44 protein-coding genes and 2 pseudogenes (1 of these 46 only partly in view) are annotated in these 57671 nt (G+C 56.3%); 31 read left to right on the plus strand and 15 right to left on the minus strand.

Translation table 11 applies throughout. The features are described from left to right. Positions 1-684 precede the first annotated feature (684 nt). The 9 genes and pseudogenes from M8T91_RS08655 (at position 685) to M8T91_RS08690 (ending at position 12043) form a co-directional block, all read left to right on the plus strand. The gene (locus M8T91_RS08655; RefSeq protein WP_301418774.1) at positions 685-1890 is read left to right on the plus strand and encodes a Gfo/Idh/MocA family protein; all 1206 of its coding nucleotides are present in this window, start codon (positions 685-687) and stop codon (positions 1888-1890) included. A gap of 21 nt (positions 1891-1911) precedes the next feature. Continuing rightward, positions 1912-2973 (plus strand): sugar phosphate isomerase/epimerase family protein, encoded by a 1062-nt coding sequence (locus M8T91_RS08660; protein ID WP_301418776.1) that lies wholly within the window; start codon positions 1912-1914, stop codon positions 2971-2973. A 68-nt stretch (positions 2974-3041) separates the two neighbouring features. Beyond that, positions 3042-4385, plus strand: a complete 1344-nt coding sequence (locus M8T91_RS08665) for an MFS transporter (RefSeq protein WP_301418778.1) — start codon at positions 3042-3044, stop codon at positions 4383-4385. A gap of 47 nt (positions 4386-4432) precedes the next feature. Continuing rightward, positions 4433-5443 (plus strand): LacI family DNA-binding transcriptional regulator, encoded by a 1011-nt coding sequence (locus M8T91_RS08670; RefSeq protein WP_301418780.1) that lies wholly within the window; start codon positions 4433-4435, stop codon positions 5441-5443. A 68-nt stretch (positions 5444-5511) separates the two neighbouring features. Then, complete coding sequence (locus M8T91_RS08675; protein ID WP_301418782.1) at positions 5512-6222, plus strand: 3-keto-disaccharide hydrolase; 711 nt, start codon at positions 5512-5514, stop codon at positions 6220-6222. Positions 6223-7310: 1088 nt separating this feature from the next. Next, positions 7311-7535 (plus strand): annotated as a pseudogene (locus M8T91_RS19010) (GMC family oxidoreductase); the annotation flags it as partial. Between the two features lie 504 nt (positions 7536-8039). Further along, a pseudogene (locus M8T91_RS19015) lies at positions 8040-8396 on the plus strand (GMC oxidoreductase); the annotation flags it as partial. 1 nt (position 8397) lies between these two features. Beyond that, positions 8398-9093 (plus strand): gluconate 2-dehydrogenase subunit 3 family protein, encoded by a 696-nt coding sequence (locus M8T91_RS08685; protein WP_301418784.1) that lies wholly within the window; start codon positions 8398-8400, stop codon positions 9091-9093. Positions 9094-9262: 169 nt separating this feature from the next. Then, positions 9263-12043 carry a TonB-dependent receptor gene (locus tag M8T91_RS08690; protein WP_301418785.1) on the plus strand — a complete coding sequence of 927 codons (2781 nt, stop codon included), beginning with the start codon at positions 9263-9265 and terminating at the stop codon, positions 12041-12043. Between the two features lie 161 nt (positions 12044-12204). On the opposite strand, the gene M8T91_RS08695 is transcribed toward M8T91_RS08690, so the two are convergent. Beyond that, positions 12205-13677, minus strand: coding sequence for an aminoacyl-histidine dipeptidase (locus tag M8T91_RS08695; protein WP_301418787.1), 1473 nt, complete (start codon positions 13675-13677; stop codon positions 12205-12207). A gap of 241 nt (positions 13678-13918) precedes the next feature. Continuing rightward, positions 13919-15886 carry a VacB/RNase II family 3'-5' exoribonuclease gene (locus tag M8T91_RS08700; protein WP_301418788.1) on the minus strand — a complete coding sequence of 656 codons (1968 nt, stop codon included), beginning with the start codon at positions 15884-15886 and terminating at the stop codon, positions 13919-13921. 336 nt (positions 15887-16222) lie between these two features. Here M8T91_RS08700 and M8T91_RS08705 point away from each other — a divergent pair, with 336 nt between their 5' ends. Together M8T91_RS08705 and M8T91_RS08710 are read left to right on the plus strand one after the other, a co-directional pair. Continuing rightward, positions 16223-17308 (plus strand): Glu/Leu/Phe/Val dehydrogenase dimerization domain-containing protein, encoded by a 1086-nt coding sequence (locus M8T91_RS08705; protein ID WP_301418789.1) that lies wholly within the window; start codon positions 16223-16225, stop codon positions 17306-17308. Positions 17309-17593: 285 nt separating this feature from the next. After that, positions 17594-20410 (plus strand): M16 family metallopeptidase, encoded by a 2817-nt coding sequence (locus tag M8T91_RS08710; RefSeq protein ID WP_301418790.1) that lies wholly within the window; start codon positions 17594-17596, stop codon positions 20408-20410. A 113-nt stretch (positions 20411-20523) separates the two neighbouring features. On the opposite strand, the gene M8T91_RS08715 is transcribed toward M8T91_RS08710, so the two are convergent. Next, positions 20524-21135, minus strand: coding sequence for a glutathione S-transferase family protein (locus tag M8T91_RS08715; RefSeq protein WP_301418791.1), 612 nt, complete (start codon positions 21133-21135; stop codon positions 20524-20526). A gap of 91 nt (positions 21136-21226) precedes the next feature. Here M8T91_RS08715 and M8T91_RS08720 point away from each other — a divergent pair, with 91 nt between their 5' ends. Next, positions 21227-22591, plus strand: a complete 1365-nt coding sequence (locus M8T91_RS08720) for a metal-dependent hydrolase family protein (RefSeq protein ID WP_301418792.1) — start codon at positions 21227-21229, stop codon at positions 22589-22591. 116 nt (positions 22592-22707) lie between these two features. Here M8T91_RS08720 and M8T91_RS08725 read toward each other — a convergent pair whose 3' ends face one another. Together M8T91_RS08725 and M8T91_RS08730 are read right to left on the minus strand one after the other, a co-directional pair. Continuing rightward, positions 22708-23424 (minus strand): SIMPL domain-containing protein, encoded by a 717-nt coding sequence (locus M8T91_RS08725; RefSeq protein WP_301418794.1) that lies wholly within the window; start codon positions 23422-23424, stop codon positions 22708-22710. A 192-nt stretch (positions 23425-23616) separates the two neighbouring features. Continuing rightward, positions 23617-24717 (minus strand): hypothetical protein, encoded by a 1101-nt coding sequence (locus M8T91_RS08730; RefSeq protein ID WP_301418796.1) that lies wholly within the window; start codon positions 24715-24717, stop codon positions 23617-23619. 141 nt (positions 24718-24858) lie between these two features. Here M8T91_RS08730 and gloA point away from each other — a divergent pair, with 141 nt between their 5' ends. From gloA to M8T91_RS08770, 8 genes are all read left to right on the plus strand, one after another. After that, the gene (gloA, locus tag M8T91_RS08735; protein WP_301418798.1) at positions 24859-25299 is read left to right on the plus strand and encodes a lactoylglutathione lyase; all 441 of its coding nucleotides are present in this window, start codon (positions 24859-24861) and stop codon (positions 25297-25299) included. A 67-nt stretch (positions 25300-25366) separates the two neighbouring features. After that, on the plus strand, positions 25367-26473 hold the full coding sequence (locus M8T91_RS08740) for a hypothetical protein (RefSeq protein ID WP_301418800.1): 1107 nt from the start codon (positions 25367-25369) through the stop codon (positions 26471-26473). A gap of 2 nt (positions 26474-26475) precedes the next feature. After that, entirely contained in the window at positions 26476-27141 is a 666-nt protein-coding gene (locus M8T91_RS08745) for a GntR family transcriptional regulator (RefSeq protein WP_301418802.1), read from the plus strand. A 363-nt stretch (positions 27142-27504) separates the two neighbouring features. Next, the gene (locus tag M8T91_RS08750) at positions 27505-28854 is read left to right on the plus strand and encodes an aspartate aminotransferase family protein (RefSeq protein WP_301418803.1); all 1350 of its coding nucleotides are present in this window, start codon (positions 27505-27507) and stop codon (positions 28852-28854) included. A 103-nt stretch (positions 28855-28957) separates the two neighbouring features. After that, positions 28958-30343, plus strand: coding sequence for a glutamine synthetase family protein (locus M8T91_RS08755; RefSeq protein WP_301418805.1), 1386 nt, complete (start codon positions 28958-28960; stop codon positions 30341-30343). Between the two features lie 588 nt (positions 30344-30931). Then, on the plus strand, positions 30932-32275 hold the full coding sequence (locus tag M8T91_RS08760) for a glycosyltransferase family 4 protein (RefSeq protein WP_301418807.1): 1344 nt from the start codon (positions 30932-30934) through the stop codon (positions 32273-32275). Next, positions 32275-33021 (plus strand): class I SAM-dependent methyltransferase, encoded by a 747-nt coding sequence (locus tag M8T91_RS08765; RefSeq protein ID WP_301418809.1) that lies wholly within the window; start codon positions 32275-32277, stop codon positions 33019-33021. Before M8T91_RS08760 ends, M8T91_RS08765 begins: the two co-directional genes overlap by 1 nt. Beyond that, positions 33018-34133: a prenyltransferase/squalene oxidase repeat-containing protein gene (locus M8T91_RS08770; RefSeq protein ID WP_301418811.1), complete on the plus strand. Its 1116-nt coding sequence runs from the start codon at positions 33018-33020 to the stop codon at positions 34131-34133. The genes M8T91_RS08765 and M8T91_RS08770 overlap by 4 nt, the downstream gene beginning before the upstream one ends. Here the strand turns inward: M8T91_RS08770 and M8T91_RS08775 are convergent. Further along, entirely contained in the window at positions 34062-34679 is a 618-nt protein-coding gene (locus tag M8T91_RS08775) for a class I SAM-dependent methyltransferase (protein WP_301418813.1), read from the minus strand. The genes M8T91_RS08770 and M8T91_RS08775 overlap by 72 nt on opposite strands. A gap of 95 nt (positions 34680-34774) precedes the next feature. Here M8T91_RS08775 and M8T91_RS08780 point away from each other — a divergent pair, with 95 nt between their 5' ends. Then, on the plus strand, positions 34775-35518 hold the full coding sequence (locus M8T91_RS08780) for an acyltransferase (protein WP_301418814.1): 744 nt from the start codon (positions 34775-34777) through the stop codon (positions 35516-35518). Positions 35519-35544: 26 nt separating this feature from the next. Further along, entirely contained in the window at positions 35545-36060 is a 516-nt protein-coding gene (locus M8T91_RS08785) for a shikimate kinase (protein ID WP_301418816.1), read from the plus strand. A gap of 95 nt (positions 36061-36155) precedes the next feature. Here the strand turns inward: M8T91_RS08785 and M8T91_RS08790 are convergent, their stop codons facing one another. Beyond that, positions 36156-36626: an Lrp/AsnC family transcriptional regulator gene (locus tag M8T91_RS08790; protein WP_301418818.1), complete on the minus strand. Its 471-nt coding sequence runs from the start codon at positions 36624-36626 to the stop codon at positions 36156-36158. A 276-nt stretch (positions 36627-36902) separates the two neighbouring features. On the opposite strand from M8T91_RS08790, the gene M8T91_RS08795 reads away from it, so the two are divergent. Beyond that, positions 36903-37367, plus strand: a complete 465-nt coding sequence (locus M8T91_RS08795) for a hypothetical protein (RefSeq protein WP_301418819.1) — start codon at positions 36903-36905, stop codon at positions 37365-37367. A gap of 2 nt (positions 37368-37369) precedes the next feature. Next, positions 37370-40459 carry an indolepyruvate ferredoxin oxidoreductase family protein gene (locus M8T91_RS08800; protein WP_301418821.1) on the plus strand — a complete coding sequence of 1030 codons (3090 nt, stop codon included), beginning with the start codon at positions 37370-37372 and terminating at the stop codon, positions 40457-40459. A 213-nt stretch (positions 40460-40672) separates the two neighbouring features. Here the strand turns inward: M8T91_RS08800 and M8T91_RS08805 are convergent, their stop codons facing one another. The 4 genes from M8T91_RS08805 to M8T91_RS08820 form a co-directional block, all read right to left on the minus strand. After that, on the minus strand, positions 40673-41563 hold the full coding sequence (locus M8T91_RS08805; RefSeq protein WP_301418823.1) for a TraB/GumN family protein: 891 nt from the start codon (positions 41561-41563) through the stop codon (positions 40673-40675). Between the two features lie 223 nt (positions 41564-41786). Continuing rightward, a complete protein-coding gene (locus tag M8T91_RS08810; protein WP_301418825.1) occupies positions 41787-42392 on the minus strand; it encodes an acyloxyacyl hydrolase in 606 nt (201 codons plus the stop codon). Between the two features lie 145 nt (positions 42393-42537). Next, positions 42538-43680, minus strand: coding sequence for a sigma-70 family RNA polymerase sigma factor (locus M8T91_RS08815; protein WP_301418827.1), 1143 nt, complete (start codon positions 43678-43680; stop codon positions 42538-42540). A gap of 217 nt (positions 43681-43897) precedes the next feature. Next, positions 43898-44317, minus strand: a complete 420-nt coding sequence (locus M8T91_RS08820) for a hypothetical protein (protein ID WP_301418829.1) — start codon at positions 44315-44317, stop codon at positions 43898-43900. Positions 44318-44564: 247 nt separating this feature from the next. Between M8T91_RS08820 and M8T91_RS08825 the strand changes: the two genes are divergently transcribed. Continuing rightward, positions 44565-44897: a hypothetical protein gene (locus tag M8T91_RS08825; protein ID WP_301418831.1), complete on the plus strand. Its 333-nt coding sequence runs from the start codon at positions 44565-44567 to the stop codon at positions 44895-44897. A 58-nt stretch (positions 44898-44955) separates the two neighbouring features. Here the strand turns inward: M8T91_RS08825 and M8T91_RS08830 are convergent, their stop codons facing one another. The 4 genes from M8T91_RS08830 to M8T91_RS08845 form a co-directional block, all read right to left on the minus strand. Continuing rightward, positions 44956-45714: a YciK family oxidoreductase gene (locus M8T91_RS08830; protein ID WP_301418833.1), complete on the minus strand. Its 759-nt coding sequence runs from the start codon at positions 45712-45714 to the stop codon at positions 44956-44958. 47 nt (positions 45715-45761) lie between these two features. Beyond that, positions 45762-46460 (minus strand): HAD family hydrolase, encoded by a 699-nt coding sequence (locus tag M8T91_RS08835; protein WP_301418835.1) that lies wholly within the window; start codon positions 46458-46460, stop codon positions 45762-45764. Next, the gene (gene ubiG, locus M8T91_RS08840; RefSeq protein WP_301418837.1) at positions 46441-47142 is read right to left on the minus strand and encodes a bifunctional 2-polyprenyl-6-hydroxyphenol methylase/3-demethylubiquinol 3-O-methyltransferase UbiG; all 702 of its coding nucleotides are present in this window, start codon (positions 47140-47142) and stop codon (positions 46441-46443) included. The genes M8T91_RS08835 and ubiG overlap by 20 nt, the downstream gene beginning before the upstream one ends. 72 nt (positions 47143-47214) lie before the next feature. Continuing rightward, positions 47215-48540 (minus strand): TRZ/ATZ family hydrolase, encoded by a 1326-nt coding sequence (locus M8T91_RS08845; protein ID WP_301418839.1) that lies wholly within the window; start codon positions 48538-48540, stop codon positions 47215-47217. Between the two features lie 184 nt (positions 48541-48724). On the opposite strand from M8T91_RS08845, the gene gyrA reads away from it, so the two are divergent. From gyrA to rpsA, 6 genes are all read left to right on the plus strand, one after another. After that, positions 48725-51289: a DNA gyrase subunit A gene (gene gyrA / locus M8T91_RS08850; RefSeq protein WP_301418841.1), complete on the plus strand. Its 2565-nt coding sequence runs from the start codon at positions 48725-48727 to the stop codon at positions 51287-51289. 168 nt (positions 51290-51457) lie between these two features. Next, positions 51458-52537 (plus strand): 3-phosphoserine/phosphohydroxythreonine transaminase, encoded by a 1080-nt coding sequence (gene serC / locus M8T91_RS08855; RefSeq protein ID WP_301418843.1) that lies wholly within the window; start codon positions 51458-51460, stop codon positions 52535-52537. A 141-nt stretch (positions 52538-52678) separates the two neighbouring features. Further along, positions 52679-53782, plus strand: coding sequence for a prephenate dehydratase (gene pheA, locus M8T91_RS08860; RefSeq protein ID WP_301418845.1), 1104 nt, complete (start codon positions 52679-52681; stop codon positions 53780-53782). After that, entirely contained in the window at positions 53782-56013 is a 2232-nt protein-coding gene (locus M8T91_RS08865) for a bifunctional prephenate dehydrogenase/3-phosphoshikimate 1-carboxyvinyltransferase (RefSeq protein ID WP_301418846.1), read from the plus strand. The genes pheA and M8T91_RS08865 overlap by 1 nt, the downstream gene beginning before the upstream one ends. 77 nt (positions 56014-56090) lie before the next feature. Continuing rightward, positions 56091-56789 (plus strand): (d)CMP kinase, encoded by a 699-nt coding sequence (gene cmk / locus M8T91_RS08870; RefSeq protein ID WP_301418848.1) that lies wholly within the window; start codon positions 56091-56093, stop codon positions 56787-56789. Between the two features lie 175 nt (positions 56790-56964). Next, a protein-coding gene (gene rpsA, locus M8T91_RS08875; protein ID WP_301418850.1) for a 30S ribosomal protein S1 crosses the window boundary here: on the plus strand, positions 56965-57671 show its start. It continues 973 nt past the right edge of the window; the window shows 707 of its 1680 coding nt (coding positions 1-707); it begins with the start codon at positions 56965-56967; its stop codon lies off the right edge, out of view.

Genomic DNA, 57671 nt, shown 5'->3' on the forward strand with positions numbered 1-57671 from the left:
TGCTTAGAACAACAACCGGTGTCAGCGATGGCATTTTTCTCCCGGCCCGCTGGGCACTCTGTATAAAAACCTGTTTAAAACACGGAATCACCCCGAATATCCCGGCTGTTTTGTGGGCTCGTGCCACTTCGACAGACTGGCTTTTCGATGATGTGGTTTTGCAAACAGGCATACTTCAGAAGCGCTAAGAGAAATATTGGTGGTTAAATTGATGCACTGAGGCCAACAGAGACCTCTACTTTTAAAACACCATTGTTAACTATTACCGTGGGCTTACGGCCAGAATTCGACGCTGCCTGATGAAACCTGGCGATATCAGTCCTGTCAGGGAGCTTCCACCCTGGCGTATTGGCAGTGCGAACGGCTTTTTGCACCGCGGCGAGTGATATCCAAGGCTTGCCTCGTACCTGTAGTACCCGCACAGGCAGGCTACCGGGTTGCAGATCCCTGGTTCCTTAACGCTTGTTCACCAGCCGGCGAGCCGGTGGGTGCTATTTCAACCACAAAAGAAGAAAAATGCGTCAATATGCTCAGTGAGTATTGCATTTTTATCAAAGTAGCGTATTGTTCATCCTAAATGTAACCGGTTACATTTATAGTGACTGCGGTAAGCCCGCAACAGCAATAACAAAATATACAAAGGTGCAGGCCGCACAGAAGCGGTGTTTCGCCACGGGCAGATGTATGGACAGAAAAGTAAGAATGGGGATGGTTGGCGGTGGTGAAGGGGGCTTTATCGGCCCGATTCACCGTATGGCCGCTGCGCTCGATGGCGAGGTTGAACTGGTAGCCGGCTGCTTCAGCAGAGACCCCGGGCGGGCTCGTAGCAGCGGTGAAAAGTTCGGGCTGCCGGCAGACCGGGTCTACTCGGATTACCAGCAGATGATCCGCACAGAGTCTGCACGCAGTAACGGCGGGCGCATGGAATTTGTCGCTGTGGTCACGCCCAATCACTGGCACCTGCCGGTGTCTGTTGCCGCTCTTGAAGCGGGCTTTCATGTACTTTCCGATAAGCCGGCTGCCTGCACACTGGAAGAAGTGCTCGAACTCAAAAAAGTGGTTGAGGCATCCGGGTGCCTGTATGGGCTGACCCACACTTACGCCGCCTATCCCCTGGTGATGCAGGCGCGGGAGATGGTGCAGTCCAATATGCTGGGGCCTGTCCGCCGCGTCGGTGTTACCTACGCTCAGGGCTGGCTGGCACAACCGGGTGATACGCACGGCAGTAAGCAGGCGAACTGGCGCACCGATCCCCGATGTTCCGGGGAGAGCGGTTGTTTTGCCGATATCGGCACCCATGCCCACCACCTGGTTGAATACATAACCGGCCAGTGGATAACTGCGGTCTGTGCGGATCTGCAAACGGCAGTTGCCGGCCGGCACCTGGATGATGATGGTGCGGCGCTGTTCAAACTGGAGAATGGTGCCCGCGGCACCCTGACAGCAAGCCAGGTGTGTGGGGGCGAGGGCAACAATCTGAATATCAGTGTCCACTGTGAACTGGGCTCTCTTTTCTGGGAGCAGGAAACCCCGGACCGGTTGCAGGTAAAGCGCCGCGGGCAGGCTGACGCAGTGTATCGGGCTGGCGTCGATAGTGCCTACCTGGCTGAAAAGGTCCGCGCACGGCTGAGAACGCCAAGGGGGCATCCGGAGGGCTACATCGAAGCCTTCGCCAATCTTTACCGGGACTTTGCCGCAATGGTTCGGTGCAAGCGGGATGGCCGCTGCATAGAGAATGTGCATGCCGTGGGAGATATTGCAGCGGGTGTGCGCGGCATGGCGTTTGTGCGCGGTGCTATTGAAAGCAGTGGCCAATCCGCCTGGGTGCCCCTAACACCCTACTGGAACCAGGGGGGCAGCATGCTATCGGTAACCGTTGCCAAATGCTAGAGCAGTAAAAGGATCAAATCAATGAAGGCACCGAGTATCCAGGGGCCGGGCATATTTCTCGCCCAGTTCCTGCCCACAGACGGCGCACCGGTTTCACTTGCATCAATGGCGGCCTGGGCGGCAGACCTGGGTTATAAAGGTATACAGATTCCCACTTGGGATAAGCGTATTTTCGAGTTGGAGTTGGCCGCCAGCAGTCAAGCCTACTGCGACGATATTCTGGGGGTCTGCCATGGTGCGGGCGTGGAGATTACCGAACTCTCCACCCACTTGCAGGGGCAACTGGTAGCGGCACACCCGGCCTATAGCGACATGCTGGACATTTTTGCCCCCGCCGGGGTCCGCGGTAATCTGCAGGACCGTGCACAGTGGGCGCATTCGCAGCTGGTGAGCGCCGCGCAAGCCAGTGCGAACCTGAAGCTCAAATCCCATGCGACTTTTTCCGGAGCACTGCTCTGGCACACTGTCTACCCCTGGCCCCAGCGCCCCGCGATGCTGGTGGAGGAGGGCTTTCGCGAGCTGGCCCGCCTGTGGAGACCGATACTGGAGGCTTTTGATCGCGCCGGAGTCGATGTTTGTTATGAACTGCATCCCGGCGAAGACTTGCACGATGGGCTGACATTTGAGCGTTTTCTGGAGGCAGTTGACCACCACCCCAGGGCCAACATTCTCTACGACCCCAGCCACCTGCTGTTGCAGCAGATGGATTACCTCGCCTTTATCGACTTCTACCACGAGCGCATTAAGGCTTTCCATGTAAAGGATGCGGAATTCCGCCCCAGTGGCAGGGCTGGCGTCTATGGTGGTTACGCCTCCTGGATAGAACGTCCCGGCCGCTTTCGCTCCCTCGGCGATGGCCAAGTGGATTTTCGTGGAATCTTCAGCAAGTTGACCCAGTACGGGTTTGACCGGTGGGCGGTTTTGGAGTGGGAGTGCTGTATCAAGGATCAACAGCAAGGGGCCCGCGAAGGTGCACCTTTTATCCGCGATCATCTGATTACCTTAGCAGACAGCGCCTTTGACGATTTCGCCGGAGCAGAATTCGACAGTGCGCGCAATCGCAGGATACTCGGCCTTCAGTAGGGACTTCCCACTGCCGCGAATCATGCATTGTACAGTTTATAAAAATAACGGGCACGGAGACTGGATCAATGAACCCACCGTCACCACCACTGAGCAGAAACCTTTTTCTGGTAGGCAACCTTTCTATTTTTATGATTGGGCTGGGGTTCGCCGTCAGGGCGTCCATTGCGGGGGACCTGCAATCGGATATTTACGACCAGATTGATCTCGCCAACTCCACCACCATGGTAGGTGAGGCCCTCGGCTTCACTTTCACCGGCTTTGCCCTCACGCTGTTGTTTGGCAGTGCCCTGGTGGACCTTGTGGGTATCAAGCGGATGTTGCTGCTCTCCGCAACGGGCTATGTGCTCGGCAGTCTGCTGATTATTATTGCCTCCCTGACACCTCCCATCGCCGGTGTGGAAAATCTGGTGCTGGCGGGCTTGCTGTTGACCGGGCTCGGTTGGGGGGCAGTGGAAGCGGCCAGCAATCCAATGGTCGCCGCCATTGACCCGGACAACAAAACCCACCGTTTGAATGTCCTGCATGCCTGGTGGCCGGCGGGCATCGTGGTGGGCGGTCTGGTGGGGCTGGTAATCTCGGCACTGGAATTGCCCTGGCAGCTGAACCTGGCGGTACTGGCACTGCCAGCGCTGGCCATGGCCTGGCTGGTGGTGACAACGGATTTCCCGGTTACGGAGCGGGTGTCCTCCGGGGTCAGCTATGAGGAGATGTTCAAGGAGGTCTTCAAGCAGCCCATGTTTATTCTGCTGTGGCTATGTATGTGGCTGACAGCGGCAACAGAGCTGGCGCCCGGTCAGTGGGTGGATCTGACCCTCTCGCGGGTTGTGGGAATGAAAGGCATCCTGATCCTGGTGTATGTGAGCATGCTGATGTTTGTGATGCGGCATTTTGCCGGGCATCTGGCGAAGTGGCTTTCCCCCGTAGGGCTGCTCTGGGCAAGCAGCCTGCTTGCGGCGCTGGGGCTGTATAGCCTGAGTCTGGCACGCAGCCCGCTAAGTGCATTTTTGGCGGCCACCGTCTGGGGAATCGGTGTCTGTTATATGTGGCCTACGATGCTGGCCACGGTATCCGAGCGCTTTATGCGCGGCGGTGCGCTGTTTCTCGGGCTGCTGGGCTTTGCCGGCGGTTTGTCCATACAATTTGTATTGCCGCAGTTGGGAGCGATCTTTGACCGCACAAAAATAGAGGCTGCCGGTGGCATGGAGGCTTTCGAGCAGTTACGTGGCGCCGAGCTCGATGCGGTGCTGGTGACTGCCTCGGTGCAATCCTTCCAGTCACTGGCGGTGGTGCCACTGTTTTTGTTACCGATTTTTGGGTTTATCTGGTTCTGGGATCGCAAGTACAGAATCCGCGCTGAGGAGGATGCGGCCGGTGATTCGGCGACCCCTCCGGCGGGGGGGCAATCGTAACGCCCGGCCCGGATAAACTGACTTTTACTGAAAATATACAGGTATCTATGTCGAACATTCGCGAAGTTGCCCGGCGTTCCGGGGTATCGGTGGCCACTGTGTCCCGGACATTGAAGGACCCGCAAGTGGTTTCCCCGCAAACCAGGGCACGGGTGCTGAAGGCGGTGGACGAGGCCGGTTACAGGCCCAATCTTCTGGCCAGGAATTTCAGCTCCGGAAAATCGTTTGCGGTGATGGTGCTGGTGCCCAATATTGCCAACCCTTTTTTCTCCAGGGTGATCCGGGGTATTGAAAAGGCCGCCCAGGATCAGGGCTATTCGGTACTGTTGGGTGATACAAAAGGACAGTCGGTCAACGAACAGTTTTATGCGGGTATGGCGTTGACCAACCAGGCCGACGGACTTATCCAACTGGACAGCAGTTATCCATTTGCCGATAAGGACGCCACCCTGGCGGCATCTGTGCCCATGGTCAATGCCTGTGAGCGCATCGCCGAGGATGACCGTTACCCGGTGGTTGAGCTGGACAATCACGGCGCAGCACAGGCCATTGCACAACACCTGTTGGCACTGGGGCACAGGCGTATCGGGGTGATTACCGGGCCCGTGGCAAGCCCGATTGTGCGCGACCGATTGGCGGGATTTCGCGAGGCGTTGGAAAAGCGCGGGCTGCAGCTTGGCTCAGAGCGGGTGATAGAAGGGGAATTTACCATGCCATCCGGACAACGGTGCGCCAAGGCGCTGCTCTCAGACACACCAGCACCGACAGCGATTTTTTGCATGAATGATGAAATGGCGATTGGGGCTATTCACCAGGTCAAGAGGATGGGAATGACGGTTCCGGGGGATGTGTCTATTGCCGGATTCGATAACATCGAATTCTCGCAGTTCACCGATCCTCCCCTGACCACCATCGATCAACCTGCGGAGGTATTGGGGCGTTACGCCATGGAAACCCTGCGCCTGATGATTGATGGAAAGCCGTTGAAATCCAGCCGCACCATACTGCCTTTTAATCTGGTGCTGCGGGAAAGCACAGGCCCATATCAGGATGCTTGAGGTCAGTATGGTCCGACTGGTTCCGCGTCGGTGGAGCACAAAATCCCCATAGTGTGGAGAGTATAGCGATGAGAAGATTGATAAAAACCCGTGCCGGTCAGTTGATGATGCTGGTCATCCCACTGCTGATGGCTTCCGTTGGGTGTGAGCGCACAGGAAAGATCGCCGCCGGGCAAGCGGGTGCAGAGTGGCGCGATCTGTTCGACGGCGAGACACTCCGGGGTTGGACCGGGGTCAACGGCACACGGGCCGGTGAGGCATGGCAGGTGATCGATGGCAATCTGGTGCTCACTGCCGGAGGGGCGGGGGACCTGATAACGACAGAGCAGTTCGCCGACTTTGATTTGACGCTGGAGTGGAAAATCTCCCCAGGGGGTAACAGCGGTATTATTTACCGCGTTGCCAGTGGTGATGCACCTGTGTGGATGAGTGGCATGGAGTATCAGATCCTCGACAATAGCGCTTTCCCCAACCTGGAAAAACCCAGCCACAGCGCCGGCGCTGTGTTTGATCTGTATGCGCCGAGTGCTGCAAAAGCGAAACCTGCAGGACAGTACAACAAAACACGCATTCGATTACAGGATGGCCAGGTTGAGCACTGGCTCAACGGCACCAGAATCGTGAGTTACCGGCTCTGGTCAATCGACTGGAAAGCACGCTTCGCCAGAAGCAAGTTTTCCAATTATCCCGAGTTTGCGCGCAGCAAAAAAGGCCATATTGCCCTGCAGGACCACGGTGATAAAGTCTGGTATCGAAAGATCAAAATCCGCCGACTTTGATCCATGGGATTTTTGCCGTGGAGATCCGGCAATTGCCGATCTTCCCATTGTCCGCTGGTGCCACTTGCTGCCCGGTGTTTACTGTCCCGGGGAGGTCCTTGTGAGGCAATGCGCTTTAACTAAATTTTATTTATTACTGATGTAACCGGTTACAATATGAAAAAACAACCAAAATCGTGTTCAATAAATTGTACGACTGCATATCTGCCGCTTTTGTGCTGCCTTCTAGTGACCGAAGGGGAGGCATCGGGCACTGTTTGTTTGAAAAAAATAGATAAAAATTTCTCTAAAGATGTAACCGGTTACAGTTTTTGCACCGCAAACCAAAAAAAAAATTACAAATAAATAAAAAATAATTGATGAATGAGGAGGTTGCTATGCCGAGTGAGGATTTTGAAAAGAAGCAGTACGACGCATTGATTGTGGGCTCCGGGGCGGGAGGGGGCATGGCCGCCTACGTGTTGGCAACCGCCGGGCTCAAGGTGCTGATGCTGGAAGCGGGACGATCCTACGACCCGGTTAAGGAAACCCCCATGTTCAATCTGCCCAAGGATGCACCGCTGCGTGGCGGTGGTACTCCGGATAAGCCTTTCGGGTTTTATGATGCGACCGTGGACGGCGGCTGGACAGTACCCGGTGAGCCCTATACCCAGGCATCCGGAAAACGGGGCAGGCGTTTTGACTGGTGGCGCGCCCGTATGCTGGGAGGGCGTACCAACCACTGGGGGCGCATTTCACTGCGTATGGGCAAGTACGACTTCAAACCCTATTCCCGGGACGGACTCGGCTTTGACTGGCCTATCGGTTATGACGACCTGGCGCCTTACTATGACAAGACCGAGATGCTGATCGGTGTCTACGGTTCCAATGAGGGGTTGGAGAACACCCCGAATTCCCCCGAAGGGATTTTGCTGCCGCCGCCGAAACCCCGAGCCTACGAACTGCTGGCCAAGCAAGCCTGTGACAAGCTGGGCATCCCTGTGATTCCGGCACATCTCGCGATCCTTAGCGAGCAACTTGATCACGAAACTATCCCGCAGAAACTCTTCCCGGACAACAAGCTCGCTCAGGAGGTAACCCGGGCATCCATGCAGTCCCGCGCAGCCTGTTTTTGGGCCACGCCCTGCGGACGCGGCTGTTCGATCAAGGCAAATTTCCAGTCGACCACTGTGCTGCTGCCGCCGGCACTGGCCACTGGAAATCTGGATATGATTACCGATGCCATGGTGCGTGAGGTTACCGTCGATAAGCAAGGCAATGCCAATGGGGTTGTCTATGTCGATAAAAACACCCGCCAGGAAAAGTTCGCCAGTGCCCGTGCCGTTGTGGTTGCGGCCAGTGCCGCCGAGACCTCACGTATTCTCCTCAATTCAAAAAGTACACTGTTCCCCGACGGCCTCGCCAACGGTAGTGGTGTCGTGGGCAAATACCTGATGGATACCGTGGGTGCCGGTGTGGGTGGACAGATTCCCGCATTGGAAAACCTGTCCGCCCATAACGAGGACGGTGCCTCGGCGATGCATATGTATATGCCTTGGTGGCTGTACCGGGAGCAGCTGCGTGGAGACCTGGATTTTGCCCGGGGTTACCACATTGAATTTGGCGGTGGTCGCAGTATGCCGGGTGCCGGCGCTTTCGGCGGCATGGGGGACTTTACTGCCGGCGCTTTTGGCAGGGACTTCAAGCAAGCCTGCCGACGCTACTACGGCTCCTTTGTCTGGTTCGATGGTCGTGGGGAGATGATCCCCAACGATGACAGCTATTGCGAGATTGATACAGACCAGGTGGACCAGTGGGGTATCCCGGTGCTGAAATTCCACTGGCAGTGGAGTGCGCAGGAGCTGAACCAGGCAGCGCACATGCACAAAACCTTTGCTGAAATTATCAAAGGCATGGGAGGCAAGGTGACCTCCACCGTGCATACAGACGGTGCCAAGGCGATTATCAACGGTGGTGCGATCATCCATGAGGTGGGCACCGCGCGCATGGGTTCCAATGCGAGGGACTCTGTGCTCAATCCTTACTGCCAGTCCTGGGAGGTTCCCAACCTCTTTATTACCGACGGCGCCCCCTTTGTTTCCAATGCCGATAAAAATCCAACCCTGACCATTATGGCGCTGGCCTGGCGTACCTGTGACTACATCGTGGACCAGTTCAAGAAGAGGAACATCTGATATGAGCGAGGAAAAAACCAACCTGGGCCGCCGCAAAGCCCTGCGTTTGATTGCGACCACCGCCGCTGCAGTTCCGGTGATTGGCTGTTCGGAGAAGATCGCGAAGGAGAGTGTAGTAAGGGAAGACAGATCAACGGCAAAATCCGTAGAGAAAAAACTCGATGCGCCAAAGCAAACCCTGGCCAGGGGAACCCCTACGGACCCGGATCTGCTCAATCCAAAGGTGCCCTGGGAGATGCAGCTGGATGCGGGCGAGCTGGCGGTACTGGCGGCTTTGTGCGATGTGATTATCCCGGCAGATGCAGTTTCCCCAAGTGCTTCCTCTGTGGGGGCACAGAACTATATCAACGAATATGTCAGTGCGCCTTACGCCAACCACAAAGCGGATCTTGTCACCGTGCGTGGCGGCGTTGTCTGGTTGGATGGAGAGTCCAGGCGCAGGTTCAACGCGCCTTTTATCGAATTGAGTGAACCTCAAAAAACCGCGATCTGTGAAGACATCAAGTGGACCCGCACCGCAAAGCCGGAGTTTTTGGCTGGTGCGCGTTTCTTTGCCAAGGTCAGGGTTCTCACGGCAACCGCTTTCTACACCACTGAGGAAGGTATGGCGGATATCGGTTATGTGGGCAACAGGCCCATGGCCAGCTTCCCCGGAGCACCGCCCGAGGTACTAAAGCAACTCGGCCTGGATAGCTGATGATCCCCTATGGCGTCAACCTGCAGGAAAGTGGGTAGCCATTTAAAAAATCGTAAACCAGGGACAGGTAGACCGGCAACCGGGGCCTATTCCGATAGCTTGGTATCAAGCATGCCGGGTCGAGAGGGTGAGCGGAAGGCCCGCACAATAATAAAAGAGGCATTAAGCAATGAAAGAGAAATCCTTAACAGCAAACCGTCAAGTGAAATTATTGCGTACATCCGCCAGTGTGCTGGTGCTGTGCAGTATTGTCGGTATAACACAGGCGCAGAGCGCGGAGGAGGAAGTAACACAGAGCCCGGCTCTTGAGGAAGTTGTCGTGCTGGGTATTCGCCAGAGCATGGAGAAAAACCTCAATGTGAAGCGATTTTCCAGCGCGGTTGTGGATTCAATTACCGCTGTGGATATCGGCAAATTTCCTGATAAAAACGTGGCGGACGCCCTGCAACGGGTGCCCGGGGTTTCCATCGTGCGCAGTGGCGGTGAGGGCGCGCGGGTCAGTATTCGCGGCACTGCGCCGGAACTTACCTTCACCCAACTCAACGGTAATTATATCGCTACACCGGGTGATGATCCGTCACGCTCTTTTTCCTATACGCTGTTGCCGTCGGCGATGATTTCCCGCGCGGATGTCTACAAAAGTCCCGAGGCAAAACTGGATGAAGGGGGAATCGGAGGTACTGTGGTTTTGCATACCCGCAGGCCCCTGGATCTGGATGCGGGTGAGGGCAGGGTGTCTGTGGAGACCACACATGCGGATGTCACCGGTAAGTACGAACCCCAGTTCACGGGTTTTTACTCCTGGAAAAATGAGGCGGAGACGGTTGGTGTGTTGTTTGGCTATTCCAGGCAGGATCGCCAGAATCGTGTTATCAGCACCTCGGTAGAAAACTGGGGTTGGCAGGGTGATGAAGCACCGCGGGAGGGCACAGAGGCCAGAGGTCCCATGGTGGATATCGACGGTAATGAATACCGGGATTTTTATGCCCCCAGGGCCGTGGTGGGGAGTGTTTTTGAGGAGGATCGCACCCGCGAGGGAATGCAGTTCAGTGCCCAGTGGCGCCCGGTGGAGCAGTTGGAATTCGGTTTCAATTATTTCCGCTTTGAACTGGGGGGCAATTCGGAAAATTATCGCATCGTATTTCCTGAGTGGAACTATGGTAATGCCATTGCCCCTGGCAGCCTCAAATTTGATGAGGATGGCGATACCTTGCTCGGTATCGGCATGCTGGACAGAGGCCAGGCGGAATTGCAGTCACCACAGGTAGCCGGCGACTATACCCGTGCGGAATACACTTCCGATACCCTGGATTTCAACGTCAGTTACCAGGGGGATGGTTATAGCCTGCGTCTGGTTGCAGGGCATACCAGCGCCGAAGGGGGACCCTCTGAGAAGCTGTTTGCGTCGGTGAACGCACGCTATGGTACCGTGACTGATTGGAGCTGGGATCTCAGCAGTGGCACTGCGGAGATTGTTACCAGTGCCGATCTGGGCGACCCCAATACCTATCCCCTGTACGACTGGTTCTCTTCTCACTGGGCCAGTAGTGAGGATCAGGAGCGCTACTACCAGATGGATGTATCCATCGATATGGATTATGGCTGGTTCAGCGCCCTGGATCTGGGACTGAAATACCGCGATCATGAAATTAACCGGCGGATTACCAGGCAGTCCTGGGACGATGACAAGCCGCCTTGCCCGACCATCAATTGGGGTGGTGTCGACGGAGCCTGTTATCCTTGGTGGCCGGATGACTCCTTCCACACGGATCCCAGTGGCGTGCCGGATACCATCGATATTCTTTCGGGTGGTCCGCTCGACAATATTATTGGTGGCGTCAATGTGCCCGGCTTTGCCTACCTTAAGTTTGAAAAGCTGAAGGCCTTTCTCGATGAGACTTACGGCGATCCTACGGTTCTTATTGAGACGAACCAGGTGTATCGCATTGGCGAAGAGGTTACTGCGGCCTATGTACAACAGAATTTCGCCTCGGCCGTTTTGCGCGGTAACTTTGGTATTCGCGCCGTACAGACCCAGCAGTATGCGCGTACTTTTGATAATATTGAGGGGGAGCTACAGGACGAGCCCAATGTTCGCGATAGCAGCAACACCGATATACTGCCGAGTGCCAATATTGCCTGGGATATTTCCGATCAACTGGTCATGCGTGCAGCCCTTGCGCGGGTTATCGCGCGGGTGGACTACTCCGACCTGGGCGGCTCTGAAACGATCCACGCTCCATTACCCGATCCGAATAATCCGGATCTGCCATCGCCGGGTCCGAGGACCGGATATGCCGGTAACGCCGAATTGGAGCCTTACAGTGCGGATCAGCTTGATCTGGGACTGGAGTGGTATTTCGATGATGCCTCGGCAATAGGATTAACTCTGTTTCAGAAGGACATCGCCTCTTTCGTGATCAACGGCAGTTCCATAGTCAGCAGGGAAATTAAAGGTGAAACTGTGGAGGTGGCCATGAATATGCCCCTCAACGGTACCGATGCCACTGCCCGCGGGGCGGAACTGTTTGCGCAGTATGCCTTTGATAACGGCTTTGGGGTGCTTGCCAACTACACCTATACGGATACAGAGTTGGCAGTGATTGATATCGAAGGCATTAAATCCAAAACAGAGATTGCGGGTACCTCCAAAGACCAGTACAACTTGTCGGTGTACTATGAGACCAATGACTTCAGTGTACGGGCCTCCTATAACTATCGCAGCGCCTATGCAGATGGTTTCCATAACGGTATCAATACCTTTACCGATGAGTACGATCAGGTGGATGTGAACGCTTCCTATAGCCTGATGGACTCCCTTGTGCTCTCCGCTTCAATTATCAACCTGACCGAGGAAAAGGTGGACCGTTACTGGGGGGAAAAGAATCGGGTGTATGGTTCCTACTATTCCGGTCGCCGCGCCTACCTGGGTCTGACGTATAGTTTTTGATATCCCGCGCCGTGTGAGCAGATCACTTTGCTCACACGGTCTCGAATTCCTGTTGGGTGGTAAACGGTCCAATGGGAACTTTTGATTGACTGCCGGATAGTTTCTGTGCCGGTTTGGCATTCTTCCCTTGATCGCCCGAGGCTATCTCCACCGCCGGCAGGCTAGTTGCGGCCAGGGACTGCCTGTACCACCTTGATCAAGTAATCCCAGAAATTGGCAACGCTGTGGATATGCACCCGCTCTTCGGGGGAGTGTGCGCGGCGGATGGTGGGGCCGAAGGAAACCATGTCCCAGTTGGGGTAGGGTTTTGCCAAAAGACCGCACTCCAGACCAGCGTGGATCACTTTGACTTCAGGCTCTGCTCCGGTCATCTCTGTATAAACGTCTCTCATCAGTGCCAGTAGGGGTGAACTGGGGTTTGGGGCCCAGCCAGGGTAGGCATTGTCCAGCCTGGTTGTAGCGCCGGCCAGTTCGAAGCAGGCGGCAACGTCCAGACTGTGTTGGTCGCGGGCTGTGTCAGACAGGCTGCGCACCAGGCATTGGATCTGCACCTGTGGTTTGCCGTCCTTCTCAGCCGTGACAACGCGGGCCAGGTTATTGGAAGTGTCGGCAACTCCTGTCAACTTAGTGCTCATGCGCGCCACGCCATTGGGGCAGCAACGAATGGCGCGAATCAGTTTCAGCTGGCTTGCGGCATCCATGGTACTGCCGGGTGCTTCTGTGGGCTCCAGTGTGATTGTGAGGTCCGCTTCGTTGTCAAACTCCTGCGAGAGACGTGCACTTTCGCTGTCGATACTCTGTTGCAGTTTGTCCCGAGTCCCGGCTGGAATCACAAGGGTGCAAAAGGATTCGCGGGGAATGGCGTTGCGCAGGCTGCCGCCATCCAGCGCGGCAATGCGCAGCTCGGGGATTTTGCTCAGAGCCGTGTCAATAATACGGTTGGCAATCTTGTTGGCGTTGCCGCGCCCCTTATCAATGTCCAGGCCCGAGTGCCCGCCGCGCAGGCCGCGCACAGAGAGTGTAAAGACCTGGCTACCCACCGCTATAGGGTCCCGGGAGTAAGGGAGAATGGCATTTACATCCACGCCCCCGGCGCAGCCGATATAGAGTTCCCCTTCATCCTCGGTATCCAGGTTCAGGAGCAGATCCGCCTCGAAGTTGCCCGGCTGCAGGTTTTTGGCACCGGTCATGCCCGCCTCTTCATCAATAGTGAGCAGTGCCTCCAGGGCGGGGTGGGGGATGTCGGTGGACTCCAAAAGGGCGAGGATGGCGGCGACGCCTATGCCATTGTCGGCACCGAGAGTAGTGCCTTTGGCGGTGACCCAATCGCCATCCACGTAGGGTCTGATGGGGTCGGTAAGGAAATTGTGTACTGTGCTGGCATTTTTCTGCGGCACCATATCCAAATGGCTCTGCAGGGCCAGGGTCTGGCGATCTTCCATACCCGGTGTCGCGGGCTTCTTGATAATCACATTGCCGGCTGTATCCAACTGCGCCTTCAGATTGCGGGCTCTGGCAAAACTGAGGGCGTACTCCACTACCCGCTCTTCATGTTTGGAAGGGCGGGGAATCTCACACAGTGCGGCGAAGTGTTTCCACAGAGGGGTGGGGGTCAGTGCAACAATAGGATTCATGGGTGACCTCGATCGTTTTGATAGATTGCCTGTTCCAGCCAGTGCTGTGGCGATGTTATTGCAGTTTGCAAATCAGCGGGTAGTGTAAATGACGATAAGTGGCTATCCAGAAACACCGGCGCAATGGTACTGACTTGCCGAAATGTCAACGGCCTGTGCCAAGAGAGTAACCCGTATCAGGCTCATCACAGCAGGGGAGAGCCCGACAGTGACCGGGCTCTCCAGGGCGGCTTTGCCCTGGTTATTTTTTTGCGGCGCTGTTGGCTTGCACATTCTCCAGAACCAGTTCGAAAGCAATGCGGCGCTTGTCCACATTCACAGAGGACACCTTGACCACAACCGCTTGTTCCAGTTGGAAACTTTGCTCATTGTGCGTGAGGGTTAGATGCTTGCCGTCGAAAGTCGGAAGGTTCTTTTTGTCCCCATTCATGCGCACAAATCCATCGATGCCAAATTGATCAATGCGTACCCCGAGGCCGGCGCCAGTCACCAGAGTGATTTTGCCGGCGTAGGTGTTACCGATTTTATCCTGCATAAACTGGGCATACAGCCACTGCTCCAGGGCGCGCCTGGCCTGGCGGCCGCGAACTAGGCTGTTCTGCAGAGCCTCAATATGCACGTCGTTGAGGTCTGGGGTGTTACCCTGTTGAATAGCCGCATGCAGTACGCGGTGATTATACAGATCGTTGTACTTGCGAATGGGGGAGGTTACTGTGGCATAGGCGGGGAGTCCTAAACCCAGGTGTGCGCCGACCTTGTTATCGAGCAGGCCGGGGCGCAGCATGCGCTTCAGCACGGCCAGGAGGTTCAGCAATTGCGAATCATCCTGACTTTCCAGGTGCTTCACCAAAGCCAGGTAGTGCTCCAGTTGGCCCAGGTCTTTCTCGGCATATTCTGGCAAAAGGGCTTTGAGGAGACTTTTTACCTCCCCCATACGTTCTTTGCGGAAACCCAGGTGCACAGAAAAGCAGCCCTGCTGTCGTTCCGCTAGTTTGGCGCCGATACTGATATTGGTGGCGAGCATGGCCTCTTCGACTATGCGCTGGGCAATATTGCGCTCCTGCCTTTCGATACGCGCAATTTTGCGCTGGCTGTCGAGCCAGATCTCATACTCCGGGCGATCCTCCATGGCCAGAGAATGGGTGGAGCGATAAGTGGCGCGGGCCTTATAGGTTGCGGCCAGATTGCGCAAGCTCTCTCTTTGCGCTTCGGGCACTGCGGTGTCATCACCCTCCAAAAAACCGCTGACTTGTGTATAGCTTAGTTTGTACTGGGAGCGGATCGCGGCAAATTCATAGTGGCTCCCACTGATACTGCCATCACGGTTGATATCAATATGCACAACCAGTACCGGGCGCAGCTCTCCGGGAATCAAGGAGACGAGATCCTCGCACAGATTATGTGGCAACATGGGCAGGGTTTCGCCGGGCAGGTATAGGCTGTGGGCGCGCTTGAAGGCTTCCTTATCCAGCGGGCTGTCTTGGCCGATTACACTACTGGGATCGGCAATAGCGGTATGCAGAGTCCAACCATCCTCCCGAGGGGTAACGGCAAGGGCATCGTCCATATCCTGAGTGCTTTCCGCATCAATGGTGACAAAGCCCAGTTCGGAGAGGTCCGTGCGCTCGGCAATCACAGACGCCAATTGCCCGGCAAGGGTTTCCGACTGTTTCTGTGCCGCGGGGCCGAATTGCTCTGGCAGCTGGTACTGGGCAATTGTGTAGGCGTGCTCAATACCGGGCATCTCGGGTTTGCCGATAACGGACGTCACCCTGGCCTGGGCGCGCCCGTCCTTGAAGGGGTGGCGGTTGACCCTGCAAGCGATAAAGTCTCCGGGTTGGGCTTTGCCGCGGGCCTTGGGGGGGAGAAAGATCCAGCGGGTGAGGGAATGCTGGGTGGGCTGGATAAAGTGTCCCTGGCCACGCTGGATATATTGGCCGACAAGGTAGTCAAGTTCACTCTCAAGCAGGACATCCAGTTCCGCGCTGAGCTTGCCCTTGGGTCCTTCTGTCAGGCTGACACGAACCCGATCACCGGGGAAAACACGTTCCATCTCATTGGGTGGCAGGAAGGCCTCCCGCCCATCCACCAGCACAACAAAACCGAACTTACCGTTGCTGCCGCGTACCTGGCCTTCGGCAAATTCCTTGCTGGAGCGAATATCGGTTTTCAGCTGTGAAAGCTGTTTCAGAGCGTCGGCGTTGAGCATCGAGTATATCCCTGGGGTTCGATTTGGGCGCGGATTCTACCAGACCCAGTTGACGCCGTATAACGGGATCCTGCCCAAGGCGAAAGCCTTGCGTTGGTTGCCAGGGGCGCTGGCTCGCGCAGGAGGTTTTTTGACCACTTGGTCCATTGTGTTCCTTTAAGAAAACCGTCCTAAGTAATAACGATATATATGAAGTTTTCGCTATTGTTTTGCCGTTTTGTGCAAAATATGCAAACTTTATCTGGTGAAGCAGGATATAATCTTACCCCTCAAAAAAATGATAAGGCTGTGGTTGTTCCCCAGCGCTAGAATCGGCCTTCCGGAGAGGAACAGTTAATGAGTGTTTTTTCCCATTCCGCTTATGATAAACACGAACAGGTGGCGTTTTATCAGGATGCCAAGAGCGGTCTCAAGGCAATCATCGCGGTCCACAATACGAATTTAGGGCCTTCACTGGGAGGCTGCCGTATGTGGCCCTATGTGGATGACGGCGAGGCGCTCAATGATGTGCTGCGCCTCTCCCGTGGAATGACCTATAAGTCTGCCATGGCTGGTTTGAGACTCGGGGGTGGAAAATCGGTGATTATCGGCGATCCCCGTCAGGATAAGACGCCCGAGCTACTGCGCGCTATGGGTGAGTTCATCAACACACTCAGCGGGCGTTACATCACCGCGGAGGATTCCGGCACCAGCGTTGCCGATATGCGGGTTATCGGCGAGACCACAGAGTATGTATCCGGTCTGTTCGCGGGCTCGGAATACGGTGGTGACCCGTCGCCTTCCACTGCTTATGGCGTATTTGTGGGCCTCAAGGCCGCCGCACAGCACCGCTGGGGAAAAACCGACTTGAACGGTCTCAAAGTTTCTATCCAGGGAATGGGCAATGTGGGGTTCCGCCTGGGCAAGCTGTTGAAAGAGGCCGGCGCGGAACTCTTCGTTACGGATATTTTCCAAGACAATATCGATCGCTCGGTCAAAGAGCTGGGTGCCATTGCCGTAACCGCTGAGGAGATCTTCGATCTGGATGTGGATTTGTTCGCGCCCTGTGCCATGGGAGCCATTCTGGATGATGACACCATCGCCCGCTTGAAAGTGGGAGCTGTCGCCGGTGCCGCCAACAACCAGCTGGCCGAAGAGCGTCACGCCGAGGTGCTGCGTGAGAAAGGCGTTCTCTATGCCCCGGACTATGTGATCAACGCCGGTGGTATTATCGATGTTTATTACCAGCAGCAGGGAGATTACGACGCCACCGAAGTGCGTGCCCATATTGAAGAAATCGGCAATACCATGCAGGAGGTGTTTGAGCGTGCAGATAACACCGGTAAAACCACGGCACACGTGGCTGATCTTATCGCCGAGGAGCGTTTCGGCCACCATTCTTTGCCTAATGCCGAGAACAGATCCGGTACAGTAGCGGCATAATGGGTCTCTACAGTACTCACAGGGGCGTATCCCCGGTAACCGCAGGTCGTCAGACCAAGCCGTTTGGTTTGAACAGTCCGGCGCAACAGAGGAGCCTACGGTTTCTTACCGTGGGCAACTGAGGCTTATCGCTTCTCTCTGTGTTGTAAGTATTTGGGCACTTCCGTGCCCATTTTTTTGTCCAAGCGGGACCCTGGCCGCGCACTGCATCGGCGGAAGGTTTTGTAGACAATGGCGGGGTAAGCAATTGCCCTGGCTCCGCTGTTATTGATTAGGAGTGAAACTATGGGCCTGCGTCCAGTGTTTATCAGTGTCCTTATTGCCACCACCGGTTTCGCCGGTTGTGGCAATTCCACTAACGATAGGTCCCACGCGCTATCCGCGGATGAAACGGCGGCGGCCCGCAGCAAAGCGGCCGCTTTTGGTAATCCGGCCTATGTTCCGGCACCGAAGTTGGACATTCCCTACCATAGGGAAGTGCTGCCCAATGGCCTCACAGTGATCGTACACGAGGACCACAAGGCCCCGGTCGTTTCCACCAATATCTGGTACAAGGTGGGCTCCAAGGATGAGCCGGAGGGGAAAACCGGGTTTGCCCATCTGTTTGAGCACCTGATGTTTAACGGCAGCGAAAATCATCCGGGCGAATATTTTGAACCCTTCCAGCGCTCCGGTGCCACGGATATGAATGGCACCACCAACAATGATCGCACCAATTATTTCGCCACGGTTCCCAAAGGTGCTCTGGATATGGCACTGTGGATGGAGTCGGACAGGATGGGCCACTTCAAGGGTGCAATCACCCAGGATGTGTTGGATGAACAGCGCGGTGTGGTAAAAAACGAGAAACGTCAGGGCGAAAATGCCCCCTATGGTAAAGCCTTTGATATCATTGCCAAGAGCACCTTTCCCGCTAACCATCCCTACTCATGGACACCCATCGGCTCTATGGCAGATCTAGACAATGCCAGCCTGGATGACGTGAAAAAGTGGTTTGCGGATCATTATCAACCGGCAAATGCAACCCTGGTGATTGCCGGCGATATTACTGTTGATGAAGCCATGGCCAAGGTGCGCAAGTATTTTGGCGATATACCCAGCACAGGGGTGCAGCCGCGTGTCAAGCGCTGGGAATTACCGGCTCAGGTCAATAAGCGTGAAGTGGTCTACGACCAGGTACCACAAACCCGTATTTACAAGGTCTGGAATGTACCGGCGGTTGGCAGTGAGGAGGAGCACGCGCTCGAATTGATGACGTCACTGCTGGCAAACCGGAAGAACTCTCTGCTGTATCGCCGCCTGGTGCGGGATGAGAAAGTCGCCACGAGTGTGAGCGCCTTCTACTACGGGCGTCAGCTGGCTGGGCAACTTTTTATCATTGTGGATGTAAAGCCCGGGCAGCCGGTCGATAAAGTCGAAAGGCTGTTGAACAGGGAATTGCGTGCGTTTGCAAAAAATGGTGTGAGTACAGAGGACCTGCGCCGGGTCAAGCAAGGGGAGTTTGCCGGCCTTGTAAAGGGTCTGGAAAAAACCGGTGGCTTTGGTGGCAAGAGCGACATCCTGGCCCGTGCGGAATTTTACTATGACGATCCTGGTGCCCTGCTAAAAGGAATCGAGGAATACGCCCAGGTTTCTGCACCCGAAGTACAGGATGTAGCGCAGCAGTGGTTGAAGGCAGATGCCTACACCCTGATTATCGAGCCACAAAAACAGTACACCGCCGACAGTGAGGGTGCGGATCGCAGCCAGTTACCTGAGGTGGATAAAACTGTCGAACTGGAGTTGCCACAACAGCAGGCGTTCACCCTCAAAAACGGGCTGAAGGTAGTCCTGGCCGAGCGCCATGATACGCCGGTAGTGTTGATGAATCTGCAGTTTCGCAGTGGTGCGGCGGTGGACAACAGCAAGCCCGGACTGGCCTCTGTAGCTGCGCAAATGCTCAGCGAGGGCGCCGGTGATCTGGACAGCCTGGCTTTCAGTGCTCGGGCGGAAGAGTTGGGCGTGAGTATCGGCGGGGGCAGCGGGCTGGATTACAACACGATCAGCATGAGTGCTCTCAAGTCGCAGCTGGCCCCGTCTCTGGAGCTTTTTGCGCAAGTGGTGACCGAGCCGCAGTTTCCGGCATCGGATCTCGAGCGGGTCAAGTCCAATCGCCTGGACAGGATCGCGCAGGAAAAGGCCCAGCCGCGGGGGCTGGCACTGCGGGAGCTGCCACCACTATTGTTCGGCGCCAGTCACCCCTACGGTTCCCCTTTGACCGGTTCCGGTACCCCGGAGGGGATCCAATCCATTACCCGTAAAGATCTGGTGCAGTTCCAGAAAACCTGGGTCAGGCCCGATAATGCCACCCTGACGATTGTCGGTGATGTGACAGAAAAGGAGATAGAGCCCCTGCTGAATGATGCTCTGGGCGACTGGAAAGCACCCGAAGCAGAATTGCCAAATGTGGCATTGGCAAAAGTGGCACGTCCTGACAAAGCGCGTGTGTATTTGCTGGATCGCCCCGGCGCGCAGCAGAGTTACATCATGGCGGGTCTGGTCATGCCCCCCTGGCAGCCTCAGGGCGCTGAGGCTTTCGATGCGATGGCCAATACTATCGCGGGAAAATTTACTTCCCGGGTGAATATGAACCTGCGTGAGGACAAACACTGGTCATACGGTGCCCGTGCAGTGTCTCTGGATACGGAAGGCCAGCGTCCATACATTTTGTTCGCACCTGTGCAAACTGACAAGACGGCACCCGCGATCCGGGAGATTGTGAAAGAGTACCGGGACTACCTGGATAAACGCCCGATCACGGAGAGGGAATTGGAGGATTATCGCAACGATGAGGTGCTCAAGCAGAGCGCTCGTTTCCAGACCAAGGGGCAGTTGCTTTCCAGCATCAACTGGCAGGTAGAAAAGGGCCTGCCGGAAGACTACATTGCCGAGTATCCGCAGCGGGTTGTCGCGCTCACCCAAGCACAGGTGGCGGCTGCCGCAAAGGAGTTCCTCGCTCCCGGGCAGTTTACCTGGGTGATTGTGGGGGATCTCGACAAGATAAAGGGGGAAGTGGAAGCCCTTGACATCGGACCGGTAGAGGTGTTGCCCGCCAGGGATTGACATTCCAGATGAATAATCGCCCCCCCCGGGATGGGTGGGGGCGATGGTCTATTTGAAGGCTGGTGCGTCTTCCGGCTTTCTTCCGTCGGTCGGATTTTAGCGCAAATCCACCGTCAGGCACTGAAGCTGGGGCGCTGTTTGAGCTGCTCACGCCAGCGGATCAGGTGGGGGTGTTTTTCGGCATCAGGGCGCAGGTTTTGCACCTTGCCAAAATCCAGACTGCAGACCATACCAATGTCTGCTACAGAAAAATAATCCCCCGCCAGATATTCGTGATCGGAAAGGTGATCATTCAAGATAGCCATAAATTGCATTGCGCGCTTACCGGCATCCTCTCCAAATGCCGGGTAGACATTCATGCGGTCCTTGAAGAAACCTGAGACATGCTGGAAGCACATTCCGACAGGAAGCATCAGGTTGAAGTCGGCGCGGCGGCTCCACATTTCAACCAGAGCCTTTTCCCTTGCATCCCGCCCAAACAACGGTGGTTCCGGATGCAGCTCTTCAAAATAGCGTTGAATCGCCACTGACTCGGCGATGTGCGTGCCATCCTCCAGCGCCAGTACCGGCACCTTCGCAGTGGCATTCATGCTGCGAAAATCCGGGGTGAGGTTTTCCCCCTTGGCAATATCTACCTGGGCGAAGGTGATATCGATACCTTTTTCCGCCAGGTACATGCGCACACGACGGCAATTGGGTGCGGCAGCAAATTCGTAGATTTTCATTGGCACTTCCTCTTGACTCACAGACTGCGGTAAATTGTACGCGTTCCAATAAGAACGATACGAATCTAAGTGAGACTTGCTGGGAGCGACAATGACAAAGAATACCAAGTGGGGCTACCTCACCAACCGCGCTGCCGTTGCGATAATGTCTATCTGTGTCGGATTGACGGGCCTGCAGGTGCAGGCGCAGGGCACGGCCATTTACGCTGGTAAGCTGTTTGACAGCAGTAGCGGAAAACTCTTGGAAAACCGCACTGTGCACATCGTGGATGGCCGGGTCGAGTCAGTGCAAAAAGGGTTTGCCAAACGGGACCGGGAAATCCTGGTGGACCTGCGTGATTTTACGGTATTGCCCGGCCTGATGGATATGCACAGCCATCTCACCTATGAGTTTGGCCCGCAAGCCTATATGGAGTCCTATACATGGAATCCCGCGGATTTCACTTTGCGCGGGGTGGATGCCGCCAGGCGTACGCTGCTTGCGGGCTTTACCACCGTGCGCAATCTCGGGGACCAGGATAATGTCACTGTGAGTCTGCGCAAGGCCATAGACGCAGGTATCGTCGAGGGACCGCGAATTTATACTGCGGGCAAATCCATCGCGACCACCGGTGGCCATGCCGATCCCACCAATGGCCGCCGCTGGGATCTGATGGGTAATCCCGGCCCGGTAGAGGGTGTGATCAACGGGCCGGCCAGTGCGCGAGAGGCTGTTCGCCAGCGCTACAAGGAGGGTGCCGACCTGATTAAGATTACTGCCACCGGTGGCGTGTTGAGTGTGGCAAAAAGTGGGCAGAATCCTCAGTTCATGATGGATGAGCTGGAGGCGATTGTCGCCACCGCCCGGGATTACGGCTTGACTGTGGCGGTCCATGCCCATGGCAAAGAGGGTATGATCCGCGCAATTCGCGCCGGCGTAGATTCCATCGAACATGGCACCTATATGGACGATGAGGTGATTAATCTGATGCGCCGTAACAATACCTGGTTTGTGCCGACACTGATGGCCGGGGAGTGGGTAACGGAAAAATCTGCCATTGAGGGATTTTTACCGGATATTGTGCGCCCAAAAGCGGCCACTATCGGCCCGTTGATGCTGGGAACGTTTTCCAGAGCGTACAAGCGTGGCGTCAAAATTGCTTTTGGGACCGACACCGGGGTGACCCGTCACGGGGACAATGCGCGGGAATTTGTCCTGATGGTGCAAGGGGGTATGGCCCCTGCCGATGCCATTCGCTCGGCCACCTGGCATGCCGCGCAGCTACTGCAGGTGCAGGATGAGCTGGGCAGTATCAGCGAGGGCAAAATGGCAGATATTATTGCGGTGGCGGGAAACCCGCTTGAGGATATTTCCGAATTGCAGCGGGTGCAGTTTGTGATGAAAGGCGGAAAGATCTACAAAGAGCCCAGCCAGCCAGCCGCGGATATTTTTGTAGAGCCGGGAGAGCCCGGGTGATGGGGCTGCAATGAAACCGCACCTGTGCCGGCGGTAGCCCAATGGCGCGTGCCGGTATAACCGGGGAAAAGGTCAACTCCCGAATTCTGCGTTGGAGGATGCAGGGCCCAAAGAGATCAGTCCTGCAACTCAAATACCAGGTCCAGGTTCACCGTCACCGTTATTTCCCCGGGGGCAACAGGCGTTGTTGCACGGTCTTTCTCGGCGGTCATCTGGTTGCGGCTGAGCATCACCGGATGGGGCAGATCGCCGGTGCCTTTTTCAGAAATACTCACGATCCGGCGCACCTTCATGCCGAGGGCTTTTGCATAGATGGTTGCCCGTTCCTGTGCATCCAGAAGAGCTTTTTCACGGGCCTTGGCCTGTACCGGTGCCGGCTCGCCGATCTCGAAGCTGGGGCCGTTCACCTGGTTGGCACCGGCGTCCGCCAGGTCGTCCAGTAGGTCTCCCAATTCGTCCAGCTTGCGCACCTTGATGCTGACCGTATTGCGCGCAGTATAGCCAACGAGTTGCGGTTTTCGATTCTGTTGATACTGGTAACGGGGCCATAGGCTGATGCCGCTGGTCTGGATGTCTTTTTTGGCAATACCGGCTTTTTTGATGGCCGCCATCAAGGCTTCCATTTGTTCGGCGTTATCACCCATGGCTTTTTTACTGTCCCCGGCCTCGGTGACGACACCCACAGAGATGCTCGCTATGTCGGGCGCCTGGCTGACCTCACCGTGTGCGGCGATTGTGACCAGAGTACCCCGCTCGGCAGGTGCGCCACCGCTGCCGCAAGCGCTGACAAGCAGGGCAAGTAGTGTGATTGTGGAGAGTGGTATTAACTTCATGATTTTTCCTTGTCCATCGCAATGGGTTATGGGAAACCCCGGAGTATTGGCGGGATCTTAGCAGCGTTATGCTTAACGGCAGCTGAGCGTGCTCTGCAGCATAACCTATTCACTGCCAGCCCTGTAGGTATCATTGGCGGTGATTGGTCTGGGAAAATCCGTCCGACGGCAAGCGCTACTGGATGGATAACCTCAACCACTGAAAACCTGTTGATATGTCTCATTCTCGTCGTGGTAGATGGCAAACCCCAGCCGCAGCAGTTGCTGGCGCCGGTCGCACAGCACGGCGCGGGCTCTGAGTGCTTTATGCAGTCGCTCCGCATTCTCCACACTGCGGCAGTCAAAGGTAAAGAAGTGTCCATGGCCTTGCTCAAGGTCGTGATAAATCAGATTCTCCCGGTTGAGCAGGGGGTGTCCTGCGCTGTCCATGCTGTGCAGAAAGCGACCCTGGGCAGCCAGGACATAGCGGTGAATTTTCCCGACTGTAATACCTTCACGCCGGAACAGGTCGAAAATGGCCAGCCCTTTGTACAGGCAAGAGTAATCCATGGTCGCCCCGGCAAAACGCAGCCAGTTGTTCCCAAAGTTGACGCCCTCTGAGCGGTTTTGTAATTCAGCCATGTCTGCAAACCAGCCGGTGTTGAGCGGGCGCAGGGTACAGTGTGCGGGGATACTCATAAAGCAGAGGCCTTCACCGGCGCCGAGGTATTTATAGGAGCCGGCGAGGAAGAACACCTTGTCGGCGACATCGCGCAAATTGACCGGGCGCGCGAAGAAGGCGTGATAGCCGTCGATAACAAACTGGGTACCGGCTGGCTTGTCCCCGGCGATGCGCAATAACTCGGGGAACATCACACCCGAATCGAAAAAGACCAGACTGGCATAGGCAAGCTGGTAGTCTGCGGTCTGCAACGCCCGTTCGAAACGTTCGGCCAGTGTGTCGTAGGGTACTCTTGGAACCCTGGTGACTTCGATGTTGGGCAGCTCTTCCAATCGCGCCAATTGGCGTGCAAAACTGTAGAATTCGCCGTCGGTGGTCAGTATGCGCAGGGGTTGGCGTTGATCGAAGGCGCTGATCAGGCGGTAGACCAGCTCATGGGCATTGGGGGCAATGGCAATTTGGTCGGCGTCGGGTAGTTGCAGGGTGCGTGCAACGGCGTTTTGCCAGGCAGGTATTTTTTCTCCGAAGATGGCGTCCCACTTGTAATCGGCCAGGCGCGCCGCGTCGCGCCAGTATTCCTGTACCGCCTCGAGGGTAATATCCGGCCAGTAGTGATGGGAGTGGCAGGCCATATGTAACACCGGGGGTGCGCAAAGGTCGGATGCCTGTAAAAATTTGCGATAGAATTTTTTATACATTTGCATTTGACGTTGTGAAGTTGAATCATCTCTTATATCGCGATTGTAGATCCGGGTAAAAAAAAGGAGTAGCGGGTGAACTACCTACATACGATGGTGCGTGTGTCCGATCTGGATGTGTCTTTGAAATTTTACTGTGAAATACTGGGTTTGCAGGTGGTGAACCGCACGGATTATGATCAGGGCCGCTTTACACTGGTGTTTTTGGCCGCGCCGGGGGATCTGGAGACTGCCCGTGAGAAGAGGGCGCCGGTACTTGAGTTGACTTATAACTGGGACCCGGAGTCCTATCCCGGAGGGCGCAATTTTGGTCATCTGGCTTATGGCGTGGATGACATCTACGGGGTTTGTCAGCGTCTGATGGAAGCGGGTGTGACCATTAACCGGCCTCCCCGCGATGGGTATATGGCATTTGTTCGGTCACCGGACGGTATCTCTATTGAACTTCTGCAAAACGGTGCACCACTCACACCCCGGGAGCCCTGGCAGTCGATGGAAAATACCGGCGAGTGGTAGCCTAGTCTGGCGTTTTATTGAAAACCCGGTGAAGTACGGATCTTAGGAAAAATACAAGAGAAGTGTTGTGAAGCGTACCCGTTGCATTTTGCTTGCCGGCGCTACTGCGGCCCGCCGCATTCGCCAGGAAGGCTTGCACCAGAATCAGTTCTCGACTCTGGTCGGAGCCTCCGGTGGTCCCAAATGGTTGGCGATCAGCCAGTTGGATCGGGTGTTGATGGGAGAATTTTTCAAGGGGCGGTGTGAATCGATAGTGACTCTTGGGTCCTCGATCGGCAGTTTTCGCAACCTATGCTATGCAATGCGGGACCCACTGGCGGCATTGGAGCGGCTGGAACACGCGTATATCCACCAAAACTACACTTCCTCAAAGCCGGCCCCTAGGGAAATTACCGCCACAGGAGAACGGGTTCTGCAGAGTGTATTGGGCGAGCGGGGCGCCTGTGAGGTGGCGGGGAATCCGCTGTGGCACAGCCATTTTGTCACGGTGCGAGGCCGGGGGCCTCTCGGGAGTGAAAAACGCGCTCTCCTGGCCCCGGCTCTGATTGCTTCGGCTTTGGCCAATGCAGTGTCCAGATACAGCCTGAGCGCCTTTTGGGAGCGGGTGATATTCCATTCCGGTACTAGCGCCGCAGTGGAATTTGACAGCCTGAGCACAGTAAATACGGCCTTGTCCGCCCGCAATGTCTGTACCGCGGTGCTCGCCAGCGGTGCTATTCCCCTGGTGATGCAGGGTGTACAAAACCCCGATGGAGCACCTTTGGGCAATTACCGAGATGGCGGCATCACCGATTACCACTTCGATCTGCGCTTTCGCCATCCGCACGGGTTGGTCCTCTATCCACATTTTTTCCCCTATATGGTGCCGGGCTGGTTTGACAAGGGGCTCTCCTGGCGGCGCGTGCGCGGTGATGCCATGGCATCCACGCTGCTGATTGCGCCATCTCCCGCATTTGTGACCGCACTGCCCGGAGGGAAGATTCCAGATCGCAGCGACTTTTACAAGCTGAACCCCAGAGAGCGCATCCGATACTGGAACCGGGTGGTAGACCTGAGTCGGGGGGTTGCCGATGACTTTTACACTATCTGGCAGAGTGGCCGGGCGGCGGATTACCTGATTGAGGTCGGTTGTGATGAGGCGCCCCATAAGTTGCCGCAGCTTAGGGCTGCGTGACTATGACGCGGGCATTTCACCCCACGCAAGAAGCCTTCCGCACTACACAGGAGCGGGTTTATTTTCAGGTGCGCGACGCAATTCTGCGTGGCAAATTTCTACCCGGTCACGCAATCACGATTCGCGGATTGGCGGCGGAACTGAATTGCAGCCCCATGCCTGTGCGGGAAGCGCTGAGACGCCTCACTTCCGAGCGGGCGCTGGAGGTATCGGATACCCGCCGCGTGACCGTTCCCACTATGACCCCGGAAAAGCTCGCAGAGATCTGTGCGGCCAGGGTAACGTTGGAGTGCCAGGCTGCCGAGCAGGCCCTGCCTTTTGTGGGGGAGGAGGCGCTGGAGTCTCTGTGTGAGCTGGACACCCGGGTCAACGTTGCGCTGGAGGAAAAAGATATAGAGCAGTATGTGACTGCCAATCTCGATTTCCACTTTACCCTCTACCGCTTGGGGCGCCCTCATATCATCCTTTCTTTGATCGAGAGCCTGTGGCTGCAAACAGCCCCTCTGCAACACCTGGTGTTCCAGCGCTTTGGCGTGCAGGAATTACCGGACCGTCACAAGGATCTGCTGGTGGCGCTTGCCAAGGGGGATGCGGATCAGGTGCGCAGGGCCATCCGCCAGGATATTGAGGAGGGACTCGGCTCTATCCCTGCGGAGGAATTGCTCTAGCGGGCCCCACCCAGCTCCGGCGCTTAAGGCGCCTTCTGGCGTATCTTGCCCCTAAGGATTTACCGCCGGCTATCACCTGAATTGTGACTAATTGGTCATGCCCTATTCAACCTTTTCAAAGCCCCAGGTGAGTTCCGGCAATTTTGCGGCACCACTGATATTTCGATAGATCTTGCGCTTTTGTGATGCTCGCCACTAAAATGTGATCACAAAATTTGAGCGCAACCAGACACCCTGTTGCGGCCTGTTTACCTGGGTCATACAGGGTGGATGGCAGGCTACGGGATTACTCTTTATCCAGTGGTGCGGGTCCCTGACCCCGCGAGGTGGGGTGAATTCCGGTGCAAAAGACAGGAGAGCATTATGAATAAGACTGAGCTGCAACAACAGGATCGCAAGCATCTGTTGCACCCTTTCACCGACTTCCATGATCTGGGCCAGCAGGGCACCCGGGTGATTACCCGTGCCGAAGGCGCTTATATTATCGATATCGATGGTCACCGCATGCTGGATGGCATGTCCGGCCTCTGGTGCTGCAACCTGGGCTACAGCCGCAGGGAAATCAGTGATGCTATTTACCAGCAGCTGAACACCTTGCCGTTTTACAACAGCTTTTTCCAGTGTACCACTGTGCCCTCTATCGAACTGGCCAATGCCCTTTCGGAAGTGACTCCGGCGACTATAAACAACGTGTTCTTTACCGGTTCGGGCTCTGAGGCGAATGACACCAATCTGCGTATTATCCGCCGCTTCTGGGACCTGCAGGACCGGCCGGAGAAACGCATCGTGATCTCCCGCAAGAATGGCTATCACGGCTCCACTATTGCTGGTGCCAGTCTCGGTGGCATGAGTGGGATGCGCAAGCAATTCCAGCCGCTGGATTACATCGAGCATGTGCAGCAACCTTACTGGTTCGCCGAGGGTGGGGATATGTCACCCGAGGAGTTTGGCATTTACGCCGCTCGCTCCCTGGATGAAAAAATCCAGGAACTGGGCCCGGAGAATGTTGCGGCCTTTATTGCCGAACCGATCCAGGGAGCCGGCGGCGTGGTCATCCCGCCGGAAACCTATTGGCCGGAGGTGAGGAAGGTGCTGGGCCAGTACGATATCCTGCTGGTGATGGACGAGGTAATTTTTGGCTTTGGCCGCACCGGAGCCTGGTTCGGAGCCGATTACTACGGCATGAAACCGGACCTGATGACGTTTGCCAAGGCGGTGACCAATGGCTACTTTCCCCTGGGCGGTACCCTGGTGAGTGACCGGGTCGCTGAAGTGATCAAAAGCAAAGGGGGAGAGTTTACCCATGGCTACACCTACTCCGCGCACCCTGCAGCCTGTATGGCGGGCCTGGCGACTATCAATATCCTGCGCAATGAGAAGATTATTGACACGGTGCGCGACGTGACCGGTCCCTACCTGGCCAAACGCTGGGCAGAACTGGCGGATCATCCGATTGTGGGCGAGACCCGCAGCCTGGGTATGGTTGGCGCCCTGGAGCTGGTGAAGGACAAACCCAGCCGCGCCCGTTTCGATGAGGATTGCACCGCCGGCGGTGTGTGTCGCGACCTGAGCATTAAAAATGGCCTGGTGATGCGCGCCACCGGCGATACCATGATTATCGCGCCGCCGTTGATCATCACCACCGAGCAGGTGGATGAGTTGGTGGAGAAGGTTCGGCGCACTCTGGACGACACTGCCGCGGTACTGGCGTAAACTCGCCGCAGTGTCTCTCTATGGCTGCCCCCCTGCCCGCTGCTAGTGGCAGGGGAGGCTCTGGGCCGTTTCTGCGGTTTGAATGGATTATCTCAGGCAATATATGTCTCAAGAAAAGAATCTCGCTGGCCGATCGGATTTGCTGGCGCAATCACACAGGTTCCTGGCTGAGCATACGGATTTAAAGTGGATTGAAGGCTTTATATTCGATATCAATGGTGTGCCCCGCGGTAAGTGGCTGCCCGCCGAGTCAGCGCAGAAGCTACTCAAGGGGGGCCTGCAGATGCCTCGCAGCGCCGTCAGTCTGGATATCTGGGGACGGGATATCGAGAATAGCCCGCTGGTGTTTGCCAGTGGCGACAGCGATGGCGTCTGTCTCCCGGTATCCCCGGTCAGCCTGGCACCCTGGCACAGGGAGCCGACCGCCCAGCTGCATATGCAATTGCACGAAGCGGATGGTTCCGCACTCTACGCCGATCCGCGCACCCAGTTGCAACGGGTGGTGGACAGGTTAAAAGGACTCGGATACAGCGCGGTTTGCGCCACTGAACTGGAATTCTATCTGTTGCATGACGAACCGGACCATCTGGCGCATCCGCGCCCGGTCAGCGATAACGACGCGGAGCTGGTGCCCTCCACAGACGTATACGATCTGTCGGAACTGAACGCCCAGCGGCATTTCTTCGCCGATGTCCGCGCAGCCTGTGAAGAGCAGGGTATTCCGGCGGATTCCGTACTATCGGAATGCGCTCCCGGTCAATTTGAAATTGACCTCAGGCACAGTGCCGACCCCCTTGCGGTTGCGGACCAGACCCTGCTGTTCAAGCGTCTGTTAAAAGGCGTGGCCTCTAGCCACGGCCTTCGTGTCAGCACCATGGCGAAGCCGTTTGGCAACCGGGCCGGGAACGGTATGCATGTGCATCTGAGCCTGATTGACGGTGCTGGAAGGAATGTTTTCAACAACGGCAGCGAACAGGGTTCGGCCCTGTTGCACCAGGCAGTTGCAGGCATGCTGGCGAGCGCAAATGATGCGATGGCATTCTTCGCCCCGCACAGCAATTCCTATCGCCGTTTCCAGGAGAGTTCCCATGCACCACTGAACCTGTGCTGGGGTTATGATAACCGCACCACCACCCTGCGCATTCCAGCCAGTAAACCGGAGGCGCGCCGCATTGAGCACCGTATCGCCGGCGCCGATGTGAATCCCTATCTGGTTCTGGCGGCGATTCTCACCGGTGTATGTCACGGGCTGGAAAACCAGTTGGAACCACCGGCTCCGGTTACGGGGGATGCCTACCAGGTTGAGAGTGAGCAGCTGATCAATACCTGGGGTGGCGCCCTGCAGCGCTTTGGGCACAGCGACCTGTGGCGTGAGTATCTCGACCCGCGCTTTGCTGCACTGTTTGTGCTGCTAAAGCGGCAGGAGCAGGCTGAGATAGGCACACGGGTTACCGATGTGGAATACCAGAGTTACTTGTATCGCGTATAAGCCAAGGCGAAATTGCTGGGGGTTGCAGTAGGGATGCATAGCCTCTCGATCCAATGGCTTTTGCGACATAGGCACGGCGGGATGGAATCCTCTGCTATACCTAAATTTAAGTGCGTAATGCGCTTGTAACTCTCCTCCTGAAAGTGTGTTCGAAATATCTGGCCCGCTATTTGGCGGGCATTTTTTATTCTGCCTGCGGGTAAAATCCCACTTGTGTATGCCGGTGCCAGTTGCCGGTTTGTGCGCTGGTGAGGCGGTGAGGGAAGAGATTATGAAAGTTATACATGAGATTAAAAACTGTCTGTAACTATATGTATTTATTGGTTTTATAGAAATATAAATTGTTGGTTTTGTAAAGGGGCAATGACTGACTTGTACGCGTTATTATCTGTCTCGGGATAATGCTTTCTGGACAGCATGGCCATTAGCGTGGACTGTTTCAGCCTAGCGGTCATTTCCGCGTCAGTGTATTCTTTCGGTTTCACTGCGCGGACCCGACTCAACCAGCGTGCATTGATGTGCTGCGTGTAAAGACAGTGTTTACCGGTCGCTGCGTGTGGGTCTCCGAACAATGCGAATAGGGAATTTATGACCGCCTTGGGTAAGTGTACAGACGGTCCTCTGGCCGGCGGGGCCCGGCCACTCAACATATGTCTCCTGGGTTATCGCAGTCATCCACACAGTGGTGGCCAGGGCATTTATCTCCGTTACCTGAGTAAGGCACTGGTGGATGCCGGACATGTTGTGGATGTTATTTCGGGTCAGCCTTATCCGCAGCTGGATGAAAGGGTAAAGCTGATTGAAATGCCCGGGCTCAACCTGTATGAAGCTGAGAGCCCCATCCGCGCTCTCAGGGCAAAGCACTTGTTGTCCTGGACGGATTTTTTCGAGTGGTTGAGCAAGCTCACCGGTGGATTCGCCGAGCCCTATACCTTTGGCCGCCGGGTGGCCAAGTACCTGCGCAGGCACGGCCGCCACTACGACATAGTGCACGATAACCAGTCGCTCAGTTATGGCCTGCTGGAAATTGAAAAAAGCGGCCTGCCTGTCGTAGCCACCATTCACCACCCCATTGCACGCGACCGACAGCTGGCACTGGATGCGGCGCCGGACTGGCGTTTCAGGTTATTAGTACACCGCTGGCATCACTTTCTGAATATGCAGACCAAAGTTGCACGCAAATTGCGTCATATTGTGACCGTATCGCGCCAGTCACAACGGGATATTGTCGAGCTGTTTGGTGTGGCACCCGAGCAGGTACAGCTGGTTTACAATGGCATCGATACGGAGATATTCAAACCCGACCTGCAGGTGCAGCGTCTGCCGTTGCGTATTATGACGACGGCGTCAGCAGATCAGCCGCTCAAGGGGCTGCGGGTGTTATTGCAGGCCCTGGCCGCGCTGCGCAAACAATTCGCTGATGTGGAACTGCTGGTGGTGGGTGCGATGCAGGGGGGCGGTGCCACCGAGCAGCTGCTGCAACGTCTGCAATTGCGCGATTCGGTACAATTTGTTTCCGGCATTTCCAGTGAGGAATTGGTGAATTATTACCGCAGTGCCGCGGTTGTGGCCTGCCCGTCCCTCTATGAAGGGTTTGGGCTCCCTGCCGGAGAGGCGATGGCCTGTGGCACACCGGTGGTTTCGAGTGATGGGGGTGCGCTTCCAGAGGTGGTTGGCGATGCCGGACTCCTGGTGCCGGCCGGTGACAGCCAAGCGTTGGCGGAGGCGCTTGACAGGGTGCTGTCCAGTGAAACGCTGCGGGCCGAACTGGGCGCGCGGGGCAGGGCCCGCATTGAGAACAGCTTCTCCTGGGACCTGGCTGCAGCGAACCTGGTGACCTATTACCGTAAAATACTGGGTGAACCCCCCTTGTCGCAGAGCAGTGGGTGCGATTTGGCCTCGAATACTATCCGCGGTGTGGAGGCTGCCTGATGATCACAGTGGCTCCGCAACACTTGAACCTCCATCCCGGTCAGAAGGTGCTGGATCTCGGTTGTGGAGAAGGGCGCCACTGCATTCACCTGATGATCACCGATGCGGTGGATGTCTATGGCATCGACCTCTGCTTTGACGATGTGCGCACTGCCAGCGCGCGCGCTAGACCGTTTAGTAACCCCGAGTACGCAAACGGGCGCCTGCTGTTCGGTGTTGCCAACGGTCTGCAATTGCCTTTTGCGAACGCTTGCTTTGATGTGGTGATCTGTTCTGAGGTGTTGGAGCATATCGGGGAATACCGGGCGCTTCTGGCGGAAATCGATCGGGTGCTGAAGCCCTCGGGAATTTTCGCCGCCACTGTACCGGCTTATTTTCCCGAATGGCTCTGCTGGCAGCTCAGCGATGCTTACCACCAGGTGGAAGGGGGCCATATCCGCATTTTCCGTGAGCGTGAACTGCGCGAGAGTATTGAGGCCCTGGGGCACTGTTATTTTGCTCGCCACAAAGCCCATGCCCTGCACGCCCCTTACTGGTGGCTGAAGTGCCTGTTCTGGAACAAGCCGGATTCCCGCCTGGTGGCCGCTTACCACCGACTGCTGGTGTGGGATTTAATGAAACAGCCGATGCTCACCCGTGTTGTGGAAAAACTGTTGAACCCGGTACTTGGCAAAAGCCTCGCGCTCTATTTTGTCAAAGCCCACCGGGCGGTGCAGCAGTTGCCGGCGGGAGAAAAGAGCCCATGAGTGAGCTGGAGGCTTTACCGCTTGAGACTGCGGGGCTATTCCCGAACGGCTTTGTAAGGGACAGTGCAGCCTATATCCGCTCCCAGCAGCAGCCCGACGGTGCTATTCCCTGGTTTAAGGGCGGTCACGCCGACCCCTGGGACCATGTGGAGGCGGCCATGGGACTGGCGATTGCCGGTGAGCTGGCGGCTGCAGAGAAAGCTTACCAGTGGCTGGTGGATACGCAGTTGGAGGACGGCAGCTGGTGGGCGGCCTACAAGGATGGCGCAGTAGAGAATCGCGAGCGCCGCGAGAGCAATTTTGTTGCCTATGTTGCCACTGGTATCTGGCATTACTATTTGATCAGTGGTGATAGCCAGTGCCTGTCCCGTTTTTGGCCGGTGGTGGAGCGTGCCATTGAGTTTGTACTGGGCCTGCAAACCAAACACGGTGAAATTCACTGGGCGGTGGATGCTGAGGGCAGACCCAAAGAGGATGCCCTCATCACCGGCTGCTCTTCCATCTACAAGAGCCTTGAGTGCGCGATCAATATCGCCCGCCGACTGGGGGTTTCACGCCCTCATTGGGAGTCGGGTCGTTTTGCCCTGGGCAAGGCCCTGCGTACCAGACCTGAGCGATTCGACCGCACCTGGGCTTCCAAGGCGCGCTTTTCCATGGACTGGTTTTACCCGGTATTGTGCGGTGCTGTCTCCGGCGACGCGGCCCGCGTGCGCCTGCAGCAGCGCTGGGATGAGTTTGTGGTGGCCGGGCTGGGTTGCCGCTGCGTCAATGACGAGCCATGGGTGACAGTGGCTGAATCCTGCGAATTGGCCATGGCGCTACTGGCCACTGGGCAGCGCGCCCGTGCCGAAGCAGTATTTCGCGGGCTGCACCGCTGGCAGGACAGTGACGGCGGTTACTGGACAGGCTATGTCTATCCCGATGATGCAGTCTGGCCGGAGGAGAAGACCACCTGGACGGTGGGGGCGATGTTACTGGCTGCGGATGCACTTGCCGGTCTGACACCGGCGAGTGGGCTCTTTACCGCAGGGCGCCTGTTGTCAGAGTCGGCGCAGAATACCCAGGGTGTCCACTGTCTCGACCAGTTCGAATTGAGCGGAAGCCAGGGCTAGTTTATAGATATCGTAGGGCGCCTGGCCCCCATAGGCTGGATCGGGGAAAATATCGTGAATGGCGAGGTAACCACCCGGGACTATATGGCGGGGCCAGCTGCGGTAGTCGGCCATGGCCGCTTCCAGAGAGTGACTGCCGTCGATAAAGACGAGGCCCAGAGGGGTATTCCAGCAGCGCGCCGCAACCGACGAAGACGCCACAATAGGCACCACCCAGTCGTCCAGTGCAGCGGCACGGATATTTGCCCGGAAGTTGCCAAAGCTGTCCATCATTTGAATTTGGTCGTCAAACAATTCCGGATCATGGTATTCCTCCCCGCGCTGGTGCTCCTCAGAGCCGCGGTGGTGATCCACGGCAAACAATACGCTGTTGGTCAGTTTGCAGGCTGCGGCCAGGTATATGGTGGATTTACCGCAATAGCTCCCCACTTCGAGGCAGGGTCCAAGGCCACTGGCCTCTGCGGCGAGATGGTAGAGTGCTTCCCCTTCCTGGGCTGCGAGGAATCCCTTTATGGCTCGGGTATCAATGGGTAGTCTAATGGTCATGGAAAAAGGCTTTCTACTTGTTGTGATCCGAACACTAAACGCCGGCACCCGCAAAAGCAATTGCGATTTGCAGTGCGGGTGCCTATCTCAATTGAATGAGTGAAACCTGGCAAACGATGCGCAAAGATCACAGGCCCTATTGGCTCAAGAGTTTGCAGTTGCGCTGGCGCCGGTGGCGTACCGAGCGCTACCTGCTGCCGCAGTTCGATGCCGTGGGGGTTGAGCCGGAAGTGATGGACCCCGCTTCGGTGCATGTATTTGGTGCGAATATTCGCCTGGGCAACTATCCCCATTTAATTTCCAATACAGAAAAATGCATACGCTTTACTACCTTTGGGCACAAGGGGGGCGAGGCGTTCATTACCATTGGGCACTATGTACTGATTTCTCCCGGGGTGCGGATTTCCGCGGCGCACTCCATAGAAATTGGCGATGCCTGTATGCTTGCTGCCAATGTGTATATTACCGATTCCGACTGGCACGGCGTTTACAATCGCACCCGGCCTTTTCGCTGCACTGCACCGGTACGGCTGGGTAATAATGTCTGGATTGGCGATAGTGCCACCATTTGCAAAGGGGTTTCTATCGGCGATCATTCTGTGGTGGGTGCCGGTAGTATTGTCACCCGGGATGTGCCGGCAAATGTGGTGGTCGCCGGCAACCCGGCGAAGCCGGTGAAAACCATAGATCCCAAACGGCGGATGATTACCCGGGAAGCCCTATTTACCGACGCTTACCGGCAAACCCATAACCTGAAGGAATTGGATAAAATGCTGTTGCAGGGCAATAGCCTGCGCGGTTGGTTACGTGCATTGTTGTTTCCCCGGCGCGGTGATTGAATCATTTTGCTTCAAGATGTGAACGGATGAAGAGAAGAAACAGCATTGTGCTGATAGGGATGCCCGGTGCGGGGAAAAGCACTCTGGGCGTTTTGCTGGCCAAAGAGATGGCCCTGGACTTTGTGGACACCGATGTTTTGATACAGGCCCGCAAAGGCAAAACCCTGCAACAGATTATTGCGGAGCGTGGCTATCTGAACCTGCGGAGCATAGAGGGGGAGATTATTGCCAGTGCCCATTTGCCCAGGCATGTGATCGCAACTGGTGGCAGTGTCGTGTACAGCGAAACGGGAATGGCAAACCTGCGCAGCTTCGGTACGGTTGTGTTTCTGGAGTGCTCGGCAGAAGAGTTGCGCCGCCGCATTCACAACTACGAGAGCCGTGGTATCGCCAAGGCACCGGGGCAAACCTTTGAAGCGTTATTCACGGAGCGCCAGGCACTTTACAGGCAGTATGCGGATATGACGGTACGCTGTGACGGTTTGACCTTGCAGGAAGTGCTGGAGCAGCTGGTCGAGGCACTGGAGAGGAAACGGAGTTAAAATACGCGGAATACTCCCGCCCAATTGCGGTGACAGTTTTTGGCGCACAGCGCCGAAAGCCCCGGGCGGCAGCGGGGCCCTCTGAAACCCTTTGTCTATAGGGGCAGTTGCGTGGTGTATTTCACCTGTTTCAGAGCAAAAGTGGAATTCACCGAAGCCACATTGGGCAGGTGGACCAGCGAGCGCTTTAAAAGCTGTTCATAATGTTCTACGCTGTCGACGACCACACGCAGCACGTAGTCCTTGTCACCACTGGTCGAATAGCATTCAACCACTTCCTGAACGCTCTGTACTGCCGATTCAAAACTGTTCAGGGATTCTTCATCGTGGTTGTGAATCGTGATATAACAGTATACTGTGACCCCAAGGTCTAGCTTTCGGGGGTCCAGCAGGGTGACACGGCCGCGGATAATACCTTCCGCCTCGAGCCTCTTAATGCGTCGCCAGCAGGGGGTGTGGGAGAGACCGACTTTGTCGCCGAGTTCCGCCATGGAATAATCGGCGTTTTCCTGCAGTGCGCGCAGAATCTTGCGGTCGAAGTCATCCATATCTGTCAAACGCTTCATAAAGACTCCTATCCTATAAATATTTTTATAATCGAAATTTTCATCACAAATTTACGCACATTTGCGTAAATAAAGCAATGCTCTGTTGCGCTTAACGAACTAGTATGGCCTGACCAGCCCGTCTTGGCGCAGGTGCTGCCGCTGGTTGCCCGCCCGCCCACTCTGGTGCAGGGTGCAATGGCGATATCTGGTTGCTTACGCAAGGCGATTCTGAAGAATAATGATTCATAGCCCAGAGCGGGTTTCAAATAGAGTGAACGAGCGGAAATTAGGCGTATGACTGACATAGAGACCCGTTCCCAGTGCGCGGAGCGTACCCCGGCAAACAAACAGATCTCTCTGGAAGACCGCTACACCCTCCGCAAGGGTCGTGTACTACTCTCCGGGATACAAGCGCTGGTTCGTCTGCCGATTGATCAGATGCGTATGGATCAATCCCGCGGCCTCAACACTGCCACCTTTATTTCCGGTTATCGCGGTTCTCCACTGGGAGGCTACGATTTGCAGCTGTCGCGGGCCAAAGGACTGCTGGAGCAGCACAATATCCGCTTCCAGCCTGGAGTCAACGAGGAACTGGCGGCGACCGCTGTGTGGGGGTCCCAGCAGGTGGGCCTTTTTGAAGGCGCCGAGGTGGATGGTGTTTGCGGCATCTGGTACGGCAAGACACCGGGGGTGGACCGCTCTTGCGATGCCTTCCGCCACGCCAATGCAGCGGGTTCCTCTCCCAAGGGGGCGCTCTGATCGTGTCCGGTGATGACCACGGCTGTAAGTCCTCATCCTATCCCGGTCAGTCTGAATTCGCTTTTGTGGATATGCATATCCCGGTACTAAATCCCGCCACCGTACAAGAAGTGCTGGACTACGGCCACTACGGCCTGGAGTTGTCCCGCTTCAGCGGCTGCTGGGTGGCGATGATTACCCTGGCGGAAAATATGGACAGCGCCGCCACAGTAGAAGTGGACCCACAGCGGGTAGCGTTCATCTACCCGGAGATCGAGCGCCCCGACGGCGGCCTGAATATCCGTAAGCAGGATAGTCCCCTGGCACAGGAGGAGCGCCTGTGGCGTTACAAGCGGCCGGCAGCCCTTGCATTTGCCCGCGCTAACCACTTAAACCGGGTGGTGTTGGAAAATCCCGGGGCCACGTTGGGTATTGTCACCACCGGCAAGGCCCACCTAGATCTGATGCAGGCCTTTGAGGATATGGGCATCGATGAGGAGAGAGCCCGGCAGATAGGCATCCGGATTCTCAAGGTGGGCATGACCTACCCCCTGGATGTGCCCGGTATCCGGGCGTTTGCCCGCGGCCTGGATACGCTGCTGGTGCTGGAGGAGAAGCGCAGCCTGATGGAAGTGCAGCTGAAGGAGGAGCTGTACAACGTGCATCAGAAAGATCCTCACTTTCCACGTATTTTGGGTAAGGTGGACGAACATGATCGACCGCTGATGCCCGCTTACGGGGAGCTGTCGCCGGCTATTATTGCCCAGGTGCTGGGTACTGTGCTGGGTGATGAGCGGCTGGGTGAAACCGGCAAACATCGCTTGATGCGCCTCGATGCCCTGGCCCGGCGTATCTCCCGGCAGATGAGTTCCAGTGTTTCGCGCCTGCCCATGTTCTGTGCCGGCTGCCCCCATAACCGTTCCACCAAAGTGCCGGAAGGCAGCCGTGCACTCGCCGGTATTGGTTGTCACTATATGGCCCAGTGGCTGGATCGCGAGACCTACACCTTTACCCAGATGGGGGCCGAGGGCGTCAACTGGGTGGGACAGGCGCCGTTCACCCGGGAAAAACACGTGTTTGTGAATCTGGGTGATGGTACCTATTTCCATTCTGGTATTCTGGCGATTCGCGCTGCTGTCGCTGCCGGGGTCAATATCACCTACAAAATTCTGTTTAACGATGCTGTAGCGATGACCGGTGGTCAGCCCCACGATGGTGAGCTGTCACCGGACATGATCTGCCGGCAGGTGCTGGCGGAGGGGGTGCGGAAGGTCGTACTGGTGATGGACAACCCCCATAAATATCGTGGCGTTCTGTCTTTTCCCGCCGGTGTTGAGATGCGCCACCGAGATCACCTGCCTGCGGTAATGGAGACGCTGCGGGAGCTCGAGGGCTGTACTGTCATCATTTATGATCAGACCTGTGCCACCGAACTGCGACGCAAGCGCAAGCGCGGTCTGCTGCCCCAGGCCGAGGGCCGCCCATTGATCAACGAACTGGTCTGTGAAGGTTGCGGTGACTGTGTGCAGCAGTCCAGCTGTATTGCTGTGGAGAAAGTCTCCACGGCACTGGGGGACAAGCGCCGGGTCAATCAGACCGGCTGTAACCAGGACCTGTCCTGTATCAATGGGTTTTGTCCATCGTTTGTCACAGTGAAAGGAGGGCGCCTGGCCAAGAAGGCCGGGGTTGGGGATCGGCTATGCACTGAAGCGGAGAAACTCCCTGCGCCACAGAGACCCGCACTGGAGGCTCCCTACAATTTCCTGGTGACGGGGGTGGGTGGTACCGGAGTAGTGACGATCGGTGCACTGCTGGCAATGGCAGCCCATATCGAAGGGACCGCCTGCAGCACACTGGACCAGACCGGTTTAGCACAAAAGGGTGGTGCGGTTTACTCCCATATTCGCTTTGCGGCACAGCCCCAAGCGCTACAGGCAGTACGTATCTCCGACGGCCGCGCCGATGCCCTGATGGCCTGCGACCTGATAGCTGCCGGAAACCTGGCCGCCTGTCTGACAAAACTGGACGAAACCCGCAGCCGCGCTGTGGTGAACACCCATTTGAGCCCGACGGCTGCGAGCGTATTGGGGCGGGAGGAGATGCATTCGCCCCAGGCAATTCTGGATACCTTGAACAGTGCGGTCAGTACGCTGGATTCCGTCGAAGCGCATCGACTCACCAAATCTGCACTTGGCGATACACTTGCCAGCAATATCTTTATGTTGGGTTTTGCCTGGCAAAAAGGGTTGCTACCGCTTTCCTGTGCTGCGCTGCAGCAGGCTATCGAGTTAAACGGTGTTGCGGTGGAGGGCAACCTGCAAGGTTTTGCAGCAGGTCGGCTTGCCGCTGCAGATCCGCGGACTCTGGAAGGACTTCTCGCCAGTGCAGAAGTGCCAGCGGCATTCCCGCAGGGGCTGCAAGAGCTTGTGACCCATCGCATTGAACACCTCACCGGCTACCAGAATTTGAAGCTGGCACAACGCTACCAGCAGCTGGTGGAGCGGGTGAGGGCTGCAGAAGCCCTCATTGAGCCCAAAAGCCAGGCACTAGCGGAAGTGGTTGCTCGCAACTACGCCAAGTTGCTGGCCTATAAAGACGAGTATGAGGTTGCCCGATTGTATACCGACGGCCGTTTTGTCCAGTCACTGCGGGAGAATTTTAGCGGGGACTTTCGACTGGAATTCAACCTGGCCCCGCCATTTTTGGCCCGCTTTGACAAAGTGCTGGGTCGGCCTCGCAAGATGAAATTTGGCGGTTGGATATTTAAAGCCTTCGCGGTTTTGGCCAAACTGAAATTCCTGCGCGGCACAAGCCTGGATGTGTTCGGATATACTGCTGAGCGCAGGATGGAGCGGGCCCTGATCACTGAATACGAGCAACTGGTTAACAAGGTCGTGCGTGAGCTGAGCAACCAGAACCACAGTGCAGCCATTGAATTGCTGGGCTACCCGGATGTGATCCGCGGTTATGGCCCGGTGAAAGAGGCCGCTGTGCAGGATGCGCTGCGGCAGCGCGCCCTGGTACTCAACCGGTTTGAAAACCCCAAGGGCGATCACCGCCTGGTGGCCGAGGTGGCGGTAATTGATCCCGCCAAAGTGCATCGAGCGGGCTAGGCCGCTTGCACCAGGGGTTTGACACTGGCGTTAGTCTGTCGTGCCGGTATACCGGTGTTACCCCTGTTGCAGCCGATTTAACCTGCAGCCGATTTAACCTGCAGCCGGTCGAGAAGAGGGTTGATCGGCGATGGAGTGATGCGCTCTCATGAGTGTTTCGACACAGCGCCTTCAGGCACAGAGTCCGGCGAGTCACAAGCTATTCATTGACTGTCAAAGTTGTTCCAGCTTGTATCCGGCCTGCTCAAGCAAACGGATCACGCTCTTTTCACCCACCATGTGGCCCGCCCCCAGGATCACAAATAGAGATGGGTAGTTTGGCGCATGAGCTGCGATCCAGGCAGCCATATTTTCATTGCGCTGGAAAAACAAAGCGTCGTACAACGGCTTGTAGTCGGGGTTTTTTTTAAGCCCCTGCAGAATAATCAGGCGGTTGAGGGCGTCGATGTCGCCGGCTTTCCAGGCGCGGGTGATTTTCGGCAGAAAGGAGGAGATATCCTCCAATTGCTCCAAGGTTTGCTGAAGTAGCAGTGCTGGATTTTCCAGGCTGTTGAGCAACTGGATTTGTTGCAGTACTCCCTCGACTTCCAATACCGGTTTGCCGTCCCGATTGGCTTTTTTGAGAAAGTGCCTGTCTATGCCCAGTTCGGGGTTCAGGCCCTGAGCCTGCATTTCAATCATACTCATGGAGACCATGGCAATGGCCGGACGCTGACGAATAAACAGGGCCTCTGGCATGTTGTGCTTGCGCATCCAGTCCTGCAGTTGTTGGTACAGTTTCGGGGGCAGCTCATCGCGCAGGCTCCGGTCACCCTGGTAAACCGACGCCATCATGATTTTCTGCTGCAGCAGCACATCGTCCTCAGCGGCGGTGATATCGGCCTCAACGGCAATGGCATCGCTGTTTGAGTAGGCTTCTTCTATCTGAGCGCGCAGGGGGTAGAAATCCTCAGTTGCCAGATGAATGGAGCCAAGCAGATAGACAGTTTTGTGGTCTCTGGTAGCTTTCCAGAAGACACCCCTGTCTGTTTCAGCGGCCGACACCAGTCCGGCAAACAGGAGGAGAATAGCAGTAATTGAAAAGGCTAAATAGCGATGAAACATGTCATTTTCCTGATCTTATTTGGGTCAGCGCATGTTAGCACTCTGTATTTACACTTTATACTGCAGTTGAAGGGAGAGTGGCGCTACTGGCGTCTTGCATGGCAGATTGCAAAGGGTATTCACGGGAGCGACCGGACAGCTCAATTTGTGCGTACGGTATGCTGATTTTTTCTTATCATTGTCACAAGCCTGGTCTTTTCGTGGGATCATCTAGGGGGTGGGTCTAAAAGTTAAAGTGCCCGTTTATTGCGACAAAATCAAATCCGGGATTGGGTAGATTGGTATAAGCGTTGGAAAAGTGGCTGTAGCGTAGCGACAGGGTGTGGCCACTGGAGAAGCGATACCCCAACGCAAAGTGCAAGGCGAAATTGAGCTTTGTACTGAGTTGGATATCACCGAATTCCCTGCGGCTCAGGTAAGAGGCGCCAACGCCGGCTTCACCAAAAGTGCCGCTGGGCTCGTTGCGTGGATACCAGCGTAATACCGGCTTGATTTCGATAATAGTCTGTTGCTGATTTTCGTTGCGGTGTACCAGGCGCATGTGGGAGTAACTTCCCTGCCCCCACCACTGCCAGTGATTGCTTGCGTTGCCGGATGAGGCAAAGCGATAGGCATAATGCACGCCCACCATTTCCGCAGCGGAATTGGCATTGCGCTGCATCAGTGCCTCTCCCAGCCCCTTGCCGGCACTGACAATCAATTCCTGCTCGGCGAAAACAGTTGGGGAGATGGTGACTCCGCAGACGCAGAGAATTACACAATAGATCCTTCCGGTGTAATTGGCGCTTGCGGTAATGGATTTACACATAACCTCAGGTGGGTAACTCACTGCTAAAAGTCGTCTTTAAGACTAGTAGGAATGCCGTTGGTGGCAAGCGCATTGAGGCTGGCGGAGTGGCCCTCCAGCGCACCGGATACATGAACTACAAAGGAGAGAAACTTATGCCAGCAGCATGTCGGTTGCGGGCAATGTGCTATCGCCACTGTCGTTTCAGTTGGCGAAGGGCATCCGAGTGGAGTTGACGGGCGCGCTCCTGACTGAGGCCGAGCTGTTCGCCGATAACACGAAAAGAGCAGTCCCTGTCAGAGACCAGGCCGTAGCGCAGATTTAATACGGTGCGCTGTCGCGCCGGCAGGCGTTCCACCGCTTCGCGCAACCGCTCTGCCAGTTCCTGATTGGTGACCAGCTCATCGGTGTTGTACAGCTCGTCGGCAGGGGCATAGTCGAGCCGGGTGCTGCTCTGGTCATCCGCGACAGGGTCGTCAAGGGAGCCGGTGGGACCGGGCAACTTCAGCAGGCTCTGGATGCGTTCCAGGTCCAGTCCAGTGTGTCCTGCAAGATTCTCATCTGAGGCCGGCAACCCCTGTGCGCGCACTTCACCAATTGCCCGGTATATGGCCCGAAGGTCGTCCTGGACATTGGCAGGCTGGCGCACCAGGTCCTCATTGCGGCGCAGAGCCAGCTGGATTTCCTGCTGTATCCACCAGTAGGCATAGGTTGAGAAGCGATAGCCCATCTGGGGTTTAAAGCGCTCGATGGCTTTCATTAATCCCACATTGCCCTCCTGAATCAGATCGATAAAGGGCACTGCCGGATTGCGAAACCGCTTGGCAATGGCAATGACCAGGCGCAGGTTGCATTGGATCAGTTTTTTGCGTTGTTTTTGGAAGCGCTGTAGTAAGCTGGTCAGCCGACTGCGGTCTCGTGGTAAAAGCTCCCCCTGTGCCAGAAGCTCCTGTGCATGGCTGATGATCAGGCCGTGGTCATAGGCCCCGGTACTGCCTCTCTGCTCAACACCCTCGCTGCGCAACTGCACAGCCTGTTTGCCGTAGTGTTGCAACAGAGCGATTAATCGGTCCTCCAAATCCCGGAGCAGGCAGGTGGTGCTGTGCTCTTCTTCGGGAGTGAGTAAGTCGAGCCGGTACAGGTGCTTGAGATAGCTTTGCATTGGGGTGCTGCCGCTCTCAGTGAGCGGCTCCCCTGCAGTGGGAACCTCTCCGATATCTGTTCCAGGCTCCGGTGTATGGTCGCAGGCGTCTGCGCCGGAACCGGAGAGGGTTTCATCTGTATCCTTCAGCCAGTCTTCATCCCTTGAGTAAAACGGTTCTCGGGACAAATGCCTAAACTCTCTGTACGCTGTAAGTTGTTGGGTCTTGGCGCAGTTTGGCGCCAAATTCACTTTAAATATAGTTGAATGTTGAAATAAGCGCCTAATTCAAAACAGACTCTTGAGTCTCATCTTTTTATGGGGTGGGTGTAAGGCCAGATCCGAGGAGTGTGTATAGATGGGCAGGGGCAGTACTTGGCTCTGTCCTCAGTAGCGTGTTACATAGCTATCTTAAGCGTTTGACGCGGATCTTGCGCCTGCCTTCTGCGGGCTTCATAAAGAAAGAACCCAGGAGTCCACGCTCTACAACTACTGGGTCGCCGGCTTTCCAGTGTACTCGGCTGCCATCGCTCTGTCCCCAAATCTGGCCGTTATCCAATGTGATTATCCGCTTATTGTGAGCGGCTGCCCGGATATGGGTGATTGTGGCCTGGATAGATTGCGGGGCTTGTGAGATTTGTTGCTGCCCGCGGCCAAAATTCTGCTCGGCGCTTTGTTCGAGGGCGGCGTTAAGCTTGTCATAGCATATCAAGCGGCTGGAGTCGGGCGTGATGCGGGAGCATTGCTGGAGTTGCTCGCTCAGAGTATTGGCAGATATGCCGGGAGCCAGCAGGGCTAACAGGGAGAGCGGGAGTAATACTTTCATCACGGATATTGTCTTGCCATGCATTGCCTCTATTTTGCCCGAATCACCGGAAGTGAACAAATAAAATTGTGCAGCCTTTCACACCATTGATTGGGCCTGCATGAAAAAATAGTTGTCAGTGGAGTTTGACCATTGGTGGCAGTCAGGTTTCCGAATTTCACAAGGGCGGGCACTACCGCTCTACACGGAATTGCTGTTTTGTCCAACAACTAAAAAAACAACATTTTAGATTACCCGGGGGCGAAAAATGAAAAGCTTGATTACTTCTACTGTCGTTTGTACTGCTGTTGCGGGCTACTTCATTTTTGAGTCAATACAGCTTTCGTTTTCAGAGGGCGCCTATGCCGGGGCAGGTGGCAGGGGGTCAGCCCAGCTCCAGACGGGCCAGGAAGCACAGTTTACTGAGCCGGGCAAGAAGGCGCAGGGAGTCAAAGACGACGTCCTGCTTGATGGCAGTGAGATGATGGAGTTCGAAGGGGATATTTTTGCCGATGTCCCCGAACATATGGGGACAGTAGACGGCGACGGCGGGTCAAGCCGGAGACCGACTGGTGATGACAGCCAAGCGGGCGCAAAGTAGGCAGTGATGCGCATCTTAAACCGGCCTCAGTCCGGTTTTTATGGACTGGCAGTTGGGTTTAGCGCTTTTGTGCGCTGAAGTGCTTGCCGTTCTGGCCCCGGCTGTCGTCCCCCATCAGGTACAAATAAGTGGGCATGATTCGCTCGGCGGGCACTACCGACTGCGGGTTTTCAGCCGGGTAGGCGCTCGCACGCATTGCCGTGCGGGTGGCCCCTGGATTGAGGCTGTTTACACGAATATTCGATACGCCCTCCAGTTCATCTGCCAATACCTGCATCAACCCCTCAGTGGCAAATTTTGATACGGAATAGGCGCCCCAATAGGCCCTACCTTTCAGGCCAACGCTTGAACTTGTGAAGATGACTGATCCCGCCTCGGACTTTTCCAGCAGGGGCAGCAGCGTTTTTGTAAGCCCAAATGCTGCGTTGACATTCACCTGCATTACCTGCTGCCAGGTGGAGAAATGGTAATTGGCGATTGGGGTGCGCTGCCCTAAAAGGCTGGCATTGTGCAGGAGGCCGTCCAGGCGGCCAAACTCCCGCTCAACGGCTTCGGCGAGATTGTCAAAATCCTCTATACGGGCCCCGTTCAGATCCATGGGAAAGATAGCCGGCTGAGGCCCCCCGGAGGATTCGATCTCGTCATAGACCATCTCGAGTTTTGCTGTGGTTCGACCCAAGAGAATGATGCTTGCCCCATGGGCCGCGAAGGTTTTGGCCGCAGTTTTGCCGATACCGTCTCCGGCACCGGTGACGAGTATGATTTTGCCTTTGAGGAGGTCGGCGGGCGCTACATAGTTGCCGAAAAATTCTGACATAGAAAATCCTGGTACTGTCTCGATACTATTGGGACCGGGTGTTATTGCTAGGGTTTAAAATACTGCTCCCTCAGCAGTGGCCAGATCTCAGCTGCCGATTGGATCAGGTGATCCGCCCCCCAACTGGCAGGGTTTTCCGTGACGTCGATGTAGCCATAGTTACAGGCGATGGTGGGCATGCCTGCGCGCTGGCCCGCGACAATATCCCGCTTGTGATCGCCAATATAAACAGCTTCTGAGGGATCACAGCCGATTTTTGTGCAGGCAAGAAAGATTGCCTCAGGGTCCGGCTTGGGTTGGTTGACGTGGTCGGGACAGATAACTGCGGCCGGAGGCGGGAGGTAATTGAAGGCCTGCATCAGTGGCACGGTAAAGGCCTCCGGTTTATTGGTCACAATACCCCAGGAAATATTGTTTACTAGAAGCGTGTTCAGCAGGGCCTCTATACCGGGAAAAGGAATGGTTTTCTCGGCAAGGTGCGCAAGATAGAGATCCAGCAGGCGCTGCAGCAGGCTGTTGAAGCCGGGGTCGCCTGCTTTTTTGCCAAATCCCAGGGTTACCAATGCCCGGGAACCGTTGGAGACCGTACTTCTAATGATTTCGTCGGGCAGGGATGGCAGTTGCTCCTGTTGCCGCAGCTGGTTGAGTACAACAATAAAATCCGGCGCCGTATCCAGAAGTGTGCCGTCAAGATCAAATAACACCGCTTTCATTCGCTTGGCTTGCTCACTCAGGTTTACTGGCATACATCAGATAGTTCACGTCAACGTCGCGGGCGTTGAGCTTATAGGTGCGGGTTATTGGGTTGTAGGTCATGCCGGTCATATCCCGAAGTTCCAGATCCGCCTCGCGCAGCCACCTGCCCAATTCGGAAGGTCGGATAAACTTGCTGTATTCATGGGTACCCTTGGGAAGTAATCGCAGGAGATATTCTGCCCCCACAACAGCGAACAGCCAGCCTTTGGCTGTGCGGTTGATAGTGGAAAAGAAGAGATGACCGCCAGGTTTTACCAGTTTTGCGCAGGCGTAAACGACCGATGCGGGGTCGGGGACATGTTCCAGCATTTCCAGGCAGGTAACGATATCAAAGTGCCCGGGCATTTCTTCCGCCAGTGTCTCAGCGGCTACCCGGCGGTAATCCACCTCGATGCCGCTTTCGAGGGCATGCAATCTGGCGACATTGAGGGGGGCTTCGCCCATATCAATTGCAGTGACTTCCGCACCCCGATGGACCATGGCTTCCGCCAGAATGCCGCCACCACAGCCAACGTCCAGCAATTTTCTGCCGGCAACTGGGGCCTGCCCGTCAATATAATTGGCGCGCAGGGGGTTGATTTCGTGTAGCGGTTTAAATTCGCCCTCCCTGTCCCACCAGCGGCTGGCGAGTTGCTCAAACTTGGCGATTTCCGCGGGATCTACGTTGCTCATGAACTTTTCTGCAAACTCCGTCGCTAGTAACCGAACCTGTCCGGCTATTGGGCACGGGCGGTGCGTTTGCACCTAGCGCGCCTGGCCCGCGATTCTATCACGCCAGAGGTGCGCCCGCTGGATTACCTCGGCCTCGTTAAGGGTTTGTAGTCGGCGCTCTTTTAATAGCTGCTTGCCCGCAACCCAGACGTCCGTAACATTGTGCCCCCCACCGGCATAAATCAGCTGGGACAGGGGGCTGTGTACCGGTTGCTGTTCCACTCCACCCAGATCGATAGCCGCGATATCGGCACTTTTTTCTATTTCGAGGCTGCCTGTGATGGTTTCGATACCGAGCGCACGGGCACCGTTAATCGTGGCCATCGAGAGGGCCTGGTGTGCGGGCAGGGCTGTGGCACTGCCACTGACGGCTTTTGCCAGTAGTGAGGCGGTGTTGGCCTCTGCAAACAAGTCCTGGCGATTATTACTGGCGGCACCATCGGTTCCAAGGGCAACGTTAATGCCCGCCTTGAGCATCTCGTTGGCGGGGCAGAACCCCGATGCCAATTTAAGATTGGAGGAGGGGCAGTGTGCGACATGGGCGCCACTCATTTTTAGCAGCTCTATATCCTGCTCATTGGTTGCCACCATGTGCACACAGAGAGTCTGGGGTCCCATCAGGCCCAGGCGCAACAGCCGCTCCGTCGGGCGCTCCCCAGAGTGTGTCAGAGCATTGTCCACTTCCCGGGAGGTCTCGTGTAGGTGTATTTGTACCGGGATCTGGGCTTCCGCAGCATAGACGGCGATTTTTTCCAGGGTTCGGTCCCCCACGGTATAGGGCGCATGGGGTGCAAAAACCACCTCGATACGCTCGTGTGTCCGATAGTCATCGCGCAGGGCCAGCCCCTTGTGTAGTGCCTCCTCGCTGTGGCGGCTCCAGGGGGTCGGGTTGTCCAGCACCGGGAAGGCGATATGGGCGCGGATGCCGCTCTCGCGGGCGGCTACCGCTACGGCTTCGGGGAAAAAGTACTGGTCGGAGAAGGTGGTAGTGCCTGATCGCAGCATTTCGGCGATCGCCTGGCGGCTGCCGTCTGCCACAAACTCCGGGCTCACCCAGCGCTGCTCTACTGGCCAGATGTGCTGTTCCAACCACTCCCTGAGCGGGCGGTCATCGGCAAAACCGCGCAAGAGTGCCATGGGGGCATGGTTGTGGGTATTGATCAGCCCCGGAATCAGGGCGTGCTGGTTAAGTGCGATCTCGTGTTTTGCCGCGAAGCGGAGCTTGGCTTCGACGGACGGCAGCAGTGCTGTGATACGTCCCCGAACAATGGCCAGAGAGCAGTGTTCATACACTGTTTGTTCGGGTATGACCGGGATAATCCAGCGCGCGTGAATCAGGGTGTCTACAGGTTGGTGCATTGGGTCACAGGGCGGTAGCTGAGGTGGGGTGTCACTTTAGCGGTAGAGCAGGACCGCAGCAACCGGGCAGGTTTGCCGTGTGGTTTCGGGGCCATCCCGCCAGCGTCGTCAAACTATGCTAGAATTGCCCGCTTATCCGGGCTCGGTACTTATGCCCGCGCTATAACAAGGAACGCCGTAAGTCATGGGCGAATTAGCCAAAGAAATCTCCCCAATTAATATCGAGGAAGAACTCAAGCAGTCTTATCTCGACTATGCCATGAGTGTGATAGTCGGGCGGGCACTGCCGGATGTACGCGATGGTCTCAAGCCGGTCCATCGCCGTGTGCTCTTTGCAATGAGTGAGCTCAAAAACGACTGGAATAAACCCTATAAGAAGTCAGCACGTGTCGTTGGCGATGTGATTGGTAAGTACCATCCCCATGGGGATACTGCGGTATACGACACGATTGTGCGTATGGCCCAACCCTTCTCCTTGCGTTACACCCTGGTAGACGGCCAGGGAAACTTCGGCTCCATTGACGGCGATAGTCCGGCCGCTATGCGTTATACCGAAATCCGAATGGACAAGCTGGCCCACGAGCTGCTGTCGGATCTCGACAAGGAAACCGTCAACTTCGTTGAAAATTACGATGGCTCCGAACAGATGCCGGAGGTGTTGCCCTCTCGGGTACCCAACCTGCTGGTCAACGGTTCATCCGGTATCGCCGTGGGGATGGCGACGAATATCCCCCCCCACAACCTGAGTGAAGTGATCAAGGCCTGCCTGGCCCTGATTGACAACCCGGCGCTTACGGTCGATGACCTGATGGCGTATGTCCCCGGACCGGATTTTCCCACCGGTGCCATTATCAATGGACGCGCCGGTATCCTGATGGCCTACCGCACCGGGCGCGGCCGTATCTACGTGCGCGCCAAAGCGGATGTGATCCGCGATGACAAGAGCAATCGCGAAACCATTGTTATCACAGAGATTCCCTACCAGTTGAACAAGGCGCGCCTGATCGAGCGTATCGCCGAGTTGGTAAAAGAAAAGAAGATCGAGGGCATCTCCGAGCTGCGCGATGAGTCCGATAAAGACGGTCTGCGTGTCGTGATTGAACTGAAACGTGGCGAACTGGGCGATGTGATTCTGAACAACCTCTACTCACAAACCCAGTTGGAGAGTGTGTTTGGCATCAATATGGTTGCCCTGGTAGACGGTCAGCCCAAGGTCCTGAACCTGAAAGAGCTGCTGGAGCACTTTGTGCGCCACCGCCGGGAGGTGGTCACACGCCGTACAGTCTACCTGTTGCGCAAGGCTCGTGAGCGCGGTCATATCCTGGAGGGGCTGGCGATTGCCATCGCCAATATCGATCCCGTGATCGAGTTGATCAAGTCCTCCGCAACCCCGGCCGATGCCCGCGAAGCGCTGTTGGCCAAGGGTTGGGCGGTAGGCAATGTACAGCAGTTTCTGGCGCGAGCCGGCGCCAATGCCTGTCGCCCGGACGACCTGCCAAAGGCGTTCGGTTTACGCGAGGATGGCACCTACTATCTGTCCCCTGCACAAACACAGGCCATTCTCGAACTGCGTCTGCATCGCCTGACCGGAATGGAGCACGACAAGCTGTTGACCGAGTACCAGGAGCGGCTGAAACAAATCGCTGAATATCAGCTTATCCTCTCTAGCTTTGAGCGCCTGATGGCGGTGATCCGCGAGGAACTGGCGCAGCTCGATACGAATTTTGGGGATGAGCGTCGCACCGATATCGTGGCTTCCCGCCAGGACCTGACTGTAGAAGACCTGATCACCCCGGAAGACAAGGTGGTGACCATCTCTCACGGCGGTTATGCCAAAAGCCAGCCGTTGACTGATTACCAGGCCCAGCGCCGTGGCGGTATGGGCAAGTCGGCAACCCAGGTAAAAAATGAGGATTTTGTCGAGCACCTGCTGATAGCCAATTCCCACGATACCATCCTGTGTTTTTCCAACAGGGGCAAGGTCTACTGGCTAAAAGTCTATGAAGTGCCGACGGCCGGCCGCGCCTCCCGAGGGCGCCCCATGGTCAATATGCTGCCACTGGAGGAGGGCGAGCGCATCAGCAGCATGATGCCGGTGTCTGAATATGACGAAAACCACTTCATTTTCTTCACCACTGCTAGCGGTACTGTGAAGAAAACACCGCTCACGGCTTTTGCGCGCCCGCGCAGTGTCGGTTTGCGCGCTATCGAGCTGGAAGAGGGAGACCGCCTGGTAGCCACGGCGATTACCGATGGCCAGCGCGATGTGGTGCTGTTTACCAGTGCCGGTAAGGCCGCCCGTTTTTCCGAGCGCAATGTTCGCTCCATGGGGCGTGTTTCCCGGGGTGTGCGCGGTATTCGAATGCAGGGGGGACAGCAGGTGATCGCTATGGTGATTCCACAGGAGGGTGGCTCGGTGATGATGGCCACCGAGAAGGGATTCGGCAAGCGTACAGCGATTGGGGACTTCCCCACCAAGGGACGCGGCACCCAGGGTGTGATTGCCATTGCCGAGAGTGAGCGCAACGGCGCCCTGATCGGGGCCTGTCAAGTGCATCCAGGTGAAGAGATGATGCTGATCTCCGATCAGGGTACCCTGGTACGCACCCGGGTAGACGAGGTTTCTGTCCTTGGGCGCAATACACAGGGGGTACGGGTCATACGCCTGAAGACCGGTGAGAAACTCGTGGGACTCGGGCGTATTGAAGAAACGGAAGGGGTCAGCGAAGATCGCGGAGGGCCGATGTGATCCGCGCCTCTGGCATCTCGGTGAAAGGCTGCGTTTATCGCGGCCTTTCTTGCCTCAGGCACCCTAAAAAATGCGCCAAGACGAAAGGTCCATCTCCCGGAATCACGGTTTGTGCGTGGATGCATCTAGTTGTATTTGAAACCATGTTTGGTTTTCTGGAGTCATGCGATGAGGAAGTTTAATTTTTCCGCCGGTCCCGCAGCATTGCCGGAGCCGGTGCTGTATCAGGCCCAGCAGGAGCTGCTAGACTGGCACGGGCTGGGCTGCTCGGTGATGGAGATCAGTCACCGCACAGCGGAATTTATTGCGGTTGCCGAGCGCGCAGAGCAGGATTTGCGCGACCTGCTCTCTATTCCGGAGAGCTACAAAGTGCTGTTCCTGCAGGGCGGTGCCACAGCGCAGTTTGCTGCTGTACCCTGGAATCTCTTCGGTTCGGGTGCCAAAAAAGCCGACTACATTCACTCTGGGCACTGGGCGGCAAAAGCCATCAAGGAAGCCAGGCGTTACGGCGAAGTGACGGTGGTTGCTTCCAGTGAAGACCGCAATTTCCGTTACGCTCCCGCAAAAGACTGCTGGCAACAGAGTGCAGAAGCGGCTTATCTCCACTATACCCCGAATGAAACCATCGGCGGGGTCGAGTTTGATTATGTGCCAGAGGTGGATTGCCCTTTGGTGGCCGATATGTCTTCCAGTATTCTGTCGCGCCCGATTCCAGTGGATAAGTTTGGCGTGATCTATGCTGGTGCCCAGAAAAATATGGGCCCCTCGGGTATTGCTGTTGCCATAGTCCGCGAGGACCTGCTCCATAGGGCAATGGCGGGTATTCCGCGCGGTTTGAGCTGGAAGGTGGCGGCGGACGCGGGCTCCATGGATAACACCCCTCCGACCTTTGCCTGGTATCTGTCGGGTCTGGTATTTCAGTGGCTCAAGGCTCAGGGTGGAGTTGAGGCGATGGCGCGACTCGCCGATAAAAAATCCGCATTGTTGTACGAATTTCTTGATCGCAGTGAGTTTTTCTCCAGCCCTGTGGAGAAGGAAAGCCGCTCCAGGATGAACGTCCCCTTTGTGCTGGCCGATGAGCGTCTCCACAAGCCGTTTCTCGAGGCAGCCGGTGAGGCCGGGCTGCTGGGCTTGAAAGGGCATCGCTCAGTTGGTGGTATGCGTGCGTCATTATACAACGCTGTCCCCCTTGAGGCGGTGGTGGCATTAGTGGCATTTTTGTCAGATTTCGAAGCGCGCCGGGGTTAGTGTCTGGTCTAAAACAACAGGTTTTCGCGCTACAGTATTCTTGATGGCTTCGAGCGGTGATTGGGTTGCAGCCGATATTGCATGCCAGTCCCGGGCGAATAACTCAGTATTTGATAGGTGAGCTGGAACGTAAAAAGGCGGATGACCGAGGAAACTGTAAGTGGTGACCAGCGCTTGCTGGAGCTGCGCAATCGTATTGACAGCATTGATGGCGATATCGCCCGGCTGATCAGTGAAAGAGCCAACTGTGCACTGGCAGTTGCCGCGGTGAAAAAGGCAACCGGTGGGGATGCCCTGTATTACCGGCCCGAGCGCGAAGCTCAGGTACTGCGCCGGGCGATGGAACGCAATAGCGGCCCTTTAACCGATGAGGAAATGGCGCGTCTGTTCCGGGAAATTATGTCTGCCTGTCTGGCTCTCGAAGAGCCGGTTAAGGTGGCCTACCTGGGGCCGGAGGGGACTTTTACCCAGCAGGCTGCGTTAAAACATTTTGGCAACTCTGCACAGAGTCGCCCTCTGGCGGTTATTGATGAGGTGTTTCGCGAGGTGGAGGCAGGCGCGGTGAACTACGGGGTTGTGCCCGTAGAGAACTCCACAGAGGGGGTCATTAACCATACCCTGGACAATTTTATGACCTCCAATTTATACATCTGTGGAGAGGTGGAGCTGCGTATTCACCACCACCTGATGATTTCTGATGTCACCCGGGCAGACGCAATCACGCGCATTTATTCCCACGCACAGAGTCTGGCACAGTGTCGCAAGTGGCTCGATGCACACTATCCCAACGTGGAGCGGGTAGCGGTAGCCAGCAATGCCGATGCGGCTGTGCGTGTCAAGGGGGAGTGGAATGCCGCAGCCATCGCTGGCGATATGGCGGCTGAGTTGTACGGCCTGAAGATCTTGTCGGAAAAAATTGAAGACCGCCCGGATAATTCCACACGTTTTTTGATTATCGGTACTCAGGAAGTACCGGCGAGCGGTGACGACAAGACCTCTTTGATGGTATCAATGCGAAATGAGCCCGGCGCCTTGCACAATCTGCTGGAACCATTCCGTCGCTTTGGCGTTGATCTCACCCGTGTGGAGACGCGCCCGTCCCAGTCCGGCAACTGGAATTATGTCTTCTTTATCGACTTTGTGGGACATCGAGACACAAAAAATATTGCCTCGGCCCTGCGGGAAGTGGGTGTTTGTGCCTCGGACGTGAAAGTGCTCGGATCTTACCCGCGCGGTGTGCTGTGATGGATCAAGTGCAAGTTGGCCGGCTCGTAGTCATTGGAGTCGGCCTGATAGGTGGTAGTTTTGCACTCGCATTAAAAACTGCAGGGGCATGTCGCGAGGTGATTGGGGTTGCGCCCCCGGGGAAAACCTGCGAACAGGCAAAATCGCTCGGGATAGTTGACAGTGCCAGCAGCAGTCTTGCCGAGGTTCTGCCCCAGTTGGAAGCCAGTGATCTGGTTTTTATCGCCGTGCCAACCCTGGCTGTGGAATCGGTGTTTGCCCAAATTAGAGCCTACATGCCTGAGGGCGTTACAGTGACAGATGGTGCCAGTGTCAAAGGCAGTGTGGTGCGCGCGGCGAAAACAGTGTGGGGCAGGGTGCCCAGTTTTTTGGTACCGGGTCACCCCATCGCGGGCTCTGAGCACAGTGGTGCAGCCGCTGCGCGCGATGACCTTTATTACAATCACCGGGTTATCCTAACCCCCCTGCCCGAGACCGGTACAGGCCATTTGCAGCGGGTGGTGCAATTGTGGCAGGTAGCGGGTGCGTCAGTGTTAAAGATGTCTGTGGAAGAGCACGATGTTGTACTCGCAGCTACCAGCCATCTTCCTCACGTGATTGCCTTTAGTCTCGTGGATACGCTGGCGCACGACGCGGAAAATGAAAATATATTCCGCTATGCCGCGGGGGGGTTTCGCGATTTTACCCGTATCGCTTCCAGTGATCCGGTAATGTGGCGAGACATCATGCTGGCCAACCGGGACGCCATTCTAAAGGCGATCGACCTCTATAGCCTCAACCTGTCGGCCTTGCGCGAAGCCATCGCCTCCGGTGACAGCACCAGTCTGATGGGTGTATTTACCCGTGCCAAAACAGCGCGGGATCAGGTAACCAAAGTGTTGACAAAACAAGCGTGTTCAGAATTTATGCCGACAAAAGCAATGACCTTTACCGCTCAGCCAGGGGGGTGTGTCATCGGCAGGCTGCGTGTGCCCGGCGACAAGTCCATGTCACACCGCGCAATCATGCTGGGCTCTCTGGCAGAGGGTGTGACAGAGGTAGCGGGTTTTCTTGAGGGAGAGGATGCACTGGCGACCCTGCAGGCCTTTCGCGATATGGGGGTGGTTATCGAGGGGCCGGTCAATGGGCGGGTCACCATCCACGGTGTAGGTTTGCGTGGCCTGAAGATGCCGCCGGGACCACTCTATCTGGGTAACTCCGGCACCTCAATGCGCCTGCTGGCGGGCCTCCTTGCCGGGTTGGGTTTCGATATCACCCTGACCGGTGATGCATCTCTGTCCAAGCGCCCTATGGATCGGGTTGCCGGTCCTCTGCGGGAGATGGGGGCGATCATTGAAACGGGCTCTGGAGGACGGCCACCTCTGCGCATCAAAGGGGGGCGCCGGCTGTACGGGATCGATTATCGCTTGCCAATGGCCAGTGCCCAGGTGAAATCCGCGGTCTTGCTGGCTGGCCTCTATGCCAGCGGCGAAACCTCGACTGTAGAGCCTGCGCCGACACGCGATCACACTGAACGCATGTTGCAGGGATTTGGCTATCCGCTGCATCGCGATGGTGCCAAGTCCACGCTCTGTGGCGGGGGCAATCTCAAGGCCTGCCATATCGATGTGCCAGCGGATATCTCCTCCGCGGCCTTCTTTATGGTGGCTGCGGCAATCTCGCCCGGTTCAGATATTGTGCTGGAACATGTCGGTGTCAATCCGACCCGCCATGGCGTGATCAATATTCTGGGTTTGATGGGGGCTGACATTCAACAGTTCAACAAGCGCGAGATCAGCGGCGAGCCTGTGGCGGATATCAGGGTGCGTTACTCACCTCTAAAAGGCATCCGAATTCCTGAGACGCAGGTGCCGCTCGCCATTGATGAATTCCCTGCATTGTTTATTGCCGCAGCCTGTGCGGATGGAGAGACAGTGCTGACGGGTGCTGCCGAACTGCGTGTCAAGGAGAGTGACAGGATCCAGGCGATGGCGGATGGCCTTGCGGTTCTGGGCGTGGAAGCGAAGCCGACTCCGGATGGCATTGTGATACCGGGTGGGCGGGCGCGGACGGTATTTAGTGGGGGAACTGTCGATAGCCTGGGGGATCACCGCATTGCCATGGCTTTTGCTGTGGCATCTTTGCGCGCAAAGGATACAATCCGCATCCTGCACTGCGCCAACGTGGCGACCTCATTTCCGAATTTTGCCGACCTGGCTGTCAGCGTGGGTCTGCGGTTGCAATTGGCTTAATCGTCAGGCTCGCAGTGCAGGGGTTTTGGACCCGGCTTGTGCCGTTCATAACGATGTCGAGTTGTGCAAAAAACTATATGAGTGATACAAACAAGCTGCCGCCGGTCATCGCGATTGATGGACCCAGCGGATCGGGCAAGGGCACTATTGCCAAGTTGCTGGCGGAGCGGTTGAATTTCTTCCTGCTGGATTCGGGCGCCCTGTACCGGACAGCGGCGCTGGCGGCCCTGGACAGGAGGGTGGACCTGACCGATGAGGTCGCATTGGCGCAGGTGGCAAAGGAACTCGATGTTCGCTTTGCTGTGCACGATAGCCAGCTGCAGGTTTACCTGGAGGGACGTGAGGTCACCAGTGACATTCGCATGGAGCGGGTGAGTATGGCTGCTTCCAGGGTGGCTGCGATTCCGGCGGTGCGTGCAGCCCTGCTGCAACGACAGCGGGATTTTCGGCGGCTGCCGGGCCTTGTGGCCGACGGCCGGGATATGGGTACCACGGTTTTCCCCGACGCCCAAGTCAAAATCTACTTGACCGCGGGTGCCGAGGAGCGCGCCAGAAGGCGGGCGGCGCAGTTGCGGGGGGAGGGGGTTTCTGTTAGCCTCCGCGACCTGCTGGAGGACATCCGTGCCCGTGACGCACTGGATATGAACCGAGAAGCCTCTCCCCTGGCTGCCGCTGAGGATGCGGTTGAACTCGACAGTACCGGGGTCGATATTGAGGCAGTCCTGCAGCGGGTACTGACGCTGGTACTCGACCGGATCCAGCCCGGGGTTCCCTAAGTCCGCTTAACCAGTACCAACCCGTTTTTCTAACGACAGCGGCCGGGTCTTGCCAGAATTGCCCGGCCGTTGTTGTAATCCGACCCGCGTGCTGGCAGCGCGGCTGGGGTCGCGGCTGGCGGTTGACTACACTCAACAGTTACCAACGGCTGAACCCTTCACTATAGGTAATGTAATGAGCGAGAGCTTTGCTGAATTATTTGAAGAGAGCCTGAAAAGCGTCGAAATGGCACCGGGTGCTATTGTTACCGGTGTTGTCATTGATGTGGATAAAGACTGGGTAACTGTACACGCAGGCCTGAAGTCAGAGGGCGTTATTCCCGCTGCCCAGTTCATCAACGACAGAGGCGAAATCGAACTGCAGGTGGGTGACGAAGTGCAGGTTGCCCTGGAGGCGGTTGAAGACGGATTTGGGGAAACCCGTTTGTCCCGCGAGAAAGCCAAGCGCGCTGAAGCCTGGAAAATCCTCGACGCGGCCCACGCAGCTGACGAGGTGGTCAAAGGGGTTATCAGCGGCAAAGTCAAAGGTGGCTTTACAGTGGATGTTGCCAATATCCGCGCGTTTCTGCCCGGCTCTCTGGTCGATGTTCGCCCGGTGCGCGACACCGCGCATCTGGAGGGTAAGGAGCTTGAATTCAAGGTTATCAAGCTGGATGCCAAGCGCAACAACGTTGTGGTTTCCCGTCGTGCGGTGATGGAGGCTGCCACTTCCGAAGAGCGCGAGGCCCTGCTGGCGAGCTTGCAGGAAGGTATGAGCATCAAGGGAATTGTAAAGAACCTGACCGACTACGGTGCGTTTGTAGATCTGGGTGGTATCGACGGTCTGCTGCACATCACCGATATGGCCTGGAAACGCATTAAGCATCCGAGCGAGATTGTGAA

Source organism: Microbulbifer sp. MI-G (assembly GCF_030440425.1).
Taxonomy (GTDB): Bacteria; Pseudomonadota; Gammaproteobacteria; order Pseudomonadales; family Cellvibrionaceae; genus Microbulbifer; species Microbulbifer spongiae.

Excerpts from the sequence above, each read along its gene's own strand:
- M8T91_RS08765 (WP_301418809.1), top strand. The coding sequence starts at position 32,275 with ATGATCACAGTGGCTCCGCAACACTTGAACCTCCATCCCGGTCAGAAG.
- M8T91_RS08760 (WP_301418807.1), top strand. The coding sequence starts at position 30,932 with ATGACCGCCTTGGGTAAGTGTACAGACGGTCCTCTGGCCGGCGGGGCC.
- M8T91_RS08770 (WP_301418811.1), top strand. The coding sequence starts at position 33,018 with ATGAGTGAGCTGGAGGCTTTACCGCTTGAGACTGCGGGGCTATTCCCG.
- M8T91_RS08700 (WP_301418788.1), bottom strand. The coding sequence starts at position 15,886 with ATGCTCAACGCCGACGCTCTGAAACAGCTTTCACAGCTGAAAACCGAT.
- pheA (WP_301418845.1), top strand. The coding sequence starts at position 52,679 with ATGACCGAGGAAACTGTAAGTGGTGACCAGCGCTTGCTGGAGCTGCGC.
- M8T91_RS08730 (WP_301418796.1), bottom strand. The coding sequence starts at position 24,717 with ATGGCCTGCCACTCCCATCACTACTGGCCGGATATTACCCTCGAGGCG.
- M8T91_RS08675 (WP_301418782.1), top strand. The coding sequence starts at position 5,512 with ATGAGAAGATTGATAAAAACCCGTGCCGGTCAGTTGATGATGCTGGTC.
- M8T91_RS08725 (WP_301418794.1), bottom strand. The coding sequence starts at position 23,424 with ATGAAGTTAATACCACTCTCCACAATCACACTACTTGCCCTGCTTGTC.
- M8T91_RS08705 (WP_301418789.1), top strand. The coding sequence starts at position 16,223 with ATGAGTGTTTTTTCCCATTCCGCTTATGATAAACACGAACAGGTGGCG.
- gyrA (WP_301418841.1), top strand. The coding sequence starts at position 48,725 with ATGGGCGAATTAGCCAAAGAAATCTCCCCAATTAATATCGAGGAAGAA.
- M8T91_RS08790 (WP_301418818.1), bottom strand. The coding sequence starts at position 36,626 with ATGAAGCGTTTGACAGATATGGATGACTTCGACCGCAAGATTCTGCGC.
- M8T91_RS08865 (WP_301418846.1), top strand. The coding sequence starts at position 53,782 with ATGGATCAAGTGCAAGTTGGCCGGCTCGTAGTCATTGGAGTCGGCCTG.
- M8T91_RS08835 (WP_301418835.1), bottom strand. The coding sequence starts at position 46,460 with ATGCCAGTAAACCTGAGTGAGCAAGCCAAGCGAATGAAAGCGGTGTTA.
- M8T91_RS08710 (WP_301418790.1), top strand. The coding sequence starts at position 17,594 with ATGGGCCTGCGTCCAGTGTTTATCAGTGTCCTTATTGCCACCACCGGT.
- M8T91_RS08750 (WP_301418803.1), top strand. The coding sequence starts at position 27,505 with ATGAATAAGACTGAGCTGCAACAACAGGATCGCAAGCATCTGTTGCAC.
- M8T91_RS08745 (WP_301418802.1), top strand. The coding sequence starts at position 26,476 with ATGACGCGGGCATTTCACCCCACGCAAGAAGCCTTCCGCACTACACAG.
- M8T91_RS08785 (WP_301418816.1), top strand. The coding sequence starts at position 35,545 with ATGAAGAGAAGAAACAGCATTGTGCTGATAGGGATGCCCGGTGCGGGG.
- M8T91_RS08660 (WP_301418776.1), top strand. The coding sequence starts at position 1,912 with ATGAAGGCACCGAGTATCCAGGGGCCGGGCATATTTCTCGCCCAGTTC.
- serC (WP_301418843.1), top strand. The coding sequence starts at position 51,458 with ATGAGGAAGTTTAATTTTTCCGCCGGTCCCGCAGCATTGCCGGAGCCG.
- ubiG (WP_301418837.1), bottom strand. The coding sequence starts at position 47,142 with ATGAGCAACGTAGATCCCGCGGAAATCGCCAAGTTTGAGCAACTCGCC.
- M8T91_RS08655 (WP_301418774.1), top strand. The coding sequence starts at position 685 with ATGGACAGAAAAGTAAGAATGGGGATGGTTGGCGGTGGTGAAGGGGGC.
- M8T91_RS08715 (WP_301418791.1), bottom strand. The coding sequence starts at position 21,135 with ATGAAAATCTACGAATTTGCTGCCGCACCCAATTGCCGTCGTGTGCGC.
- M8T91_RS08780 (WP_301418814.1), top strand. The coding sequence starts at position 34,775 with ATGAGTGAAACCTGGCAAACGATGCGCAAAGATCACAGGCCCTATTGG.
- M8T91_RS08690 (WP_301418785.1), top strand. The coding sequence starts at position 9,263 with ATGAAAGAGAAATCCTTAACAGCAAACCGTCAAGTGAAATTATTGCGT.
- cmk (WP_301418848.1), top strand. The coding sequence starts at position 56,091 with ATGAGTGATACAAACAAGCTGCCGCCGGTCATCGCGATTGATGGACCC.
- M8T91_RS08820 (WP_301418829.1), bottom strand. The coding sequence starts at position 44,317 with ATGAAAGTATTACTCCCGCTCTCCCTGTTAGCCCTGCTGGCTCCCGGC.
- M8T91_RS08670 (WP_301418780.1), top strand. The coding sequence starts at position 4,433 with ATGTCGAACATTCGCGAAGTTGCCCGGCGTTCCGGGGTATCGGTGGCC.
- M8T91_RS08695 (WP_301418787.1), bottom strand. The coding sequence starts at position 13,677 with ATGAATCCTATTGTTGCACTGACCCCCACCCCTCTGTGGAAACACTTC.
- M8T91_RS08685 (WP_301418784.1), top strand. The coding sequence starts at position 8,398 with ATGAGCGAGGAAAAAACCAACCTGGGCCGCCGCAAAGCCCTGCGTTTG.
- M8T91_RS08825 (WP_301418831.1), top strand. The coding sequence starts at position 44,565 with ATGAAAAGCTTGATTACTTCTACTGTCGTTTGTACTGCTGTTGCGGGC.
- M8T91_RS08775 (WP_301418813.1), bottom strand. The coding sequence starts at position 34,679 with ATGACCATTAGACTACCCATTGATACCCGAGCCATAAAGGGATTCCTC.
- M8T91_RS08805 (WP_301418823.1), bottom strand. The coding sequence starts at position 41,563 with ATGTTTCATCGCTATTTAGCCTTTTCAATTACTGCTATTCTCCTCCTG.
- M8T91_RS08830 (WP_301418833.1), bottom strand. The coding sequence starts at position 45,714 with ATGTCAGAATTTTTCGGCAACTATGTAGCGCCCGCCGACCTCCTCAAA.
- M8T91_RS08665 (WP_301418778.1), top strand. The coding sequence starts at position 3,042 with ATGAACCCACCGTCACCACCACTGAGCAGAAACCTTTTTCTGGTAGGC.
- M8T91_RS08845 (WP_301418839.1), bottom strand. The coding sequence starts at position 48,540 with ATGCACCAACCTGTAGACACCCTGATTCACGCGCGCTGGATTATCCCG.
- M8T91_RS08755 (WP_301418805.1), top strand. The coding sequence starts at position 28,958 with ATGTCTCAAGAAAAGAATCTCGCTGGCCGATCGGATTTGCTGGCGCAA.
- M8T91_RS08720 (WP_301418792.1), top strand. The coding sequence starts at position 21,227 with ATGACAAAGAATACCAAGTGGGGCTACCTCACCAACCGCGCTGCCGTT.
- M8T91_RS08795 (WP_301418819.1), top strand. The coding sequence starts at position 36,903 with ATGACTGACATAGAGACCCGTTCCCAGTGCGCGGAGCGTACCCCGGCA.